Source organism: Aeromonas sanarellii (assembly GCF_000820085.1).
GTDB classification, from domain to species: Bacteria; Pseudomonadota; Gammaproteobacteria; order Enterobacterales; family Aeromonadaceae; genus Aeromonas; species Aeromonas sanarellii.
Window position 1 is genome coordinate 57672 of record NZ_CDBN01000092.1, and the last position, 55785, is coordinate 113456.

The window sequence follows — 55785 nt, forward strand, 5'->3', positions numbered from 1 at the left end:
GTGTAACGGCATCAACGGATGCGGGGCAGACCCGCATCCAACCAACGCATTTGGAGCAAAAAAACATGATAGCAATCAGAACCCTGCTGACCCTGACCCTGCTGCTGGGGGTAGCGTATCCGCTGGCCGTCACCGGGCTGGCCCAGCTTGTCTTCCCCTGGCAGGCCAACGGCAGCCAACTGACCAATGACAAGCAGCAGCTGATCGGCAGTGCCCTGCTGGCCCAGAAGTTCGAACGGGCCGACTACTTCCACTCCCGCCCCTCCGCCAGCGACTTCGCCACCCTAGGCGGAGGGGCCAGCAACCTGGGAATGAGCTCACCCCTGCGGGCCGAGTTTGCCACAGCGGCGGCAAAAGAGCAGCCGGAAGCCAGAGTCCCCGCCCTGCTGACTCGCTCCGCCTCAGGCCTGGATCCCCATCTGCCGCTGGATGCCGTGCTGTCCCAGGTGGACCGGGTCGCCAAGGAACGGGGGCTGGATCCCGCCCGGCTGACGGAACAGGTCAAGTCGGCGGCACAAGCTGGTATCCTTGGCCTGCAGGTGGTCAACATCCTCCAGTTGAACCTGCAACTCGATCATCAAAAGGGCGCCTGAGGGCGCTCCTTGCGGTGCAGTAGATCACCCCCTTTCAACGCAGCCGCAGGGCCCGCCGGGGACAAACATGAGCAATGAGGTCACGGCCGCGGTAAGGCCGACGCAACGGGAGCACGGGGATGCGTGATGAGGTGAGGGCCGACGCCTTGCTGGCCAGCCTGGAAGAGGAACACAAGGGCAAGCTGAAAGTCTTCCTCGGCGCCGCCCCCGGGGTCGGCAAGACCTACGCCATGTTGCAGGCGGTGCGGGAACAGGCCAGGGAGGGTGTCGACATCCTGATCGGCGTGGTGGAGACCCACGGCCGCCAGGAGACCCTGGCCCTGCTGGACAAACTGCCCATCCAGCCGCGCCAACTCTACTCTCACCGTCAACAGCGGCTGGAAGAGATGGACCTCGATGGCCTGCTTGAGCGCAAGCCCGCCATCGCCGTGGTGGACGAGCTGGCCCACACCAATGCCCCGGGCAGCCGCCACGAGAAGCGCTGGCAGGATGTGGAGGAATTGCTCGGCGCCGGCATCGACGTCTACACCACCCTGAACGTGCAGCACCTGGAGAGCCTCAACGATCTGGTGTGGCAGCTGACCGGGGTCAGGGTCAAGGAGACCCTGCCGGATCAGGTGCTGCTGGATGCCGACAGCATCATCCTGATCGACCTGCCCCCCAAGGAGCTGCTCGACCGCCTCAAGGAGGGCAAGGTCTATGTGCCCCACCAGGCCAAGGCCGCCCTGCAATCCTTCTTCTCCCTCAACAACCTGACCGCCTTGCGCGAGCTGGCGATGCAGACTGCCGCCAGCCATGTGGAGGGGGATCTGCAACTGCAGTGGCAGGCGGCGGGCAAGAGCACCCTGCCGCTGCGGGGCAAGCTGATGGTCTGTCTCGGCGAACAGCACGGCGCCTCCCTGGTGCGCTACGGCCACCGCTTCGCCCAGCGCCGGCAGCTACCCTGGCTGGTGGTGCACATCGACAGCAAGGGGCAACGCTCGGCCGAGGTGGAGCAGGCGCTGGCGCTGGCCTCCCAGCTCGGCGCCAGGGTGCTGACCCTCTCCAACCCGGCGGTGGCCGATGCCCTGCTGGAGACCGCCGAGCAGCAGCAGGTATCGCAGCTGCTGCTCGGTAAACCGCACAATCCCCCCTGGCGCCGCTCCCTGGTGCAGCACCTGCTGAAACAGGCCAAGGGGTTCGAGATCACGCTAGTGGATACGGAGACGCGCAAGCCCGGTAAGGGTCTGCACCCCGTCGGTCCCAAGGACATCCGCCAGAGCCTGCTGGCAGTCGCCATCATGGGTGCGACCTCGGCCGTCGTCTGGGGGCTCTCCCACTGGCTGCCACCCGCCTCCCTGCCCATGCTGTTCGTGCTGGGGGTGCTGGCCACCGCCCTCACCACCAGCCTGGTGCCCGCCATCCTGGCAGCGGTGCTCGGCTTCGTGGCCCACAACCTGTTGTTCACCCCACCCTATTTCTCACTCAGCGTGGCCAGCCAAAGCGACCTGCTCACCCTGTTCGTGCTGCTCATCGTCGGCATCGCGGCCGGCCGGCTCGCCTCACGCCAGCGCCAGCAGCTGGTGGGGCTGCGCGAGACCCAGCAGCTCGGCAACGCCCTGCTGTCGTTGAGTCAGGGGTTGGCCACCGCCAGCAACCCGGTGGAAGTGCTGCGACAGGGCACCCAGGCCATCGCCCTGGCCCTGGGCCAGCCGGTGTTTGCCCTCGACGAGGATTACCAGCACAGGGCCGGTGACGAACTGCGGGGACCCGGCCAGACCGACAAGGCGGCTATCGACTGGTGCCTGGCCCAGAAGCAGAGCGCCGGCGCCCACACCGCCACCCTCAACGCGGCCGAGGCCCAGTATCATCACCTCAGCGACGAGCTGGTGCTCGGCATCCGGCTGGCCAAACCGCTCGCCTCCTCCGCCGAGCATCAACTGCAGGCGCTGCTCACCGACATCCGTGCCGCCCTGGCCCGTATCGATCTCAACGAGCGGCTGGCGGACAGCCAGCTGCAGGCGGAGACGGATCGGATGCGTGCCGCCCTGCTCTCCTCCGTCTCCCACGATCTGAAGACGCCGCTCGCCACCATCATGGGGGCCGGCAGCACCCTGCTGGAATACGGTGACCGGATAAGTGCGGAGGATCGCAGCGAACTGCTGCACTCGGTGCAGGACGAGGCGCGCCGCCTGCACAGCTATGTGCAGAACCTGCTGGACATGACCCGCATCGGCTCGCCGGACTTCCAGCTGAAGCGGGACTGGGTCGAGCTCGCCGATCTGGTGGAGAGCGCCCGCAAGCGGCTCGACTCCTCCTGGCGCCAGCACAAGCTGCTGGTGCACTTCGATCAGCAGCTCCCCCGGCTCTATGTGCACGGCGCCCTGATCGAGCAGGTGCTGGTCAACATCCTCGACAACGCCTCCCGCTACTCACCAGCCGGCACCCCCATCGAGTTCAAGGTGATGCTGGCGGACCCCGACCTCATCATCGACATCATCGACATCGGGGTCGGCATCGCCGAGTCGGACAGGGACAAGATCTTCAACCTCTTCTACACCCAGCCGGTCGGCGACTGCGGCAGCCGCGGCACCGGGCTTGGCCTCGCCATTTCCCGCGCTATGATAGAGGCCCACGGCGGTCGCATCTGGGCATTCGCCGGGCCTAACGGCAACGGCACCTGCATGCGCATCTCCCTGCCGCTGGCCCTCAATGCGCCCGAGGTGTAGATGCACAAGCCTGGCCGGTTTCTCTCTCTTCCATCTTCACTGCCGGAGGTCGAATGGCCCATATCCTGGTCATAGATGATGAAGCGGCCATCCGCCGCTTCCTGCGCATCAGCCTGGTCGCCGAGGGGCACCAGGTGAGCGAAGCCGTGAGTGTCGGCGAGGGGCTGGCGCAGTATCGCCACCTCAATCCCGACCTGGTGATCCTGGATCTCGGCCTGCCGGACGGTGACGGTCTCCAGGTGCTGCAGGCCATTCGCGAGCACCACGCCAACCCCGTGCTGGTGCTGTCGGCGCGGGACTCCGAGCAGGAGAAGGTGCGGTTGCTGGATGCGGGAGCGAACGACTACATGAGCAAGCCGTTCGGCGTCGGCGAGATGATGGCCCGCATCCGGGTGCTGCTGCGCCAGCGTGCGGGGGCCACCAGCGGCGAGTGCCGCCACTTCCCCCAGTGCGGGCTGACCCTGGACAGCAGCAGCCACAGAGTCACGCTGCAAGGCGAAGAGGTCCCCCTCTCCCGCAAGGAGTTCGCCCTGTTGCAGGCCCTGGTGTGCCACCCCGGCAAGCTGGTGCAACAGACCCAGCTGCTCATCGACATCTGGGGGCCAAGCCACAAGGAGGACACTCACTACCTGCGCATCGTCATCGCCAGCCTGCGCAAGAAGCTGGGAGATAACCCCCAGCAACCAACGCTTATCGAGACCGAATCCGGCATCGGCTACCGCTTTATCGGCAGCTGATGTTGCAGTAAGAAGCTGGGCGGCAACATTCCCAGCAACCCACCCAGATCGAAACTGAAGCCGGTATCGGCTACCGCTTTATCGGCAGCCGATGTTTCACGTGGAACGACGCCAGCCGCAGATCAATGCCAGCAGACCGCAGCCGCCGAGCAGCAGGCCAAGATCCTGCAACAGGGCGGCGATGGCCAACCCCAGACCGAGCATCAGATAGTAGCCGAGCCCGAACAGGGCGCCGGCACTGCCCGCCACCTCCCGATAGGCCAGCAGCGCCTGGCTCAGCACATTGGGGATCGCCAGCCCGAAGGCCACCACCACCCCCATCATGGGCAACAGGAACCAGAGGCCGCCCTGACTGAGCCACACCCAGGCCCCGCAGATGAGTGCCAGGCCGCAGGCCAGCCGAACCACTGAGGCCGGCGGCCAACCAAGCCCCAGCAGCCGCTGGTTCAGGAGGCTGCCCCCCAGGGTCGCCAGAGCAAGCAGGATCCCTGTGTAACCAAACTCGCCCGCACTCAACCCCAACCCGGCAAACAGGAAGGGCGCCAGGCTGTAGTAACCGAACAGCATGGTGTTGAACAGGGCCACCAGAGCGGCGCTGCGCCACAAGCCCGGGTCACGGGCCATCCGGCATGCCAGCGGCCAGAGGGCTATCTGTTGCGTGATGGCTGGGCGGGTCTCCGGCAGTTGCCAGCAGGCCACCAACAGCAATCCGGCGGCCAACACCAGCAGGGCGCCGAACACCCCGAGATAGCCGAACCAGCTCACCAGCTGGCCGCCGCTCACCAACCCCAGCACCGGGCTCAGGGAGAGCGCTATGCCCATCACCGAGAAGACCCGCGCCAGCTCGCTGCCCCGATAGCTGTCGCGCAGCATGGTCTGGGTCACCACGGAGCCCACGGCGGCGCCGAAGGCCGCGATAATCCGGGCCAGCAGCAGAGTTTCAAATTGAGTGGCCAGCAGCGCCAGCAGGGTGCCGGTGCCATAGGTAAATAACCCCGCCAGCATGGCGGGGCGCCGCCCGATCAGATCGCACAGCCGGCCCCAGCAGACCACACCCGCCGCAAACGCCAGAAAATAGACCGACAGGGTCTGGGACGCCTGCCCCTCGCTCACCCGAAACTCAGTGGCGATATGGGTCAGCACCGGGCTGTAGATGGTCTCCACTATCTGGGGAAACATCATCAATCCGACCACCAGCCAGCGCGGTGGCAACCTGTTGTTCATGACACACCTCCTTCACAAGAGGTCGCCATTCTAGAGAGGGATAACATGTCCGATTACAATAAGGCGGACTATAAACAGCAAGAATCGGACACATGGCCTTTATTCTTCCCGATCACCCCTTTGATCCGGACCAGCACGACGGCAGCGCCATCGGTATTGCCGCCGCCCTCGGCTGGCACGACTCCGGCCGCCATCAGCACCAGCGCCACCAGCTGCTGTTCGCCCAGGCAGGCTGCATGACCATAGAGCTGGACGATCAGGTCTGCCTGCTGCCGCCGACGCGAGCGGCCTGGCTGCCAGCGGGTCTGCCCCACCGGGTGTTGATGCGCGGGGTAGTGGCCTATCGCTCCCTCTACTTCCAGCCGGAGCCCGCGTTGCCAAACGAGATGGCGGTGCTGGCGGTCAACCCGCTGCTGCGGGAGATCATCGAGCGGATGGCGCTCTGGCCCTGGGACAAGCCAGCGGCGGAGCAGCATTGCACGCTGGCGCTGTTGCAGGAGGAGTTGGCGCAAGCGCCGCGGGAATCCTGGCAGTTGCCGTTGCCGTCAGACGGGCGTCTGACCGGCTGGCTGCAGGAGATAAAGCGGTGTGACACCCTGCCCGATCGGCTCAACCGGCTGGCCGAACGGGTGGGTGCCAGTGACAAGACCATAGGTCGCATCTTCATGCGGGAGACCGGCATGAGCTACCAGGCCTGGCGCCAGCAGTGGCGGCTGTTGCGGGCCATGGAACTGCTGGCCGATGCCGAGCCCATCAGCCGGGTGGCGGCTGCCCTGGAGTTTGCCAGCGACAGCGCCTTCATCAGCTTCTTCAGGCAGCACACGGGGCAGACCCCCTTGCGCTACCTCAACTCTCGGGGTGAGTCGCATCGGCCGAGCTCGCCTCCACCACCAGGGTCTCCAGGGCCAGCGGCTTGAGGTTGTGGATGGCCTCTGCCACTACGTCATGGGATGCCTGCTGCTGCAGGGCCAGCACCTCCTGCTGCAACCCGGCGCTGTCCAGTTCGGGTCTGGGGTTCTCGGCGGCCATGGCATTCAGGCTCAGGCTGCTGGCAATCAGGGTAGCGATCAGGATCTTCATCTGGTGTGCTCCGGTGTGGTTGAGATGACCAGAGAGTTATTCCAATAGTTGTGCCAGATTTATAAAATCATGATTTTATTGATATAAATAATTTTTTGATGCCTCCACGCCTCTTCCTGGATCGAATATTGGTTATTTTAAAACCTATAAATGGTTTTTTTTACCACCTCCATAATGACAACCCTGTTCCACGTGGAACGTCCCGTTTTTTTCATCGACACCCGCTTTTGAAGTGAGCTATGGTGCTAGCTCTTCCTCTAACTGACTCTGGATTTGCCACCGAATGGAATTCTCCTTGTTCGGCGAGAAGTTCACTCGCCACGCCGGTATTACCCAACTCATGGATGACCTCAATCAGGGACTGCTGAACCCAGACGCCATCATGCTGGGAGGCGGCAACCCGGCCCCCATCCCCGCCATACTGGAACGCTTTCAGGCCGAGGCCAAGACCCTGCTCGACAACGGCGAACTGATCAAGGCCATGGCCAACTACGATGGCCCCCAGGGCAAGGACAGATTCACCAGTGCGCTGGCCGGGCTGCTCAGCAAGGAGCTGGGCTGGGCGATCTCGTCCTGCAACATCGCCCTGACCAATGGCAGCCAGAACGCCTTCTTCTATCTGTTCAACCTGCTGGCCGGTGAGTTCGCCGACGGCCGCAAGAAGAAGGTGCTGTTCCCGCTGGCCCCCGAATACATCGGCTATGCCGACTCGGCCCTCTCGGAGGATCACTTCGTCGCCTACAAGCCCACCATAGAGAAGCTGCCCGACGGCCAGTTCAAATACCACGTGGATTTCGAGAGCCTGCAGGTGGGCGACGACATCGGGGTGATCTGTGTCTCCCGGCCGACCAACCCCACCGGCAACGTGCTCACCGACGAGGAGATCGAGCACCTCGATCAGATCGCCCGTGACAAGGGGATCCCGCTTCTCATCGACAACGCCTACGGCGTCCCCTTCCCCGGCATCATCTTCAGCGAAGCCAAGCCGTTCTGGAACGCCAACACCATCCTCTGCATGAGCCTCTCCAAGCTCGGTCTGCCGGGCACCCGTTGCGGCATCGTCATCGCCGACGAGAAGATCATCCGGGCCATCACCAACCTGAGCGGCATCATCAATCTTGCGCCGGGCAGCCTGGGCCCCGCCATCACCATTCCGATGATAGAGAACGGTGACATCATCACCCTGAGCGAACAGGTGGTGAAACCCTTCTACCAGCAGAAAGCCACCTTCGCGGTCCAGTTGCTGCGCGAGGCCATTCCGGATCCGCGCTTCCACATCCACAAGCCGGAGGGTGCCCTCTTCCTCTGGCTCTGGTTCGAAGACCTGCCGATCCACAGTCAGGCGCTCTACGAGCGGTTGAAGGAGAAGAACCTGCTGATCGTGCCCGGCCACTATTTCTTCCCCGGCATCGACGACCCCGAGTGGCGCCACAGCCAGGAGTGCATCCGCCTCAACTACTCCCAGAGCGAGGAGCTGGTGCGCCGTGGCATCGCCATCCTGGCCGACGAGATCAACAGCCTCTACGCCGGCTAACCCCATGCTGCAAAAACAGAGAGGCCTGCAAATGCAGGCCTCTCTTGTTTGTCGCGATCCGGTTTGCTTAACCGGGCAGCGCCAGTTGCTCGGGTTTGCCGATGGGAATGGCGCGGGGCTTGAGCGCCTCCGGCAGCTCCCGGGCCAGCTCTATGGTCAGTAGACCGTGCTCCAGTTTAGCCCCCTGCACTTCCACGTGCTGGCTCAGCTTGAAGGCGAGCTCGAAGTCCCGCTCGGCGATCCCCTGGTGGAGGAACTGGCGCTCGCCCATGGTGGCGACCTTGCGCCCCTTCACCTTGAGGGTGCCGTTTTCGGTCTCCAACTCCAGCTCATTGCGATCGAAACCGGCCACGGCAACCGTGATGAGGTAACTGTCGTGATCGCGCTTTTCGATGTTGTACGGGGGGTAGGCCGAGGTCTTCTGATCGAACAGGCCTTCCAGCTCGCGGGCCATTCGCTCGAAGCCGACGGCGTTGGAATAGAGATGAGAAAAATCGAGGTTACGCATGATCCTATCCTTCTAACAAGCAACAGGGTTTACTCTCCACGGGCCCGTCAATCGGCACCCGGGAAACATCAACAATGCAACGAGGTCAGGCTGTCAGCCGTTGATCTCGATCTTGCGGGGCTTCATCGCCTCGGGCACTTCGCGCGCCAGATCGATGTGCAGCAGACCGTTTCTCAGGTCGGCTCCCTTCACCCGCACGTAGTCGGCGAGCTGGAAGCGGCGCTCGAAGCCGCGCTCGGCGATGCCTTGATAGAGGTAGTTGCGCTCGGTGTCGGCCTGCTTGTTGCCCTTCACCGTCAGCAGGTTCTCCTGGAAGCTCAGCTCCAGCTCTTCCTGGGTAAAGCCCGCCACCGCCATGCTGATGCGGTAGTCGCTGTCACCCAGCTGCTCGATGTTGTAGGGGGGGTAACCGGCATTGCCATTGCTGGCGGCAGATTCGATGAGATTGGCCAGACGATCGAAACCGATGGCAGAACGATAGAGCGGAGAAAAGTCGATAGAACGCATAGTATTACCCTCTTGTGAGCGATAACGGATTGTTTGCCCTCCTGATGGACGGGCGCCTGGTCGAAACCTCTGTTGAGCGTTCCGACCTTGTTATCTATATAGGGGCCAGCATTTGGCTTTCAAGGGGTAAAAACAAAAGAAATACCGGCCATCAAGAATGGCCCGATTAGATCGATAATTTGCCTGCGGGCCACTCATGATCCGTCCCTCATCCCTCCATACTGGCCGTGTCCCCAACGAGAAACCGGAGCACGCCATGAAGATTACCCAGGTTCGCAACGCCACCCTGCTCATCCACTACGCAGGAGCACGCTTCCTCATCGACCCCATGCTGGCCCCCAAGGGGAGCTACCCCGGCTTCGAAGGCATGGCCAACAGCCATCTTCGCAACCCCCTGGTAGAGCTGCCGCTGCCCATGGCAACTCTGCTGGAGGTGGATGCGGTGATTGTCACCCATGACCATCTGGATCACTGGGACGATATCGCGAAAGCGCAGATCCCCAAGCACCTTCCGCTGTTTGTGCAACATCAGAAAGATGCCGACACCATGAGGGGATGCGGCTTCGAGGATGTGCGCCTGCTGGGCGAGGTCGGCGAGTTCGTCGGCATCCGCCTGCAACAGACGGAAGGCCGACACGGCAGCGATACCATCATGGCCCTGCTGGGGGATCGCCTTGGCGAGGTCAGCGGAGTGGTCTTCTCCCACCCGGCCGAGAAGACCCTCTATCTGGCCGGCGACACCGTCTGGAATGCCCAGGTTGAACAAACGCTGCACCGGCACCAACCCGAGGTCGTCGTCCTCAACTGCGGCGATGCCCAGGTGATGGGTCTGGGCGCCATCATCATGGGCAAGGAGGATGTGGCCGCCGTCTATCAGGCCGCCCCGCAGGCCACCCTGATCGCCAGCCACATGGAGGCGGTCAATCATGCCCTGCTGTCCCGGCGGGAGCTGCGCGACTACCTGGACAGCCAGGGGATGGCAGACCGGGTACGGGTGCCCGAGGATGGCGAAACCATGATGCTCTGAGCGAGGGGCCTGGTACCACATGGCCCTTCGGCTTTCTGTTGCCGCCCCGTATGATGGGGATCCGAGTGCAAAGGAGTCTGCCACCATGCCCCGTCCTCTCATCGTCGCCGTCATCACCTTCGATCGCTTCAGCCCCTTTCACTGCTCGGTGCCCTGCCTCATCTTTGGCGACAAGATGATGCCGGGCCAGTCGTTGTTCGAGCTAAGACTCTGCGCCGGGGATGACACGCGGCAACCCGCCTCCTCCCAGGGCTTTCGCATGGAGGCCGACTATGGCCTGGAGGGTCTGCTGGAGGCGGATATCATTATCATCCCCTTCTGGCGCGATCCGGCCGAGCGCCCTGCCCAACCCCTGCTCGATGCCCTGGTTGCCGCCCGGATCAGGGGAGCCCAGATAGTGGGGCTCTGTCTCGGTACCTATGTGCTGGCCTACGCCGGCCTGCTGGACGGACGCGGTGCCGCCACCCACTGGGAGTTTGAACAGGAGTTCGTCCAGCGCTTCCCCCGGGTTCGGCTCGATACCAATGCCCTCTATGTCGACGACGACGGGCTCATCACCTCGGCAGGCACAGCCGCCAGCCTGGACTGCTGTCTCTATCTGGTTCGCAAGCATCACGGCAGCCAGATTGCCAACAAGCTGGCCAGGCGACTGGTGGTGCCTCCCCATCGGGAGGGTGGCCAGGCCCAGTTCATCGAGCAGCCGGTGCCCGCCTCCACCCGGGATGCCAGGATCAACCAGCTGTTCGATCACCTGCGCCTGCACCTGGCCGCTCCCCACACCCTGGACAGCCTGGCGGAACATTGCATGATGAGCCGACGCACCTTTAGCCGCCGCTTCCAGCTCGCCACCGGTCTCTCCCTCGGGGAGTGGCTGATGTCGGAGCGCCTGCGCCGCAGCCAGACGCTGCTGGAGTCCAGCTCCCACACCGTGGAACGCATCGCCGAACTGGTGGGGCTCGGGTCTGCCACCATCTTGCGCAAGCACTTTCGCACCCGCTTCGGGGTGTCGCCGCGGGAGTGGCGCCGCACCTTTCGTGGTGACAGAGTCTAGGTCCCTCATGTTTCACGTGGAACGCGCCCTCTCCCTTCCGCCCAAAAAACAAAAAGCCGCTCACGAGGAGCGGCTTTTGATGATTGTCGGACCGTCTGATTAGACGTCGAGGTTGGCAACCCGCAGGGCGTTGGTCTCGATGAAGTCGCGACGGGGCTCAACGGCGTCACCCATCAGGGTGGAGAAGAGCTGGTCGGCACCGACGGCGTCGTCGATGGTCACGCGCAGCATGCGACGGGCTTCCGGATCCATGGTGGTTTCCCACAGCTGCTCCGGGTTCATCTCCCCCAGCCCTTTATAGCGCTGGATGTAGATGCCACGCTTGCCTTCGCCCATCAGCCACTCGACCGCTTCAACGAAGCTGGCGACCGGCTTCACCTTCTCGCCACGCTTGATGTAACCGCCTTCCTCGATCAGGTTGGCGATCTCCTTGCCCAGGGAGACCAGCTGACGGTACTCGGAGGATTGCAGGAAGTCATAGCTGAGCGGGTATTCACGGTCGACCCCGTGCTGGCGTACCACGGCGTGGGGCACGAACAGGCTGCGCTCCTCGTCGCGGCGTACCTGCATCTGGTACTGGATACCGTGGTTGCTCTCGTTGAGCACGGCTTCCATGCTCTGGCACCAGGTCTGCAGATCGCTCTCGCTGGCCAGCAGGGTTTCGTTCAACTCAGGCTGATAGATCAGCTGGGTCAGCACGGCTTCCGGGGCGCGGCGGGACATGCGGGTGATGAGGTGAGTCACGGAGCGATGCTGGTTGACCAGACGCTCCAGCGCCTCGCCACCGATGGCCGGGGCAGACTCGTTGACGTGCAGGGTCGCACCGTCCAGCGCCATGGCGGTCTGGTACTGCAACAATGCGTCTTCGTCTTTCAGGTACTGCTCCTGTTTGCCCTTCTTCACCTTGTAGAGCGGCGGCTGGGCGATGAAGACATAGCCACGCTCGATGATTTCCGGCATCTGACGATAGAAGAAGGTCAGCAGCAGGGTACGGATGTGCGCACCATCGACGTCCGCATCCGTCATGATGATGATGTTGTGATAGCGCAGCTTGTCCGGGTTGTACTCGTCGCGACCGATGCCACAGCCCAGAGCGGTGATCAGGGTGCCCACCTCCTGGGAGGAGATCATCTTGTCGAAACGGGCCTTCTCCACGTTCAGGATTTTACCCTTGAGGGGCAGGATGGCCTGGTTCTTCCGGTTGCGACCCTGCTTGGCGGAGCCGCCAGCAGAGTCCCCTTCCACGATGTAGAGTTCGGAGAGCGCCGGGTCTTTCTCCTGACAGTCCGCCAGCTTGCCGGGCAGACCGGCGATATCCAGCGCGCCCTTGCGGCGGGTCAGTTCGCGGGCCTTGCGGGCCGCTTCACGGGCACGGGCCGCATCGATGATCTTGTTGACCACGATCTTGGCGTCGCCCGGGTTCTCCAGCAGGAAGTCTGCCAGCTTCTCACCCATCGCCTGTTCGACCGCGGTCTTCACTTCGGAAGAGACCAGCTTGTCCTTGGTCTGGGAGGAGAACTTAGGGTCAGGCACCTTGACGGAGATAACGGCAATCAGACCTTCACGGACATCGTCACCACTGGCGGCGGACTTGGCCTTCTTGCTGTAGTCCTCCTTGTCCATGTAGTTGTTCAGCGTCCGGGTCAGCGCGGTACGGAAGCCCACCAGGTGGGTGCCACCATCCCGCTGCGGAATGTTGTTGGTGAAGCAGTAGACCCCTTCCTGATAGGCGTCGTTCCACTGCATGGCGACTTCGACACCGATGCCGTCCTGCTCAGTGGTGAAGTGGAACACCTTGGGGTGGATCGGGGTCTTGTTCTGGTTCAGGTACTCGACGAAGGCCTTGATGCCCCCCTCGTAGCAGAAGTGCGCCTCGCGGCCATCACGCTCGTCCATCAGACGGATGGAGACGCCGGAGTTGAGGAAGGAGAGCTCGCGCAGACGCTTGGCCAGGATCTCGTAGTGGAACAGGGTGTCACTGAAGATGGTCGGGCTCGGCCAGAAGCGAACTTCGGTCCCGGTGCCGGTGCTGTCACCAATCTGCTTGAGGGGTGCCTGCGGCTCGCCCAGGTGATAGGTCTGCTCGTAGACATGACCGTTGCGGCGGATGGTCAGCAGCAGCTTGTCGGAAAGCGCGTTCACCACGGAAACGCCCACACCGTGCAGACCGCCGGACACCTTGTAGGAGTTGTCATCGAATTTGCCGCCGGCGTGCAGCACGGTCATGATGACTTCAGCGGCCGAACGACCCTCTTCCGGGTGGATGTCCACCGGAATGCCGCGACCGTTGTCGCGCACGGAGACGGAGCCGTCGGAATGGATCTTGACCTGGATATCGGAGCAGTAGCCAGCCAGAGCCTCGTCGATGGAGTTGTCGACGACCTCGAACACCATGTGGTGCAGGCCCGATCCATCGTCCGTATCGCCGATATACATCCCCGGGCGCTTGCGGACCGCATCCAGGCCCTTGAGCACCTTGATATTCGAGGAGTCGTAAGTATTTTCACTCATAGCTTACTCTCTGCCTTCTCTAACGTTTCGGAGATCTTGCCTTGTTCCACGTGGAACAGCTTGCAGTCACTCGCATCCATCATGTCTGCGAGCTGACCGGTATCGATGGCGGTGATGAACACCTGGGACGCGCACTGCTTCAGCCTTGCGGCCAGCAGACGACGTTTGTCGACATCCAGTTCAGAGGCAAAATCATCAATTAAAAAAATACAGCCGCGGCTGCTATGTTGATTCAAATAGAGCCCTTGGGCCAGCCGCATGGCACAGACCAGCAACTTCAGCTGACCCCTGGACAAAATATCCTGCGCGGGCACGCCGTTCGCCTTGAGCCGCACGTCCGCCTTCTGCGGACCGACCCCAGTGTACCCCAGCGAACGATCCCGTTCGAACCCCGCCTCCAGCAATGCATCGAGGGGAGTGTCTTTTTCCCAGCCTCGATAGAATCCAAGACTGATATCGAACTCCGGCAGAAAATCTGCCGTCATCTCCTTGATCAGGGGCGTAATGGCCTGACAATAACTGGCGCGAAAACCCGCCAGCTCGCCACCCAGTCGCACCAGCTCCTGATCCCAGAACGCCAGTTGACGATACTGGGTGCTCTGGCGCAGCAAGGCATTGCGCTGCTTCAACAGCCGACGCACCCGCCCCCAGAGGGAGAAGAAGGTCGGCTCCTGATGGAAAACACCCCAGTCGAGCCAGGCCCGGCGAGCCTGGGGCCCACCGGTCAGCAGGCTGAAACCATCGGGGTGGATCAACTGTACCGGCAACAGCTCCGCCAGATCGGCCAGGCGCTGGGCCTGGGCACCGGCGATCTTGAGCTGGGTTTCGCCCCCCTTGTCCTTGGCAAGCCCGATGGGCACCTGACGCCCCTCCAGCTCGCACTGGGCAAACAGGGTAAAGGCCCGCTCGCCCTGGCGGATGACCCGCCCGGTCAAATGGGTACGAAACGAGCGGCCGAGACCAAGATAATGAATGGCTTCCAGCACGCTGGTCTTGCCGCTGCCGTTGCTCCCGACCAGGATATTGAGGCCGGGAGACAGCGCGAGACTGGCGTGCTGGATGTTGCGAAAGTCGCTGAGCTGGAGTTTGACCAGGGACACGACTAGATCCGCATCGGCATCACCACGTACTGGGCATCTTGGTTCTCAAAATCCTCAATAATGGCGCTGCTGATGGAATCGCTCAGGCTGATCCGGATTTGGTCACATTTTAACGTATTCAACACGTCCAGCACATAGGAGACGTTGAAGCCGATCTCCATCTCGCCAGCGGCGTATTGTACGTCAAGCAGCTCTTCGGCTTCTTCCTGTTCCGGGTTGTTGGCGGTGATGCGCAGCAGGTTTTCCTGCAGATTGAGACGCACCCCACGGAATTTCTCGTTGGAGAGGATGGCGGCACGGGCAAAGGCCTGGCGCAGATCCTCGCGACCGGCGATCAGGGCCTTGTCGCTCCCTCTCGGGATGACGCGGCGCCAGTCCGGGAAACGGCCATCCACCAGCTTGGAGGTGAAGATAAAGCCATCCAGGGCGGCGCGCAGGTTGCTGCGGCCCACTTGAAGCCGTACCGGCTTGTCTTCCGCTTCCAGCAGGCGCACCAGCTCCAGCACCCCCTTGCGGGGCAGGATGACCTGATGATCGGGCAGCGATTCCCCCACCACCTCGCGGCGGCAGGTGGCCAGCCGGTGACCGTCCGTCGCTACGGTACGCAGGCCGTGACCTTCACTCTCGAACAGCATGCCGTTCAGGTAGTAGCGCACATCCTGGCTCGCCATGGAGAACTGGGTCGCGTCGATGAGTTTTTTCAGCTCCAGCTGGCTGATGTCGAACTCGAGCACGGATTCCCAATCCTCGATGTTCGGGTATTCGGTCGCCGGCAGGGTCGACAGGTTGAAGCGGGAGCGGCCGGAACGGATGATGAGGCGCTCTCCCTCGGTACTGAGGCGGATCTCCGCCCCTTCCGGCAGACCGCGACAGATGTCCAGCAGCTTGCGCGCCGGCACTGTGGTGCGGCCATCCTGGCTGTCGCTGTTGAGATAGACCTGTCCGATCATCTCCACCTCGAGATCGGTCCCGGTCAGCGACAGCAGGCCATTGCTGACATCGAGCAGGACGTTGCCGAGGATGGGCAGGGTCGGCCGGCCACCCAGGGCACCGGACACCAGTTGCAGGGGACGTAACAGGGCCTCACGGCTAATTTCGAGCTGCATCTGTGCTCTCCGTTGTTATTGGGAGGAAAGGGTTCGGATCAGGCTGGAACATGCAATCTGCATCTGTGCACTCCGTTCCGTTATCAGGAAGAAAGGGTACGGATCAGGTTGGAATAGTCTTCCTTGATGTCGTGACTCTCTTCCTTCAGCTGCTCGATCTTGCGGCAGGCATGAAGAACCGTGGTGTGGTCACGGCCACCAAAGGCATCCCCTATCTCAGGCAGACTGTGGTTCGTCAGCTCCTTGGCCAGCGCCATCGCCAGCTGGCGCGGGCGGGCAACGGAACGGGAGCGGCGCTTGGAGAGCAGATCCGCCAGCTTGATCTTGTAGTACTCCGCCACCGTCTTCTGGATGTTGTCGATGGTGACCAGCTTCTCCTGCAAGGCCAGCAGATCGCGCAGCGCCTCGCGCACGAAGTCGATGTTGATGGCGCGGCCGGTGAAGTTGGCGTTGGCGATCACCCGGTTGAGGGCGCCTTCCAGTTCACGGACGTTGGAGCGAAGCCGCTTGGCGATGAAGAAGGCCACTTCGTCTGGCAGGTGGATCTGGTTCTCGTCCGCCTTGCGCATCAGGATTGCAACCCGGGTCTCCAGCTCGGGCGGCTCGATCGCCACCGTCAGACCCCAGCCGAAGCGGGACTTGAGACGATCCTCCACCCCGTTGATCTCCTTCGGATAGCGATCCGAGGTCAGGATGATCTGCTGGTTGCCTTCGAGCAGGGCGTTGAAGGTGTGGAAGAACTCCTCCTGGGAGCGTTCCTTGTTCGCGAAGAACTGGATGTCATCGATGAGCAGGGCATCGACGCTACGGTAATAACGCTTGAACTCTTCAATGGCGTTATTCTGCAGCGCCTTCACCATGTCCTGCACGAACCGCTCGGAGTGCATGTAGATGACCTTGGCGTCTTTCTTGCGATCCTTGATGGCATTGCCAACGGCGTGCAGCAGGTGGGTCTTGCCCAGACCGGTGCCACCGTAGAGGAACAGCGGGTTGTAGGCGCCACCCGGATTGTCTGCTACCTGACGGGCAGCCGCACGGGCCAGCTGGTTGGACTTACCCTCGACGAAATTCTCGAAGGTGTAGTTCACGTTGGTGTTGCTCTTGTGATTCGGCTCGGGCTTGGCTTCGGCCTTGTTCTCCCAGCTCTTGGGAGAGTTATTCACAGGATCGACACCGCGTGCCGGCGCCCTGGCGACCGCGACGGGATGGGGGCGATTGCCGATGTCAAAACGCAGGGTGGGAGCATCGGCCCCACACAGCTCGTTGATGATGCCGTTGACCCGGAGCAGGTACTTGTCGCGCACCCAGTCCAGAACGAAGCGGTTCGGTGCATACAGGGTCAGAGTATTGTCACTCAACTCCGCTTGAAGCGGCCGGATCCACATGCTGAATTCTGCCGAGGGCAACTCATCTTGCAGCCGGTTAAGGCACTGCTGCCATAGCGAAGCAGTCACTCTAGACTCCCGTCAATTGATTAAGTAAAGACCGGCTATTCTACGTTTTTAGTGGCCGGATCTCCAGTTGCCGCCGCACGGATCCAGCAAATAAGATCCTTGACTTTCAAGGATCCAACGCCCCAGGATCTCATTTCATCCCCAAAGTTACCCACAGCCGCCAACCGGCGATGTGGACAGAATGGAACTCTGCGACCACAGTTATTTTATATAACCAAATATCATTTATTTTTTATATTTTATTCCAATAACATCAGCGCCGTCCCGTGATTACAACTAAAAATACAGCACTACAGAGAGAGGAATCCCCATGAAATCCACCATCAAACTGATTTCCGGCGCCGCCATTCTGCTGGCCAGCCTGTCCGGTCAAGCCATCGCCCAGGAAACCATCAAGGTCGGCATGTCCGGCAAGTATTTCCCGTTCACCTTCGTCAAGCAGGACAAGCTGCAAGGCTTCGAGGTGGACATGTGGAACCAGATCGGTGAGCGCACCGGCTACAAGGTCGAGTTCGTGACCGCCAGCTTCTCCGGCCTGTTCGGCATGCTGGAAACCGGCCGCGTCGATACCATCTCCAACCAGATCACCATCACCGACGAGCGCAAGGCCAAGTACGACTTCTCCCAGCCCTACGTCTATGACGGCGCACAGATCGTGGTGCGCAAGGGCAACAACAGCATCCAGGGTCTCAAGGATCTGGAAGGCAAGACCGTTGCGGTGAACCTGGGCTCCAACTTCGAAGAGCTGCTGCGCAAGAACGACCCGAACAAGAAGATCGACATCCGCACCTATGACTCCGCCTTCGAGCAGGACGTCGCCCTGGGTCGCATCGATGCCTTCGTAATGGACCGCGTCTCCACCGCCCAGCTGATCAAGGAATCCAAGCTGCCGCTGCAACAGGCTGGCGCACCGTTCGAAACCATCGAGAACGCCCTGCCCTTCCTGAAGACTCCGGAGAAGCAGGCACTGCTGAAGAAGGTCGACGAGGCCCTGACCGCCATGCGCAAAGACGGCTCCCTGACCAAGATCTCGGAAAAATGGTTCTCTGCGGACATCACCAGCAAATAAATGATGGAATTTGATCTCGAGTACACACTAGGGCTGTTCCCCATCCTGCTCAAATACCTGGGCACCACGATGGAAATGGCCCTGTGGGGATTCGTATTGGCACTCGTACTGTCGCTGATCCTGGCGATAGTACGGGTCTTTCGCGTTCCCGCAATTCACTGGCTGGCGATGCTGTATATCTCGTTCTTCCGGGGTACCCCGCTGCTCGTCCAGCTGTTCCTGCTCTACTACGGGCTGCCGCAGCTCTTCCCCATCTTCGTGGGGATGGATGCCTTCACCGCCGCCATCATAGGCCTGACCCTGCACTTTGCCGCCTACATGGCCGAGTCGATCCGGGCCGCCATCCTCGGCATCCACAAGAGCCAGATGGAGGCCGCCCTCAGCATCGGCATGAGCCGGCTGCAGGCGATGCAGCGGATCATCCTGCCCCAGGCCGCCCGCATCGCGACGCCGTCCCTGATGAACTACTTCATCGACATGATCAAGAGCACTTCGCTGGCGTTTACCCTGGGGGTGGCCGAGATCATGGGCAAGGCGCAGATGGAGGCCTCCTCCTCCTTCAAGTTCTTCGAGAGCTTCATGGCGGTAGCCCTGGTCTACTGGGTCGTCGTCATCTTCTTCACCCGCTTGCAGCACCTGCTGGAAGTGCGCCTGAACCGCGCCTATTAAAGGAGACCTGTCATGATCAAGCTAACGGGTCTTTCCAAGGCCTATGACGGAAATCAGGTGCTCAACGGCATCGATCTTGAGGTGAAAAAGGGGGAAATCGTCGTCATCATCGGTCCCTCGGGCACCGGCAAGTCGACCCTGCTGCGCTGCCTGAACCTGCTGGAGACCCCGGACGCCGGCCGGCTCGCCATCGATGATCTGCAGCTGGACCTGGCCAGGGCCAGCGACCAGCAGGCCATCGAGCTGCGCAAGCGCGCCTCCTTCGTGTTCCAGAACTATGCCCTGTTCGCCAACAAGACGGCGCTGGACAACATCGCCGAGGGGCTCATCACCGTCTGGAAACAGCCGAAGGCGGAGGCCCGCGCCACCGCCCTCGGCATCCTCAAGGACATAGGCCTCGCCGAGAAGCAGGATGCCTACCCGGCCTCCCTCTCCGGCGGCCAGCAGCAGCGGGTCGGCATCGGCCGTGCCATGGCGGCCCACTCCAAGGTGATCCTGTTCGACGAGCCCACCTCGGCCCTGGATCCCGAATGGGTCGACGAGGTGCTGGGCCTGATGAAGCAGCTCGCCCGCCAGCACCAGACTATGGTGGTGGTGACCCACGAGATCGAGTTCGCCCGTGATGTCGCCGATCGGGTGATCTTCATGGAGGGAGGCCGGATCGTGGAGCAGGGCCCGCCGAGCCAGATATTGGTCGATCCGCAGGATCCCCGTACCCGGGAATTCCTGCGCAAAGTGCTGAAATAGCTCTCTCTTTGGCGGCTCTGCCGCCTTTTTTCTTGGCGGATCCTTGTTTAACCCAGGGTTGCCAGTATAATTCGGGGCCCTTGATCCTCCGGATCCTGCCAGCTTCTCCTGCTCTTGTTTGACGAGCAGGGCGAGACGGGAGGGAACGGCGGATTGACGAGAAGCCGAACTCTGTTTAGAATTCGGCCTCTTTTGCTAGTCGTCACACGCTATAGCTGGCGCGTCGGCTAAGTGTGACAATCAAAACTGTACAGAAATACGGAATCGAATCATGAAACGTACTTTTCAACCGTCCAACCTGAAGCGCAAGCGCTCTCACGGTTTCCGCGCCCGCATGGCTACCGCCAACGGTCGCAAAGTTCTGGCCGCTCGTCGTGCCAAGGGTCGTGCCCGCCTGGTAGTCTAATGCCTACCCAGCACACCTTCTCTCGGGAGTTACGTCTGTTAACTCCCGAACACTTCAAACGCGTTTTCGCCGAGCCTGTCCGGGCCGCTTCTCCGCAAATTACGCTTCTTGCTTGCCCCAATTCCCTCGAACACCCCCGTCTTGGTCTCGCCGTGCCCAAAAAGGCGCTCAAGCGTGCCGTCTGGCGCAACCGTGTCAAACGAGTGGTTCGGGAAAGTTTTCGCCTCAATCAAGCCAATCTGCCCGCTATCGACATCGTCGTGATCGCCAAGGGTGGCGTGAAGGAGATGGACAACGAAGCGCTGTTCAAGTTACTGGAAAAGCTATGGCGCACTCTGTCACGCCGTTGCAATGGGTAGCCATCAAACTGATACGCCTGTATCAGCTAATCCTTAGTCCCCTGCTCGGGCCGCGCTGCCGTTTCACCCCGACTTGTTCCCAATTTGCAATAGAAGCAATCCGACTTCACGGTTTCATAAAAGGCGTTTGGTTAGCCAGCAAACGTCTATTAAAATGCCATCCCTTATCCGAGGGTGGTTATGACCCGGTTCCGCAACCAAAGCGAAGAAACTGAAGACTATGGAATCACAACGCAATTTACTCCTGATCGGTTTGCTGTTCGTGAGCTTCTTGCTCTGGCAACAGTGGGAGTCCGACAAGGCTCCGAAGCCGGCCCCGACGACCGTGGCCCAAACCGAACATTTCGTACCTGAAGCCGGTCAGACCGGTGATATTCCCCAGGTTTCCGAGCAAGCAAATGGTAACGCCGCGCGCAAGCTGATCACCGTCTCCTCCGACGTGCTCAAGTTGACCCTGGATACCCAGGGCGGTGACATCGTCTCTGCCGAACTGCTGGCCCACAAGCTGGAAGAAGGCAAGGAACAGCCGTTTACCCTGCTGACCAGCCAGCCGGCGCACCTCTATGTCGCCCAGAGCGGCCTGGTCGGTCGCAACGGCCCGGACAGTCAGGCCGAGGGCCGTCCCACCTATGATGTGGCCCAGACCAGCTATCAGCTGGCCGACGGTCAGGATCAGGTCGTGGTCCCCATGACCTGGACCGACAGCAAGGGCGTGGTCTTCACCAAGGAGTTCGTCCTCAAGCGCGGCGATTACGCCGTGGGTGTCGACTACAAGATCGACAACAAGTCTGCCGAGCCGGTCCAGGTGCAGTTCTACGGTCAGCTGAAGCAGACCATGACCACGCCGAAGGATCAGGAAGGCCATGCCATGGTGGCCAGCGCCTACCGTGGTGGTGCCTTCTCCAGCGACGACAACCGCTACAAGAAGTACACCTTCGACGAGATGAAGGATGCCGACCTGAACAAGACCACCAAGGGTGGCTGGGTCGCCATGCTGCAACACTACTTCGTCTCCGCCTGGGCGCCGAATGCCGAGGACACCAACAGCTTCTACAGCCGCGTGATCCCGGGCAAGGACCAGGCCATCATCGGCTACAAGGCGCCCCTGGTTGACGTCGCCGCCGGCCAGCAGGCCGAGGTGAGCGGCAAGCTGTGGATCGGTCCCAAGCTGCAGGATCAGATGGCCAAGGTGGCCAACCACCTCGACCTGACCGTCGACTACGGCTGGCTCTGGTTCATCGCCCAGCCGCTGCACTGGCTGCTGACCGTGTTCCACGGCTTCGTCCAGAACTGGGGTCTGGCCATCATCATGCTGACCCTGCTGGTGCGCGGCATCATGTTCCCGCTGACCAAGGCCCAGTACACATCCATGGCCAAGATGCGCATGCTCCAGCCCAAGCTGGCGGCGCTCAAGGAACGCTTCGGCGACGATCGCCAGAAGATGTCCCAGGGCATGATGGAGCTGTACAAGAAGGAGAAGGTCAACCCGCTGGGCGGCTGTCTGCCCATCCTGGTGCAGATGCCCATCTTCATCGCCCTGTACTGGGCTCTGATGGAATCCGTCGAACTGCGCCACGCGCCGTTCGCCCTGTGGATCACCGACCTGTCGGTGAAGGACCCCTTCTTCGTGCTGCCGATCCTCATGGGTGCCTCCATGTGGTACCTGCAGAAGATGAGCCCGACCACCATCACGGACCCGATGCAGCAGAAGGTGATGCAGTTCATGCCGATCATCTTCACCTTCATGTTCCTCTGGTTCCCGGCAGGTCTGACCCTGTACTGGCTGGTGAGCAACGTCATCTCCATCATCCAGCAGACCATCATCTATCGTCAGCTGGAGAAGAAAGGCCTGCATTCCCGCAGCTAATCTTCCCTGATGACAAAAGAGGCGGCCCTGGGGCCGCCTTTTTTATTACAATGTCCGCAATCACCGAACCGATGAGCCAAGCAAGATGACAACAGATACTATCGTGGCCCAGGCCACCGCCCCCGGTCGGGGTGGCGTCGGCATAGTCCGGGTCTCGGGCCCCGCCGCCGAGCGGGTCGCCGAAACCGTGCTCGGCAGGCTGCCCAGGGTGCGCTATGCCGAATATCTGCCGTTCAGGGACGAGCAGAGCCAGCCGCTGGATCAGGGCATAGCCCTGCTGTTCAAGGCCCCCAACAGCTTCACCGGCGAAGACGTGCTGGAGCTGCAGGGTCACGGCGGCCCCGTCATCCTGGACATGCTGGTGCGCCGCATCCTGCAGATCGAGGGCATCCGCCCCGCCCGCCCCGGCGAGTTCAGCGAGCGCGCCTTCCTCAATGACAAGCTGGATCTGGCCCAGGCCGAGGCCATCGCCGATCTGATCGAGGCCTCCAGCGAGCAGGCGGCCCGCAGTGCCATGCACTCCCTGCAGGGCCAGTTCTCCGGCAAGGTGCAGCAGCTGGTGGAGAGCCTCACCCGGTTGCGCATCTACGTGGAGGCCGCCATCGACTTCCCGGACGAGGAGATCGATTTTCTCTCCGACGGCAAGGTGGCTGGCGATCTCTACGCCATCATGGACGAACTGGATGCCGTGCGCGGCGAGGCCAAGCAGGGCGCCCTGCTGCGGGAAGGGATGAAGGTGGTGATCGCCGGTCGCCCCAACGCCGGCAAATCGAGCCTGCTCAACGCCCTGGCCGGCCGCGAGTCCGCCATCGTCACCGAGATCGCCGGCACTACCCGCGACGTGCTGCGCGAGCACATCCATTTGGATGGCATGCCGCTGCACATCATAGACACCGCCGGCCTGCGCGATACCCAGGACAAGGTGGAGCAAATCGGCATCGAGCGTGCCTGGGCCGAAATAGAACAGGCCGATCGGGTGCTGTTCATGGTGGATGGCACCACCACGGATGCGGTCGACCCGCGGGAGATCTGGCCGGAATTTGTTGATCGGTTGCCAAAAAAGATCGGCCTCACCGTGGTGCGCAACAAAGCCGACCTGACCGGCGAAGATCTGGCTCCGAGTCAGGAGCAGGGCCACGCCGTCTACCGCATCTCCGCCAAGACCGAGCTGGGGCTGCCCGCCCTGCGCGAGCACCTGAAAGCCTGCATGGGCTTCCAGGGCAACACCGAGGGGGGCTTCATGGCCCGCCGCCGCCATCTGGATGCGCTGGAACGCGCCGCCGAGCGGCTGCTGGTGGCCAAGGAGCAGCTGGAAGTGTTCGTGGCCGGCGAGCTGGTGGCCGAAGAGCTGCGCCTGGCGCAGGAGTCCCTCTCCGAGATCACCGGCGAGTTCAGCTCCGACGATCTGCTGGGCCGCATCTTCTCCAGCTTCTGCATCGGCAAGTAAGCCTGCACGGCAGGCAATGAAAAGCCCGGGATGATCCCGGGCTTTTTTTGTGCGCTTTTTATGCTAAACCCTACAGCCGGCGCAGGCACCACATGAAGTAAGCGCCCCCTAACAGGGTGGAGACCAGGCCGACCGGCACCTCCTGCGGGAACAGCACTTGCTGGCCTACCCAGTCCGCCAGCACCATCAGCAGGGCGCCACAACCGGCCGCGCCGAGCAGGTGCCAGCGCGCCCGCACCAACCCCATCAGCCTGGCCATGTGGGGCGCCAGCAGGCCGGCGAAGGAGAGCGGCCCTATGACCATAGTGGCACTGGCGGTGAGCACGGCCACCAGCAGCAAGATGACGAGCTGGGCGCGGCTGAGTCGAACCCCCAGCGCCGTCGCCACCGCCGGTCCCATGGGCATCAGATCCAGCCAGCGGCTCACCAGCAGACAGGCCGCCAGCATCAGCAGCGCCAGCACAGCCAGCGCCATGGCCACCGGCTGGGTAACGTGATAGGTGGAGCCGGACATCCAGGAGAGCAGTTGCTGCACCCGCAGATCGCCGTTGGCCAGCGCTATGGCCTGCAGCGGCTCGAACAGTGCCGTGATGGCGATGCCGGAGAGCAGGATCCGCTCCGGCTGAAAACTGTTCTTGCGGTTGATCAGCACCAAGAGCAGCAGGCAGCCAAAGGCCCCCAGCACGCCTCCCAGCAGCATCATGGGCAGCGGCAGCGCAGGCAGCAATAATGCGGCAGCAATGACCCCCATAAAGGTGCCACCGCTTACCCCCAGCAGCTCCGGGCTCGCCATGGGGTTGTTGCTGACCCGCTGCAGCAGGGTGCCCGCCAGCGCCAGCAGCACGCCGGCCGCCCCTGCCGCCAGGGTGCGCGGCAATCGCCACTCCAGCTGGGCTTCCCACCTGAGCCAGCTCGGCCAGCGCCACCCATCCATCCCCTGCCCGAACAGCAGGGACGCAACCACAGCCAATACCAGCCCCGTCAACATCAGGCCGACAAGGCGTGCAGGCGCAGGGTGACGTGCCACCACCAGCCCGGCGGACGCCCTGGGAGTGGACTTGAGGGTGAGGCGCGGGATCAACCAGAGCAGCAGCGGCGCCCCCAGCAGCGCCGTCATGGCGCCAGTCGGGATCAGCACGGGCCAGAAGCGGATCAGGGATTGCAGCAGCAGATCGGTGGCCGCCAGCAACAAGGCCCCCAGCACGGGCGCCCACAGCAGGCGCAGGCCGAGCCGCCTCACCCCCAGCATGCGTACCATGACGGGAGCCGCCAGCCCGATAAAGCCGATCAGCCCCACCACGCTCACCACGCAGGCGGTGATGAAGACCGCAAGACCGAGGCCGGCGAATCTCAGGTGCTTGAGGGAGACTCCCAGGCTGCGGGCGCTGGCATCGTCCAGCTCCAGCACAGCCAGGGGACGGGCCAGCAGCGCCGCCAGCACAGCCGCCGCCAGCAGCCGCGGCAGCAGGTAGAGGGTGCCGCTCCAGCTGGTCTGGGCCAATGAGCCGCTTCCCCACACCAACAGGCCCTTGAGCTCCTCCTGGAAGAACAGCAGCAGCCCCAGGCTGATGGCGGCGAGATAGAGGTTGATCACCAGGCCCGCGAAGACGATGACCACGGGGTTGAGCTGGCGACGCCAAGCCAGGGCGAACACCAGCCCCATGGCCAGGCTCCCCCCCGCCATGGCGATCCACTCCCGCCCGATCAGCAGCCAGGCGGGAGCAAACAGGGTCACCACCATCAGCGCCAGCTGGGCGCCGGAGGCCACCCCCAGGGTGGTCGGCGAGGCGAGCGGGTTGCGCAGCACCTGCTGCATCAGGGTGCCAGCCAGGCCAAGAGCGGCGCCGGCCAGCAGGCAGATAGCGAGGCGCGGCAGCCAGCTGAAGTGGATCACCGCCTGACGAGCGTCGTCCAGCTGGGGCGAGAACAGGGCCTGCCACCAGAGTGCCTGCGGCAGCTGGCGCGCCAGCTCACCACAGGCCAGCATCAGGGTCAGCGCCAGCAGGCAGAGCCCGGGCCGCAGCAGGGAAGAGGGAAGAAACTGGTTCATTGGATGGCTCCCTTGGCGGTCACCTGGGTTGCCACATCGGAAGACGAATCCTCTTGCAAGGCGCCACTCAACAGATCGGCGAAGCGGCGGGCGGCGAGCAGGCCACCGAAGCTCCAGACGGCGGGCAGGTGCAATACCTTGCCCTGTTTCACCAGGGGCAGATGTTGCCACAACCCCGGCTCCTGCAGCCGCTCGCTCACTCCCACCGGGATGGGGTCGACCACCACCAGCCGGGCCTGTGGCAAGGCCAGGAACTGTTCCAGACTGACCACGGCGAAGCCCCAGGCGTTGGTCTCCCCCTGCCAGGCGTTGCGCAGCCCCAGCCGCTCCATCACCGCCTCGAACAGACTGTGGCGGCCAAATACCCGCACATGGCGCTCGTCGATAAATTGCACCAGCAACAAGGGGGGAAGATCGGCGGGCAGTTGCCCCTTCATCCGTGCCAGATCCCGCCCCAGGGCGGCGAGTTGACGCTCGGCCTCGGCGGTCTTGCCCACCAGAGCGGCTATGGTCAGGGTCGCCTCGTGCAGTCGCTGCCACAGATCCGCATCGGGTTCATAGAGTGCGATGGATTGCACCGGGGCGATGCGGGACAAGGTGGGCTCCAGCGACGCCATCAGCGGCGAGATGAGGATGAGGTCGGGCTTGAGCTCCGCCAGCAGCTCGCGGTTGGGTTGCATCCTCAGGCCGATATCCACCACCTCCGCCGGCAGCGTCGGCTCCCCCACCCAGGCGCGATAGGACTCCACATCCCCCATGGCCAGCGGCGCCACGCCCAGGGCCAGCAGGGTCTCCGCCACCGTCCAGTCGATGGTCGCGATGCGGGGGATGGATTGGGCGTATTGTTCGGTCGCCACAGGCTGTGACTCGGCCAGTACCGCAAACGGCAACAACAGGCTGACAAGGCAGGGAGCCATCTTCAATAAACGGTTCAAGAGATCCCCCGGTCAGACGATGGCGATGGCGTGATCATGGGCCGGGTGGCGAATGACCTCCATCGGGATGCCGTAGATGGCGTGCAGGGTTTCGCCGGTCATGATGTCGTCTGGCACGCCATGGGTCAGCAAGCGGCCGCTGTGCAGCGCCACCAGCCTGTCGCAGAAGCGGGAGGCCATGTTGATGTCGTGGATGACGATGATGACCCCCAGGTTGAGCTGGCGACTCAACTGCTTGACGAGGGTGAGCACCTCCACCTGATGGGCCACGTCCAGGGCGGCCAGGGGCTCGTCCAGCAGGATGAAGCGACTCCCCTGGGCCAGCAGCATGGCGAGCCAGACCCTCCCCCGCTCGCCGCCGGAGAGGGTATCCACCAGCCGATCGGCGAAGGGCTCGGTGTGGGTCAGGGCGATGGCCTTCTCCACCTGGCTGTGATCGGCCTCCTGCATGCGGCCCAGCAGGCCGCGCCAGGGGTAGCGCCCCATCTCCACCAGCTCGCGGCCGAGCAGGTTCTCGGCGCTCGGCAGGTGCTGGGGCAGATAGGCCACCTGGCGGGCGAAGTCCCGGTTTCCCCAGTCGGACAGAGGCTTGTCGTCGAACAGTATCTCGCCGCCGCTCAGGGGCTGCTGGCGGGCCAGCAGCTTGAGCAGGGTAGACTTGCCCGAGCCGTTGTGGCCGATGAGGCCATGGACCTGGCCCTGTTCGAAGCGCAGATCCGTGGGGTGCAGCAACTGGCGGTCGTTGACCACGAAGCTGGCGGCTTTCATCTCAAACATAAGGTGTTCCTGTTGGCCGGATTCAGACCGGCACCTCTGCATTCAAATCTGTATCCAGATGGGCGACCGCGTCCCGGCTCACCTGCTCGCGACGCTCGCCGAGCAGCTCGGTGAGCCGGCCCTGGCGCATCTCCAGCAGGCGATCGGCCTGGGAGAAGTAGAGATCGTCGTGGCTGATGGCGATCACCGTCTTGCCCATCTCCTTGAGACGCGGCAGCAGCACCTGATAGAAGATGCGGCGGAACTGGGGATCCTGATCCGCCGCCCACTCGTCGAACAGCATGATCTCGCGCTGCTCCGCCAGCGCCAGCAGCAGGGCGACCCGCTTGCGCTGGCCCTGGGAGAGATCGATGTCGGCGATGAAGTCATCCTTGATGTGCAACTTGCTGCCCATCTGCAGCCGCTCCAGCCACTCGGCGATCAGCGCCTGCTTCGGCTCCGGGCCCAGCAGGTGCTGGAACAGGTGGTAATCGGTGAAGATGGCGGAGAAGAGCGCCAGATAGGCGTTGCGATCCGCGATGAGCTCCCCATCCAGCAGGATCCGGCCAGAGACCGGCTGGTAGAGCCCGGTCAGCAACATGGCCAGGGTCGACTTGCCGGAGCCGTTGCCCCCGATGATGAAGATCTGCTCCCCCTTCTCGATGGTGAGGTTGATCGGCCCCACGGCGAAGCCGCCCTCCCCCGGATAGTGGAAACTCACCTGCTCCAGCTGGATGCGCCGCCAGGGGCGAGGCGCAGGCGGCAGCGGGAAGTCGGGTTCCGGCTCGGCCAGATTCAGGGTCGCTATCTTGTCGAACGCCACCTGGGCGGCGATCAGGGTCGGCAGGGCGCCGATGCCCTGCAGCAAGGGGGTGCGCAGGAACAGCAGGGTCAGGGCGAAGGTGGCGGCCACATTGGTGTTGGCCCAGCCCAGGCCGTTGGCCAGGAAGAACACCAGGCCGATGGCCCCCAGCATCATGATGTTCGACCAGTTCACCGCGCTCAGGTGATAGGTATCGGCACGAATGATGTGCTGGCGATAGTCCTGAGCGTTCTGCTCATAGAGCCTGTGGTAGACGAAATGGGCCCGCTCGCGGTTGAGGGCCAGCTCCTTGCTGCCGGCGATGATGGACTGATAGTTCTGGTAGAGCCTGTCCTCGGCCTGACGCATGCGCGACAGGTGGCGATAGACTCGGTTCACCAGCAGCCAGCCCACCACCATGGTCACCGTGACCCAGAGCGCGGTGACACAGAGCAGGGCGGGAGAGAGCATGCCGAGGTAGATGATGGAGCCCAGAGTCAGCACCAGCCCCTGCACCAGCTCCGGCAGGCGCACGAAGGCGATGGTGATCTGGCCGATGTCGCTGGAGAGGGAGGCCAGCAGCGGCCCCTGCCCTATCTGGCGAATGCGGGCGACGTCGGTATCCAGCAGCTGCTTGAGCAGGCGACCGCGCAGGTGATAGACGAAGTGGTGACCGAGGGTGGTCAAGGCCAGCTGGGAGCCCAGGGTAATGACCAGCAGCAGCAGGATAAGGCCGATCAGCTGGCCAAGCACCGGCAACGGCTCTCCAACTGATTCTATAAGCGATTGATTGATAAAGGCGATAACACCGATCCCACTCACCGCACTGAGCAGACTGAGCAGGGTAATGGCGATGAAGGGCCAACGGTATTGGCGGTAAACCAGTGACAAGAGTTCCATGGCAGGCCTGTATACAAAAAGAAGGAGGGCGGGAGCTTGAGGCACCCGCCCGGCCTGGATCTTACCAGCGGTAGTTGACGGAGCCGACTATGCTGCGCGGCTCACCGTAGTAGCAGTAGTAGTCACAGCTCGCCACATAGGTGTCGTTCAGCAGGTTGTTGACGTTGACCTGGGCACGCCAGTTCTTGGCGAAGTCATACCCGATCATCGCATCCCACACCGTCTGGGCCGGCACCTGGGCCGAACCATAGATGGGGGTGTAGTCCGCATTCACGGCACCTATGCCGACACTGGATCCGATGTAACGCACCCCGGAACCCACTTCCAGTCCGGAGACCGGACCCTGTTGCACCTTGTAATTGCCCCAGAAGGAGGCCTGGTGACGCGGGATCAGGCTGGCGCGACGATCACCGTTGCCGGTGTCGTTGGTCTTGGCATCGGTGTAGGTATAAGCAGCGGTCAGGCGCAGCGCCTCGGTGGCCTGTACGCTCCCTTCCAGCTCGACGCCCTGGGAGGTCACTTCGCCGGCCTGGGTCTGCTGGCCGGATCCTGTAGAGACGAGCGAGTTGGTCTGCTCCAGATTGAACAGCGCCAGGTTGATGTAACCGTCGAGGAAGCTGGGGGCGTACTTGATGCCGGTCTCATACAGCTTGCCTTCCAGCGGCTTGTAGGAGTTCTTGGTGTTCGGATCTATGCCCGGCAACACTTCGAACGACTCCGCATAGGCAAAGTAGGGGGAGAGGCCGTTGTCGGCCAGATACATCAGGCTGCCGGAGAGCGAGAGGTTGTCGTCATACTGCTTCTCGTTCTTGCTGGTGGCTTCGCTGATGTTGTGGGTCTCCACATAGTCGAAGCGACCACCTGCGGTCAGCAACCAGCGATCGTCCCAGCGGATCTGATGCTGGGCGTAGAGACCGCTCTGGCCCTTGGTGTTCTTCTGATAGGTGGCGGTGGACTCATCGAAGCCGGGGAAGCCGCTGTAATCCGGGTTCATGGTGTCGATGGACCCCATACCGTAGTTGTCGGCCTCGACCCCTTCGTTCACGTGGCGCTGCAGATCGATCCCCATCAACAGGGTCTGCTCGGTGCGATCCGTGTTCCAGTAGCCCACCAGCTGGTTGTCCATGGTGGCACTCTTGGTGTCGCCGTCACGGTAGACCAGGCCGCGGTAGGCGGTGGTGCCTTCGTACGTCGGGAAGATATAGGTCTGACGCAGCAGCAGATCGTTGTAGTTGAAGCGGACGTTCTGCTTGAACTCCCAGGTCTGGTTGAACTGGTGGGCCAGCTCGTAGCCGGTGGAGATCTGGGTGTTGCGGTTGCGATCGTAATCCGGCTGACTCAGGTTGGTGCTGGGATCGATCTGGCCGCCCGAGGTGTTCAGGGTGCCATAGACGGGGAAGAAGCCGTTGGTGGGCACCCCTTCATCGTGCAGGAAGCTGGCCAGCAGGGTGAGGCTGGTGCGATCCGAGATATCCAGGGTCACGCTCGGCGCCAGGTAGGCGCGCTCGTTGTAGGTGCCATCCAGCACGCCGTCGCGCTCTTTATAGAGTGCAACCATGCGATAGCGGCTGTCGTCGGTCAGATCGTCGGAGAAGTCGACCCCGACCTGGCGCAGATCCCGGTTGCCCAGTTGCAGATTGACCAGGCCTTGCGGGGTCGCGGTGGGGCGCTTGCTGATGGAGTTGATCACGCCGCCGGGAGGCGCCTCGCCGTAGAGGATGGAGGCCGGGCCCTTGAGCAGTTCCACGCTTTCCAGACCGAAGGGTTCCGGCGTCCACACATAGTAGCCGGTGCCGAACAGGCGGTTGCCATCGAGGTATTGGGCGGCATCGAAGCCACGGACCTTGAACCAGTCGGTGTTGTTGTCGGAGCCGTAGAGACCGGTGAGCACGCCGGAGCGGTAGCGCACGGACTCGTCGAGCTGCAGCACGGCGTGCTGATCCAGCTCCTCGCGGTTGACCACGGAGACGGCGCGAGGGGTCTCGGCCATGGGCACTTCGACCTTCATGGCGGTGCCGGTGACCACCATGGTTTCAGCCGCCTTGGGCAGCTCTTTGTCCGCCGGTTCGGCAGCCAGCACCGGCAGGCTCGCCAGCAGGCAGGAGAGCGGCAACAGTTGGGCCCCCTTCTTTCGCATCACTGCATTCTGGGTATTTCTTTGCGCAATCATATAAGTGTCTCAAATATCAATGAGTTATATTTTGGTTTCTTATTATGGGTGCCCAATGCGGCCGGTCTGCCCGACTCCTTAGGCGAATAAAGCGGCACAATGCTACTACAGGAGCCATGATCGAATCGATTCAATAATTGCTAATCATTTGCATCTCTATTGTTACCTGCTGTATCAACGGACGACTTTTCCGGCAGAAAGACTCATTCAGGAGGGTGGTCAAAAGAAGGGAACACAGGGGAAGATAAAAAAGATGGTGAGGGCGGCCTCTGCCATAAAAATAGTGAAGGATCCTTATCCCCAAGCTTTATCCATATTTATCCACATGCTTTGGCGGTAAGATCCCTGCTCTTCACTCTTTCGATGACATCAGGATCATTCCATGGCCAAACTCAACCTCGTCGTCGGCTCCATGCTGGGGGCCTCCGAATATGTCGCAGATCATGTGGCCAGCCTGCTGGAACAGGCGGGCCACCAAGCCGAGATCCACAACCCGGCCAGCCTGGCCGAGATCCTGGCCGAGCCCAAGGCCATACTGCTGGTGATCACCTCCACCCACGGTGCCGGCGACGTGCCCGACAATCTGCAACCCTTCGCCAAGGATCTTGTGGACCAGCGCCCGGATCTCAGCGCCTTGAAATATGGGGTGATCGCCCTGGGGGATCGCAGCTATGACACCTTCTGCCAGGGCGGCAAGACGCTGGATCGGCTGCTGGCCGAGTGCGGAGCAAGCCGGATCGGGGATCGTCTGGAGATAGACGTGACCCAGCACGAGATCCCGGAAGACGCCGCCGAAGCCTGGATCCACGACTGGATGGCCTCGATCGCCTGATCAGGGGGCGGGAGATCCGGTCTCACTCCCCCGATCTCCCCCTTTATCCCCAGATCCCTATCCACCAGGTTATTAACAGGGGGATCCGGAGAAGTTGTTCCGGCTCGTCACCCATAGCACTCCGGATAAATGTGCATAACTACGGTGCAAAGCTCTGCAAAACCTATAGTTATTCATGTATTAGATCCCATGTGACGTGCTCCTGTGTATAAAAACCAGGGTTATCCCCCCGTTCGCCCCTCCAGGATCCAAGCTTTTCCACAAGCAGCGATCGGCTTTAAGCGAATGATCTTTATGATCAAAAATGGCTTATCAACAGAAGTGTCGGATCCTAATAAGAGATCCAATAAAAGATCGATCTAAAGATCCTTAAGATCTATTTAGTGGATCCCTGATCCATACTGATCCTGAAGTAGACGTTCCCCTCCGGATGCTAAACAGATAGAATGATCCGCCCTTCAGACCAGGCAAACAACGATCTTCAGGCGTGCAGATCAAGGTGATCCCCAATGCAATACCATGAACAATTTGATGTGATCGTCGTCGGTGGCGGTCACGCAGGCACAGAAGCAGCGACAGCAGCTGCCCGTATGGGCCTCAACACCCTGTTGCTGACCCACAACATAGACACGCTGGGGCATATGTCCTGCAATCCGGCGATCGGCGGGATCGGCAAGGGTCACCTGGTCAAGGAAGTGGATGCCCTCGGCGGAGTCATGGCCCAGGCCATCGATCTCGGCGGGATCCAGTTCCGCACGCTCAACTCTTCCAAGGGGCCTGCCGTACGGGCTACCCGTGCCCAGGCGGATCGCCTGCTCTACAAGGCGGTGGTGCGCCAGACTCTGGAGAACTACCCGAACCTGAAGATCTTCCAGCAGGCCTGCGACGATCTCATCATGGACGGGGATCGGGTGGCCGGTGTCGTTACCCAGAGCGGGATCCGCATCGGTGGCAAGACGGTCGTACTGACCGTCGGCACCTTCCTGAACGGCCTGATCCACATCGGGATGGAAAACTACAAGGGCGGTCGCGCCGGGGATCCTCCCTCGATCGCCCTGGCCCAGCGCCTGCGTGAAATGCCGCTGCGCATCGATCGTCTCAAGACAGGCACACCACCACGCATCGATGCCCGCACCGTCGATCTCTCCGTGATGCAGGAGCAGCATGGCGACGATCCTCGCCCTGTTTTCTCCTTCATCGGCAACGCCAGCCAGCATCCGCGCCAGGTGCCCTGCTACGTGACCCATACCAACGAGCAGACCCACGAGGTGATCCGCAACAACCTGGATCGCAGCCCCATGTACGCCGGGGTAATCGAAGGTATTGGTCCGCGCTACTGCCCGTCGATCGAGGACAAGATCACCCGCTTTGCCGACAAGACGGCGCACCAGATCTTCGTCGAGCCAGAAGGCCTCACCACCCACGAGCTCTACCCGAACGGGATCTCCACCAGCCTGCCGTTCGACGTGCAGGTGCAGATCGTCCGCTCGATCCGCGGCTTCGAGAACGCCCACATCACCCGCCCGGGCTACGCGATCGAATACGACTTCTTCGATCCGCGGGATCTCAAGGCCAACATGGAGAGCAAGTGCATCGAGAATCTGTTCTTCGCCGGCCAGATCAACGGCACCACCGGCTATGAAGAGGCCGCCGCCCAGGGGCTGATGGCCGGTCTGAACGCCGGTCTGCGCGCCCAGGGCAAGGATGCCTGGCACCCACGCCGGGATCAGGCCTACATGGGCGTGATGATGGACGACCTCTCCACCCTGGGGACCCGCGAACCCTATCGCATGTTCACCAGCCGTGCCGAATATCGCCTGCTGCTGCGGGAAGATAACGCCGATCTGCGCCTGACTGCCATCGGTCGCGAGCTGGGTCTGGTGGACGATCATCGCTGGAGCCTGTTCAACGCCAAGGTGGAACAGGTGGAGCAGGAGCGCCAGCGCATGCGCTCGACCTGGATCCACCCGCAACATCCATCTCTGGAGGCCGTCAATGCCTTGGTCAACACCCCGCTGACCCGGGAGCAGAGCCTGGAAGAGCTGCTGCGTCGCCCCGAAGTGACCTACGATGCCTTGATGGCCATCGAGGGTGTGGGCCCTGCCCTGGCAGACGCCGCCGCCGCCGACCAGGTGGAGATCCAGATCAAGTATGCCGGTTACATCGAGCGTCAGCACGACGAGGTGGAGAAGCAGCTGCGCAACGAGAACACCCTGCTGCCGCTGGACATGAACTACCGCGACGTGAACGGTCTCTCCAACGAGGTGATCGCCAAGCTGAACGATGCCAAGCCAGAAACCATAGGCCAGGCTTCCCGCATCTCCGGCATCACCCCGGCCGCCATCTCCATCCTGCTGGTGCACCTGAAGAAACACGGCCTGCTGCGTAAAACCGCCTGAGGAATTCCCCGTTGGAAAACAAGCTGGAAAGATTGAACGGCCTGCTCATGCAGGCCGGCATTGTTATCACCGATACCCAGAAGACCCAGTTGGTGCAGTTGGTCGAGTTGCTGCACAAGTGGAACAAGGCTTACAATCTCACCTCGGTGCGAGATCCGGACGCCATGCTGGTCAAGCATATCCTCGACAGCCTGGTGGTGAGCCCTCACCTGCAGGGTGAGCGTTTCATCGATGTGGGGACCGGCCCGGGTCTGCCCGGCCTGCCGCTGGCCATCATCAATCCGGACAAAGAGTTTGTTCTGCTCGACAGCCTGGGCAAGCGGATCAACTTCATCCGCCAAGTGATCCTGGAGCTGGGGTTGACCAATGTGACACCCGTCAAATCCCGAGTGGAGGAGTATCAACCCGAGACGGGATTTGATGGTGTACTGAGCCGGGCCTTCGCCTCCCTGGAGGACATGCTGAGCTGGTGCCATCATCTGCCGTCACCCGAGGGCAGCTTCCTGGCGCTCAAGGGACAGTACCCCGAGCAGGAACTGGCACAGTTGCCTGCCAGCATTCGTCTGGTCGCCACCCACAAGCTGGTGGTGCCGGAACTGGAAGGCGAGCGCCATCTGCTGGAGTTTAAAGCCATCCAGCCCGAATAGGGCCGCCGCATTCATTTAGGGGACAGTGTGGGAAAAGTCATTGCCATAGCCAACCAGAAGGGTGGAGTGGGTAAAACCACCACCTGTGTGAATCTGGCCGCCTCCATGGCCGCCACCCGGCGCAAGGTGCTGGTGATCGATCTGGATCCGCAGGGCAATGCCACCATGGGCAGCGGTGTCGACAAGTACGATGTCGAACGCACCGCCTATGAACTGCTGATCGAAGATGCCCCCATCGGCGAGGTGATCATCCCCGAGACCTCGGGAGGCTATCACCTGATCGCCGCCAACGCCGATGTGACCGCGGCAGAAATCCGCCTGATGGAGTTCTTTGCCCGCGAGATCCGCCTGCGCAACGCCCTGGCCTCGGTCCGGGACAAGTACGACTACGTCTTCATCGACTGTCCGCCCTCTCTCAACATGCTGACCGTCAACGCCATGGCCGCCGCCGACTCCGTGCTGGTACCCATGCAGTGCGAATACTATGCGCTGGAAGGGCTCACCGCCCTGGTGGACACCATCAGCAAGCTGGCAGCCGTGGTCAATTCGGAGCTGAAGATCGAGGGGGTGCTGCGCACCATGTTCGATCACCGCAACCGGCTGGCCAATGATGTGTCCGATCAGCTGAAACAGCATTTCGGGGACAAGGTCTACCGCACCATCATCCCCCGCAACGTAAGACTGGCGGAGGCGCCGAGCTTTGGCGCTCCGGCCATGCACTATGACAAATCATCGGTGGGAGCCAAGGCCTATCTGGCCCTGGCTGGCGAGATCCTGCGTCGCCAGGAGCAGGAATTCCAGCCGATCACCGCAGATCGAGAGAGCCTATGACGCCGAAGAAACGTGGGTTGGGCAAGGGGCTGGACGCCCTGCTCAGCACCAGCACGGCCGCCCGCCAGAAACAGGTGATGAGCGACCAGCGTACCGAACAAGCCATGGCCCCCGCCAATCAGGGCGAGCTGCGCAAGCTGCCGGTGGAGTGGCTGCAGTCCGGCAAGTACCAGCCCCGCAAGGACATGTCACAGGATGCGCTGGAGGATCTGGCCAACTCCATCCGTGCGCAAGGTGTGATTCAGCCCATAGTGGTACGCTCCATCGGCGAGAACCGATTCGAGATCATCGCCGGTGAACGGCGCTGGCGTGCCTCCCAGCTGGCCCGGCTCGAGGTGGTACCCTGCCTGGTCAAGGAGGTGCCTGACGAGGCGGCTGTCGCCATCGCGCTGATCGAGAACATCCAGCGCGAGGATCTCAACGCCATCGAGGAGGCGGTCGCCCTGCAGCGCCTGCTGACAGAGTTCGAACTGACCCATCAGCAGGTGGCCGATGCGGTGGGCAAGTCCCGCACCACGGTGACCAACCTGCTGCGCCTCAACCAGCTCAACGAGGACGTGAAGCGCTTCGTGGAACATGGCGATCTCGACATGGGCCATGCCCGTGCCCTGCTGGCCCTGAGCGGCCCGGCCCAGTCCGAGCTGGCCAAACTGGTGTCCCAGAAGGGGCTGACAGTGCGAGATACCGAGAAGCTGGTGCAAAAAGCGCTGGAACCGGCAAAAACCAGGGTCGAGCCCGTCCGCGATCCCCAGTTTGGTTATCTCGAGCGCCAGATTTCAGAAAAAATTGGCAATCAGGTGCAACTTCAGCCGGGCAAAAAAGATAGCGGCAAGTTAGTAATTAGTTACGATAACTTGGCGGATTTGGACCGGGTATTGGGCTATTTTGGCCTGTCAGAATCGTGATTTTTACGCTTTTTGTAGTAATAAAACATCCATTCCTTTCGTTATGAACATAACCTTAATTTCGCGCGGAAAGCCTCAAAAATTAAGGATTTTTGCCATGTTGCAATAGCCGTCTCCACGGGTATAATTTGACCGGCTTTTCGAGCTGTGAACCTGGGGTCTTCGAATCCCGATTTTTTACAGTTCTGTAATGTTCAGGGGTAGGTTGGTGAAGCAGAAAATAGCCTTGGAAGGTTTGACGCTGGCCTTGGCTATGCTCGTTTGTCAGCTCATCCTGATCCTGGCAATCGGCTCCGTCTGGTTTTATCAGAAGGGGGTCTTTGCCGGACAATCCTCTCTCTACGGAGGGGGGATGTACTGGGTTCCTCAGGCCCTGTTCACGCTCTGGGTTCTGCGCCGCAAGGTGACGAAAGAGAGCGTGGGCCTGGTCTTGCGGGACTTTTATGGTGGGGCAGGGATTAAGCTCATTACTACAACAGGACTTTTCGCCCTGATGTTTGGCGCCGGGATCGAGGTCGACACCGTCTCGTTCTTCGCCACTTATATCCTCGCCCTCGTTGTACAGTGGATAGTTTCATTCACGCTTAACAACCACTATTAGGAAAACTCATGTCTGCAACCGGAGAAGTCCTGACTCCTCAGGGATATATCTCCCACCACCTGACCCATCTGCAAGTAGGGTCCGGGTTCTGGACGGTGAATATCGATTCCATGATATTTTCCGTCGTGCTAGGCGCCCTGTTTATCTGGTTGTTCCGCAAGGTTGCCGTCAAGGCCACCAGCGGTGTGCCCGGTAAGCTTCAGTGCTTTGTGGAGATGCTGGTCGAGTTTGTGAATGGTAACGTCAAAGACATCTTTCATGGTCGCAACAAGGTCATCGCGCCTTTGGCTCTGACGGTGTTCGTGTGGATCTTCCTGATGAACTTCATGGACCTGATCCCCGTTGACTTTATCCCTCACGCTGCACAGTTGATGGGTGTTCCCTATCTGCGTGTGGTTCCCTCTGCTGACGTTAACATCACCATGTCCATGGCTTTGGGCGTGTTCTTCTTGATCCTGTACTACAGCATCAAGGTCAAGGGTATCAGCGGGTTCGTGAAGGAGCTGACGCTTCAGCCTTTCAACCACCCTGCTGCCATCCCGGTTAACTTCATCCTTGAAACCGTCACGTTGATTTCCAAGCCTGTTTCATTGGGTCTGCGACTGTTCGGCAACATGTATGCTGGCGAACTGATCTTCATCCTGATTGCGGGTTTGTTACCCTGGTGGTCACAGTGGATCCTGTCCGTGCCTTGGGCAATCTTCCACATCCTGATCATCACTTTGCAGGCGTTTATCTTCATGGTTCTGACCATCGTCTATCTGTCGATGGCGCAGGAAGACCATGGTTGATGCAACTCAAATAATCCTTTTTATACAATCAATTACATCTAAATAAATGGAGATCCTCATGGAAAACTTGAACATGGACCTGCTGTACATCGCTGCTGCAATGATGATGGGTCTGGCGGCTATCGGCGCCTCCATCGGTATCGGTATCCTGGGTGGCAAGTTCCTGGAAGGTGCGGCTCGCCAACCTGACCTGATCCCTGTTCTGCGTACCCAGTTCTTCATCGTGATGGGTCTGGTGGATGCGATCCCGATGATCGCCGTTGGTCTGGGTCTGTACGTGATGTTTGCGGTTGCCTAAGTCGTCTCGACTCACGCAGAACCCATTAACTAACTAAAGAGGACATCGGCTGTGAATATCAACGCCACCCTCCTCGGCCAAGCAGTTGCTTTTTTCATCTTCGTAGTGTTTTGCATGAAGTACGTATGGCCGCCGCTGATGGCTGCCATCGAAGCCCGTCAGAAAGAAATCGCTGACGGCCTCTCTTCTGCAGAGCGTGCCAAGAAAGATCTGGAGCTGGCCAAGGCCAACGCCACCGATCAGCTGAAAGAAGCCAAGCTTCAGGCTGCTGAAATCATCGATCAGGCCAACAAACGCAAAGCCCAGATCATTGACGAGGCCGCTGTCGGAGCTCAAGCAGAGCGGGAAAAAATCCTGGCTCAGGGCCGTGCAGAGATCGAAGCTGAACGTCATCGTGCCAAAGAAGAACTGCGCAAGCAGGTTGCTGCTCTTGCCATCGCGGGTGCAGAGAAGATCCTGGCACGCCAAATCGACCAGGCTGCCAACAGCGACATCGTCGACAAACTGGTAGCAGAACTGTAACGGGAACGGGGCTATGTCTGAACTGACTACAATCGCTCGCCCCTACGCCAAGGCTGCTTTCGAGTTTGCCGTTGAGCACAAGGCGGTTGACCAATGGCTGGAGATGCTCGATTTCGCCGCTCAGGTGGCAGAGAACGAGACCATCCACAACCTGGTAAACGGCTCCGTGGCTGCCGAAGAACTGGCAAACCTGTTTGTCGGTGTCTGCGGTGAGCAGCTCAACGAGCACGGTCAGAACCTGATCCGGGTGATGGCCGAGAATGGTCGCTTGGGTGTGCTGCCGGCGGTCGTTGCCGAATTCGTCGCGCTCAAGGCTGAACTGGACAAAGAAGTTCAGGCTGACGTGATTTCGGCGATCGAACTGACCGACCAGCAGAAAGCCAATATTCAGGCTTCTCTGGAACAACGTCTCGCGCGCAAAGTGAAGCTGAATTGCAGCACAGATGCGTCCTTGATGGCCGGGGTGCTCATCAAGGCCGGTGATCTCGTTATCGACGGCACGGTCCGCGGTAAGCTGGATCGCATGGCCGATGCGCTGCAATCTTGATTGGGGTATTAGAGCATGCAACTGAATTCCACTGAAATCGCCGAGCTGATCAAGCAGCGCATTGCGCAGTTTGATGTCAAAAGCGAAGCGCGTAACGAGGGTACCATCGTCTCTGTGAGCGACGGTATCATTCGTATCCACGGTCTGGCCGATGCCATGCAGGGTGAGATGATCGAGCTGCCGGGCAACCGCTTCGCTCTGGCATTGAACCTGGAGCGTGACTCCGTTGGTGCCGTTGTCATGGGTCCCTATGCCAACCTGGCGGAAGGGATGAAGGTAAAGGGGACCGGCCGTATTCTGGAAGTGCCGGTCGGTCGTGGTCTGTTGGGCCGGGTGGTCAACACCCTGGGTCAGCCGATCGACGGTAAGGGTCCGGTAGAACACGACGGCTACTCGCCGATCGAAGTGATCGCCCCGGGCGTTATCGAGCGTAAGTCTGTTGACCAGCCAGTCCAGACCGGTCTGAAAGCCATCGATGCCATGATCCCCATCGGTCGTGGCCAGCGTGAGCTGATCATCGGTGACCGTCAGGTAGGTAAGACCGCCATCGCCATCGACACCATCATCAACCAGAAAGACTCCGGCATTAAGTGCGTCTACGTTGCGATCGGCCAGAAGGCCTCCACCATCGCCAACGTGGTGCGCAAGCTGGAAGAGCACGGTGCCCTGGCCAACACCATTGTCGTCGTCGCCTCTGCCTCCGAAGCCGCCGCCCTGCAGTACCTGGCTCCCTATGCCGGTTGCTCCATGGGTGAGTACTTCCGTGACCGCGGTGAAGACGCGCTGATCATCTATGATGACCTGTCCAAGCAGGCCGTTGCCTATCGCCAGATCTCCCTGCTGCTGCGCCGTCCGCCTGGACGCGAAGCCTACCCGGGCGACGTCTTCTATCTGCACTCCCGTCTGCTCGAGCGTGCCGCTCGCGTGAACGCCGAGTACGTCGAGAAGTTCACCAAGGGTGCCGTGAAAGGCCAGACCGGTTCTCTGACCGCCCTGCCGATCATCGAAACCCAGGCCGGCGACGTCTCCGCGTTCGTTCCGACCAACGTGATCTCCATCACCGACGGCCAGATCTTCCTGACCTCCCAGCTGTTCAACTCCGGCATCCGTCCGGCGGTTGACCCGGGTATCTCCGTATCCCGTGTGGGTGGTGCGGCTCAGACCAAGATCGTCAAGAAGCTGTCCGGTGGTATCCGTACCGCGCTGGCCCAGTACCGCGAGCTGGCGGCCTTCGCCCAGTTCTCCTCCGATCTGGACGATGCGACCCGCAAGCAGCTGGATCACGGTCAGAAAGTGACCGAGCTGATGAAGCAGAAGCAGTACTCTCCGATGAGCGTGGCCCAGCAATCCCTGGTGCTGTTCGCCGCCGAGAAGGGTTATCTCGCCGATGTCGAACTGAGCAAGATCGTCGACTTCGAAGCCGCTCTGCTCTCTTACGCCAATACCCAGCATGGTGAGCTGATGGCTGAAATCAATGCCAAGGCTGACTACAACGATGCGATCGTTGGCAAGCTGACTGCGTTGCTGGATGACTTCAAGGCAACCCAGACCTGGTAAGCGTGTGTGGCAGCGCAAGCTGCCACCTGATGGAGAGAAGAGATGGCCGGCGCAAAAGAGATACGTAACAAGATCGGGAGTGTGAAGAACACTCAGAAGATCACCAGCGCTATGGAAATGGTGGCAGCGAGCAAGATGCGCCGTGCGCAGGAACGCATGTCTGCCAGCCGTCCGTACGCTGAAACCATGCGCAAGGTGATCGGCCATATCGCCCAGGGGAACTTGGAATACAAGCACCCCTACCTCATGGAACGTGAGGTGAAGCGAGTGGGTTACATCGTCGTCTCCACCGACCGTGGCCTGTGTGGTGGTTTGAACATCAACCTGTTCAAGGCTGCCCTCAACGATATGAAGCAATGGAGCGCGAACGGTGCCAAGGTTGACCTGGCACTGATCGGTAACAAGGCCTCCAACTTCTTTGAACGGCACGGCGCCAAGGTGAAAGCCCATGTCTCCGGACTGGGTGACAACCCGAGCGTCAATGACCTGATTGGTTCAGTCAAGGTCATGCTGAAGGCTTACGACAACGGTGAGATTGACAGGCTGTATCTGGTGTACAACAAGTTCGTCAACACCATGGTTCAGCAACCAAAAGTCGATCAACTGCTGCCTTTGCCCGTAACTGAAGACAGCAAGCTCGCCAAGAAACACCACTGGGATTACCTCTATGAGCCGGATCCCAAGCAACTGCTGGATACCCTGCTGATTCGCTACGTCGAATCCCAGGTCTACCAGGGGGTGGTTGAAAACTTGGCAAGTGAACAGGCAGCCCGAATGGTTGCCATGCAAGCCGCGACTGACAACGCCGGCAACCTGATTAACGATCTGCAACTGGTATACAACAAGGCCCGTCAGGCCAGTATTACCCAGGAGCTCACTGAGATCGTTTCCGGTGCTGCCGCGGTGTAAGGCAAGGGTTATCAAAGGTTTAGAGGATTTGACATGAGTAACGGTTTCATCGTCCAAATCATCGGCGCTGTGGTGGACATCGAGTTCCCGCAGAATGCCGTGCCCCAGGTGTACGATGCACTGAAGGTTGTCAGCGAAGGCCAAGGCCAGGGTCTGGTACTGGAAGTTCAGCAACAGATCGGCGGCGGCGTCGTGCGTTGCATCACCATGGGTTCCTCCGACGGTCTGCGTCGTGGGTTGGAAGTAGTTAACAGCGGCAAGGCCATCCAGGTACCGGTCGGTACCTCGACCCTGGGCCGTATCATGAACGTACTGGGCGATCCCATCGACGAGAAGGGCCCGATCGGCGAAGAAGAGCGTTGGTCCATCCACCGTGAAGCCCCCAGCTACGAAGATCAGTCCAACAGCACCGAGCTGCTGGAGACCGGCATCAAGGTTATCGACCTGGTATGTCCGTTCGCCAAGGGTGGTAAGGTTGGTCTGTTCGGCGGCGCCGGTGTAGGCAAGACCGTCAACATGATGGAGCTGATCCGTAACATCGCGATCGAGCACAGCGGTTACTCCGTGTTCGCCGGTGTAGGTGAGCGTACCCGTGAGGGTAACGACTTCTACCACGAGATGATGGAGTCCAACGTACTGGACAAGGTATCTCTGGTTTACGGTCAGATGAACGAGCCGCCCGGAAACCGTCTGCGCGTGGCGCTGACCGGCCTGACCATGGCCGAGAAGTTCCGTGACGAAGGTCGTGACGTGCTGTTCTTCGTGGACAACATCTACCGTTACACGCTCGCGGGCACTGAGGTATCCGCACTGCTGGGCCGTATGCCCTCCGCAGTAGGTTACCAGCCGACCCTGGCCGAGGAGATGGGTGTTCTGCAAGAGCGCATCACCTCCACCAAGACCGGTTCCATCACCTCCGTACAGGCCGTTTACGTCCCTGCGGATGACTTGACCGACCCGTCTCCGGCGACCACCTTCGCCCACCTGGATGCGACCGTCGTACTGTCCCGTCAGATCGCGGCACTGGGTATCTACCCGGCCGTTGACCCGCTGGACTCCACCTCCCGTCAGCTGGATCCGCTGGTGGTAGGCAAGGAGCACTACGAGACCGCTCGTGGTGTCCAGACCGTGCTGCAGCGCTACAAGGAGCTGAAGGACATCATCGCCATCCTGGGTATGGATGAACTGTCAGAAGAAGACAAACTGACCGTAGCCCGTGCCCGTAAGATCGAGCGTTTCCTGTCCCAGCCGTTCTTCGTGGCCGAAGTATTTACCGGTTCTCCGGGCAAGTACGTGCCGCTGAAGGAAACCATCCGTGGCTTCCAGGGCATCCTGAAGGGCGAGTACGACGATCTGCCCGAGCAGGCGTTCTACATGGTTGGCGGCATCGACGAAGTCGTCGAGAAGTCCAAGAAACTGTAAGCCTCGATAGGAGGGCCCATGGCTGAGATGATCTCCTTTCACCTGGATGTGGTGAGCGCCGAAGGAAAACTGTTTTCCGGTCGGGTGCAATCTGCCCAGGTATCAGGCTCCGAAGGTGAGCTGGGTCTCCGCCACGGTCATGCTCCGTTGCTGACTGCCATCAAGCCGGGCCTGGTCCGCTTGATCAAGCAAAATGGTAGCGAAGAGGTGCTGTACATCTCCGGCGGCATGCTGGAAGTACAACCCGAAGCCGTGACCGTGCTGGCCGATACCGCCATTCGTGCCGACGACCTGGATGAGGCGAAAGCCCAGGAAGCCAAGCGTCGCGCCGAAGAGCGGATCAACAGCTCCCATGGTGATATCGACTACGCTCAGGCATCTGCCGAGCTGGCCAAAGCGATGGCCCAGCTGCGGGTTATCGATATCGTCAAAAAGAATTACCGCTAATCACGGTGATGCAAAAAGCGACCTTCGGGTCGCTTTTTTTTTGCCCGTTGGATAGACTCCGCCCAGCATTTCCACCTGTTTCAAAGGCTAGCTATGTCTCTCAATGTCGTGATCCTGGCTGCGGGTAAAGGTACTCGTATGCGTTCTGTTCTCCCCAAGGTGCTGCACCCCGTGGCCAACAAGCCCATGGTCTCCCATGTGATCGAGACCGCCCGCCAGATCGGTGCCGAGCAGCTGCACCTGGTCTATGGCCACGGTGCCGAGCTGCTGAAGGAGCGGATCGTCGCGGAAGATGTGAACTGGGTACTGCAGGCCCAGCAGCTGGGAACCGGCCACGCGGTGGCCCAGGCCATCCCCTTCTGGAACGACGAAGACGACGTGCTGGTGCTCTACGGCGATACCCCGCTGATCCAGCCCGAGACCCTGCAACGGCTGCTGGCCGCCAAGGCCGACGACGGCATGGCGCTGCTGACCGTGGTGCTGGACAACCCGACCGGCTATGGCCGCATCGTGCGGGAACATGGCCAGGTGGTTGGCATTGTCGAGCAGAAGGATGCCAACGCCGAGCAGCTCGCCATCCGCGAGGTGAACACCGGCGTGCTGGTGGCGAACGGCGGCCAGCTGCGCAGCTGGCTGTCGCGTCTGGACAACAAGAATGCCCAGGGCGAATTCTATCTGACTGACGTGATTGCCATGGCCCATGCCGACAACTGCCCCATCGCCGCGGTCCACCCGGACAGCGCCATGGAAGTGGAAGGGGCCAACAACCGGGTGCAGCTGGCGGCGCTTGAGCGCAGCTACCAGCAGATGCAGGCCGAGAAGCTGATGATCGCCGGCGCCACCCTGATCGATCCGGCCCGTTTCGATCTGCGGGGCACCCTGGAGATCGGGGAAGAGGTGGTGATCGACGTCAACGTCATCATCGAAGGCAAGGTGGTGCTCGGCAACCATGTGCGCATCGGGGCCGGCAGCGTGCTGAAGGATTGCGTGATCGGCGATCACTCCGAGGTGAAACCCTACTCCGTCATCGAAGGGGCACAGATCGCCGATCAGTGCTCGGTCGGTCCCTTTACCCGGCTGCGCCCGGGCGCCGTGCTGGAGCAGGATGCCCACGTCGGCAACTTCGTCGAGATGAAGAAGGCGCGCCTCGGGGTGGGCTCCAAGTGCGGTCACCTCACCTATCTGGGGGATGCGGAGATCGGTGCCAAGGTGAATATCGGTGCCGGCACCATCACCTGCAACTACGACGGGGTGAACAAGTTCCAGACCATCATCGAGGACGACGTCTTTGTCGGCTCCGATACCCAGCTGGTGGCACCGGTGCGCATCGGCAAGGGGGCGACCCTGGGGGCGGGTTCGACCATCACCAAGGACGTGGCGGAGAACGAGCTGGTGATCACCCGGGTGCCCCAGCGTCACATCCAGAACTGGGCTCGCCCGGTCAAGAAGAAGTGATGCCCGATCAATGAAATGCAAACCGGCGCCTGATGGCGCCGGTTTTGTTTTCAGTCTGCCTGTTCAGCTGCGGGGATTTGGTCGTCCGGGCGGCTCATCACCCGGTACCAGTCCAGCTTGCGGGTCAGCACCATGACCAGCGTCAGTATGGCGAACAGCAGCAGGGCGCCGAGCAGCAGGGCTGTCTCCTCGGCCTGCAGCAAGCCGAACAGGATGGCGTTGACCAGCCCGAGCAGGGCGGCGAATCCCATGCCCTGTTTCGGGCCGCCCAGCACATGACTCAGGTAGAAGCCGTTGAGGGCCACGCTGGCCAGGGCGGCAATCAGATAGGCCCAGGCAAAGCCGAGATGTTCGGTCAGGGCCAGCAGCACCAGATAGAAGATGGCCAGCCCCATACCCACCAGCGCGTACTGGATCGGGTGCACCCGCAGCCCCTTGAGCAGCTCGAACATGAAGAAGCTGAGGAAGGTGAGGCCGATGAACAGCAGGGCATACTTGGCGGCCCGCTCGTTCAGCTGATAGTGATCCACCGGTTGCACCAGGCTGACGCTGAAACTAGGCAGCTTTTCTGAGGGCCCGAAGATTGAGTCGTGGAACTGATTTTCCATATCAGTGGCAAACCAGCTGGTCTGCCAGTGAGCGTTGAATCCTTTCTCTTGTACCTTGCGGCTGGTCGGCAGGAAGTCACCGAGAAAATTGGGATGAGGCCAGTTACCAGAGAGGGTCAGCTTGCTGTCACGGCCTATCGGGATCAGGGAGAATTTCTCCATGCCCTGCAGGGAAAACCTTACCTCGAAACGCCCTCCTTGCTGTTGTTTGGTCGTCAGCGGGACATGCACGCCGGACAAGGTGCCAAGGCGGGCTCCTGGGATGACGGCCAGTGGTTCGTTGGCGAGGGTGATGGCCGGGATCTGGGTGATGCCGCGGGCATCGGAGACGACCAGGCTGAGATAGGGCTGGCCGGGTATGCTGTTGCGCGGAGGCTGCCAATCAGGGAGCGAAGGTAATTGACCGGTCAGAGTGACGTTGGCCTGATATGGCTGGGCTTGGTAAATCCCCAGTTTGCGCGGAGTAACTTCCATGTCGACAGTAGCATCCAGCTGTTCCGGTAGGAGGTAGCGATAGAGGGTTTCCACTTCTCGCCGGGATTCCTTACCATCGTTCAGGATGTGCTCGCTTGTGTACGGCTGTACTACGATGGGACCTATCAGGCGCTGGGGCCCGCTGGTGCTGGCCATTATTTGCTGGATGGCTTCTGAGCGATAAGCCTGGCGCTCCCGGTTCAGCTCCATGATGGATTGCACCGGCACCATCAGCAGCAGGCTGAGCAACAGCAGCAGAAAGATCTTGTGGTTGAAAATCTGTTTGACCATGACGCATCTCCTTGTAGTTGAAAGGGAGTGTGCCGGGGTCGGGTGAAGGGAAGGTGGGGCTGTGTGAAGGGGCGGTGAAGGGGGATAAAAAACCGGCGCTAGGCGCCGGTTCTTGTTGGCATTACAACTTCTTCAGCTCGACCGGCAGGGCGGCAAATACCTCGTCCCTGGCCTTCAGGGAGGCAAACTGTTTACCCGGCTTCTGGATGACGGTGTGGACGAAGATGAGCTTCTTGTCCTGCTTGCTGGCCCAGCCGACGAACCAGCCGATCTGCTGCTCCCTGTCCAGACTGCCATCCAGCAGCTTGGGGTAACCCATGCCGGTCTTGCCGTGGATCTGCCAACCGTCGATGCCGGGTTGACGCATCAGGTTGGCGGTATGGCGCAGGGTCTGGGCGGAGACCGGCAGCTTGCCGCTCACCATCTTGCCGAGGAAGCGGGCCTGCTCCTGGGGGCTGATGGCGAGGCTGGAGCTGAGCCAGGCCTGGGTCAGACCGTCGTGCTTGCCCGGGTTGCCCGAGAGATCCCGGTTGCCGTAGTCGAAGCGGTCGACATAGTGCTGGAAGCGCACCTCCCCCAGCCACTCGGTGAGGCGCTGTGAGTACCAGATGACCGAGAATTGCATCCAGCTGCTTGGGGTGGTGGTCTGCTTCCACTCCGGCAGGAAGTCAGGGTCACCGGGTTTGAATAGCAGGGCCGGCAGTTGCTCATCCACCAGGAAGCCGCTGTCATAGCCCATCAGGGCTAGCGGGATCTTGAAGGTGGAGGCCGGGGTCAACTGGGTGGCACACTCCCCCTGGGTGCTGAGGGGTTTGCCGGTGGCATCGGCAAACAGCATGCAACCAGAGGCGGCGCTGGCGGGCAGGGCACAGAAGAGGCCGGCGGCAAGCAGGCCGGACAACAGCATACGGGGCATCACTCTCTCCTTGATTCATGGGAATGCGCATCGACGGGGAAGGTCGTCATCGAGGAGGCGCAGCTTAGCCAGGCTCTGTGTGCTCAGTGTGAAGAGCCCTCAGTTGCCGGGCAGCCAGAGCTCTGCCAGCACGCCGCCGTCCGGCTGGTTGGCAAGGGTCAGCCGGCCGCCGTGCTGGCGCGCCACCTCAGTGGCGAAGCTGAGCCCGAGGCCGCTGCTCTTGCCCTTGTCGGGTCTGGGCAGCGAATAGAAGCGCTCGAAAATCCTGGGCAGCGCAAAGTCGGGAATGCCTGGTCCCTGATCCCGCACCCGGAAGCAGTAGCCCCCCTGCTCCATGGCGCCGCTCAGCCGGATCTGACCCCCGGCGGGTGAGAAGTCGAGGGCGTTGTCCAGCAGGTTGCCGAGGGCCTGCTCCACCAGCAGGGGATCCCACTTCTGCCTGGGGGCGTCGGCTAGCTCTGCCGTCAGGGCCACATGGCGACGGGCTGCGACTATCTGGCGGGCGTCGAGCACCCGTCTGCCCAGCTTGGCCGGCTCGATGGCCTGCCTGTCCAGCCCCTGCCCAGATTCCAGTCTGGCCAGTTGCAGCATCCGCTCGATCAGCTGCTGCATGCGGGCCGTCTCCAGATTGATGTTGCCGATAAAGCGCTTTGCGACGTCTAGCGGCGGGGCCTCAGTCAGTATTTCCCCTGCCCCGCGAATGGCGGCCAGCGGGCTCTTGAGTTCGTGGGTCAGGCTGTGGACATAGGCTTCGATGTAGGCCTTGCCGTCCAACTGGCGACGCATGGTTTCCAGGGAGCGGCCGAGTCGATCCAGCTCCGGACTGTAGAGGCGCGGCAGGCTGGCGGGCTGACCCTGGCTGACCGCATCGGCGTAGTGCACCAGCTTGCCGATGGCGCGGTTGAGCCACCACACCAGCAGGGCGCCGATGAGCAGCGAGATGAACAGCAGCAGGGCCGCCCCCTGCAGCAGCTGGTGTTCGCTGCGCTCTATCATGGGCAGCAGGGTGCGGTTGGGTTTGGCGACGGTGAGGGAGCCGAGGATCACCTCCCCTTCCCGCAGCGGTGCGGCCACGTGCATCACCGAGCTTGCGGGGTCGTCGGGATCGCTGCGGGTGCTGCGGGCGCCATATTCGCCGCGCAGGGTGCGGTAGACATCGTTCCAGCGTGAATAGTCCTTGCCGAGATCCACCCCGTCCGAGTCGTAGACCACCTTGCCCCAGCGGTCGACCACATAGATGCGGTACTCCGCCTGCTGCTTGAGGTGACCGTCGATCAGGGCGTTGATGGGGCTCTGGTTGAGGCGGGCGAAGGCGCTGGCCAGCCTGCCATCCGCCATCTTTCCTTCCTGCATGTCGTCCAGTGCCAGCGGCGCCAGCATCTGGGCCATGTCGACCAGGGTATCTTCGGTGGCGCTGCGCACCCCTGGTTTGATCTCCTCGACGAAGATCTCCAGCACGAACCAGGCGGCCAGGGCGAAGATCAGCACCAGGCCGCACAGCAGTTGCAATCCGATTCTCATCTCATCCCCCTGCCGGTGCCCGGCCACCCTGAGTTCATGCCAGCTCCAGGCTGTAGCCCAGCCCGCGGTGGGTCAGGATCAGGTTGGCGTCAGGGTCCCGCTCCCGCAGCTTGGCGCGAATGGTCTTGATATGGGTGTCCACGGTGCGATCCAGGCTCTCCTCCGCCCCGCTCCACACCAGCTCCATCAGCTGCTGGCGAGAATAGACCCGGCCCGGCGCCAGCATCAGGGTCTTGAGCAGCAGGTATTCGTAGCGAGTGAGCGCCAGCGGCTGGCCATGGAAGCAGATGCGGGCCCGCTCCTCATCCAGCACCAGCAGCTGGCTCGGTTGGGGAGCGCTGGGCTGGCTGCGGCGCAGTATCACCCGCACCCTGGCGCACACCTCGCGGGGCGAGAAGGGCTTGGCCACATAGTCGTCTGCCCCTATTTCCAGCCCGATCAGCCTGTCTATCTCCTCGCTGCGGGCGGTGAGAAACATCAGGGGCGTGTCGGTCAGGGTCCGCACCTGCTTGCACAGCTCGAAACCGCTGATGTCCGGCAGTCCCACATCCAGAATGAGGAAGTCGGGTTGCGTCTGTTCCAGTCGCGCCAGCAACGGCTGTCCGAGGGGGAACCACTCCACCTCGAAACCGTCGGTCTGCAGGGCGTAGATCAGGGTGTCGGCAATGCTGGTCTCGTCTTCCACCAGCCAGATGAGTCGTTTTTGCATGGCGTCCTCGTCGCAAATCGGCTTGCCCATTCTGGCATCGAAGCAAATCGGATCCTATTTGCCGTTTGATTTTTCCCGAAAAGGCATTAATATTTCGCCATTCTTTCGAATCGAAACTTAACAATGACCAAACGCAACACTCAACAGCGTCGCCACACCATAGTGAGCCTGGTACAGGAACAGGGTGAAGTCAGTGTCGACGCCCTGGCCAAACACTTCTCCACCTCGGAAGTGACCATCCGCAAGGATCTGGCGGTGCTGGAGACCGGTGGCCTGTTGCTGCGTCGCTACGGCGGTGCCGTTCCCCTGCCCAGCGAGATGGTGGTGGACAGCAACCCGGATCAGGTTTCGAAACGAAAGCTGGCCATTGCCCGCGCCGCCGCCGAGCGGATCCGCGATCACAATCGCATCATCATCGACAGCGGCAGCACCACCAGCGCCATGATCCCCATGCTGGGCAGCAAGCGCGGCCTTATCGTCATGACCAACTCCCTCAACGTGGCTGGCGCCCTGCGGGAGCTGGAGAACGAACCCACCCTGCTGATGACCGGCGGCACCTGGGATCCCCACTCCGAATCCTTCCAGGGCCAGGTGGCGGAGCAGGTGCTGCGCTCCTATGACTTCGACCAGCTGTTCATCGGCGCCGACGGCATAGACCCTGAGCGAGGCACCACCACCTTCAACGAGCTGGTGGGTCTCTCCCGGGTCATGGCCGAGGTGTCGCGGGAGGTCATCGTCATGGTGGAGTCGGAGAAGATCGGCCGCAAGATCCCGAACCTCGAACTGCCCTGGTCCGGTATCCATACCCTGGTGACCGACGAGGGGCTGGCCAGTGCGGCCAGAGAACAGATCCGGGCCAGGGGGATCCAGCTGATTTGCGCCCCCGTGGCCCTGTGAACAGAACCGTCCATTATTCAATCGAATTAACGTCTTACGTCTCAAGGAGAAGTCTATGTGTGGCATCGTCGGGGCCGTCGCCCAACGTGATGTGGCTGAAATCCTGGTAGAGGGCCTGCGCCGTCTGGAATACCGCGGTTATGACTCCGCCGGGGTGGCCGTGTTCAGCGCCGATAGACCGCTGCAGCGGGTTCGCCGTCTGGGCAAGGTGGCCGAGCTGGCCAAGGCGCTCGAAGAGCAGTCCGTGCACGGCGGCACCGGCATCGCCCACACCCGCTGGGCGACCCACGGCGAGCCGTCCGAGCGCAACGCCCACCCCCACGTCTCCGAGCATATCGTGGTGGTACACAACGGCATCATCGAGAACCACGAAGAGCTGCGGGAAGAGTTGAAGGCGCTGGGCTATGTGTTCAGCTCCGACACCGACACCGAGGTGATCGCCCATCTGGTGCATCACGAGCTGAAGAGCGCCCCTAGCCTGCTGGCCGCCATGCAGATTGCGGTGAAGCAGCTGCGCGGCGCCTACGGCACCGTCGTGATGGACAGCCGCGACGACAGCCGCCTGGTGGTGGCCCGATCCGGCTCCCCCCTGGTGATCGGCCGCGGCATCGGCGAGAACTTCATCGCCTCCGACCAGATGGCGTTGCTGCCGGTGACCCGTCGCTTCATCTTCCTGGAAGAGGGGGACGTGGCCGAGGTGACCCGTCGCGACGTGCATGTCTTCGATACCCAGGGCGAGGCCGTGGTACGTGAGGAGCTGGAGTCCGAGCTCTCCCACGATGCCGGTGACAAGGGCGAATACCGCCACTACATGCTGAAAGAGATCTACGAGCAGCCCAAGGCCATCACCAATACCCTGGAAGGTCGTCTGGGTTCGGATCACGTGGTGGTCGAGTCCTTCGGCAACGGCGCCCGCGCCATCTTCGACAAGGTCGAGCACGTGCAGATCGTCGCCTGCGGCACCTCCTACAACTCCGGCATGGTGGCCCGCTACTGGTTCGAGGAGATCGCCGGTGTCTCCTGCGACGTGGAGATCGCCTCCGAGTTCCGCTATCGCAAGTCCGTGGTGCGCCCCAACAGCCTGCTGGTGACCCTGTCCCAGAGCGGCGAGACTGCCGACACCCTGGCGGCTCTGCGCCTAGCCAAGGAGTCCGGCTACATGAGCTCCCTGGCCATCTGCAACGTGCCGGGTTCCTCCCTGGTGCGCGAATCCGACCTGGCCTTCATGACCCGGGCCGGTGCCGAGATAGGCGTCGCCTCCACCAAGGCGTTCACCACCCAACTGGCCGGTCTGCTGATGCTGGTGGCCTCGGTCGGTCACTGCCGTGGCAACCTGAGTGCCGCCGCCGAGGCCGAGCTGGTCAAGGCGTTGCAGGCCCTGCCGCTGCGCATCAAGGAAGGCCTGGCGCTGGCCAAGCAGATCGAGACCCTGGCCGAAGAGTTTGCCGACAAGCACCACAGCCTGTTCCTCGGTCGCGGCAGCCAGTACCCCATCGCCATGGAGGGGGCGCTCAAGCTCAAAGAGATCTCCTATATCCACGCCGAGGCCTATGCCGCCGGTGAGCTCAAGCACGGCCCGCTGGCGCTGATCGATGCCGAGATGCCCATCATCGTCGTGGCGCCGAACAACGACCTGCTGGAGAAGCTCAAGTCCAACGTGGAAGAGGTGCGCGCCCGTGGCGGTATCCTCTACGTCTTCGCCGATGCGGATGCCGGCTTCAAGAGCGACGAGACCATGCGGGTGATGAGCCTTAACCACGTGGAAGAGGTGATCGCGCCCATCGTCTACACCGTGCCGTTGCAACTGCTTTCCTACCATGTCGCCCTCATCAAGGGCACCGACGTGGATCAGCCGCGCAACCTGGCAAAATCCGTGACCGTGGAATAAGCCGTCGCCGGAAATGAAGAAGAGCCGCATTGCGGCTCTTTTTGTTTGTCTGATCGAGTGGCCGTTATGACAGCCGCAGGTTGGTGATGGTCACGTCGTCCAGGGAGGGCACTATGATGCCGCTGGAGATGCTCTTGGCGATCGCCTGGTTGCGGTTCTTGGAGTCAGTCTTGTTGGTGACCTGATTGAGGTGGAAGTTCACGGTACGCTCGCTGATGCCGAGGATGGTGGCGATCTCCCAGGAGGTCTTGCCCTCGCTGGCCCAGAACAGGCACTCCTTCTCCCGGTCCGACAGCTCGGTAAGGTGCTTCATCAGCTCGGGTCTGCGCTTTATCAACTGCAGCGCCGCACCGAAGATATAACTGGCGCAAAACGACAGTGTGGGAGCGTTTTCAAACATCAGTTCAGAATTGGACTTCTCCTTGCTGATGAAAGAGAGGATGCCGTGCTCCCCCTGCGGGGTGTGGAGCGGGAAGGAGACGCCGTTTCTCACCCCGAAGTCGGCGGCCAGATTCATCACCTCCCGGCTGGCACTGGGCAACCAGGGGGAATCGCAATCGAGCTTATTCCAGAAGATGGGCTGGGTCTGCTTCAGCCCCAGGAAGACGACCGGATCCTGGGTCAGGTAGTGGCGCTCCGAATAGGCGTCAAACCAGCTGGTGGGACAGTTGTTGAACAAGGCCACATGGGACTTTTGCATGCTGATGGGAAAAATGATCAGCAGCCGGAAGTAATCAAAGCCCATCTGATGGCTGAAGCGCTCCAGTTGCTGCTGGATATCGCTCGTTTTCTTGGCCTTGGTGAACCGATCTATGTGTTCCCAGATCGCATCGTTAAACATGTAACTCTCCTTTTTCGACCACTCATCATCCTGATCGAAAAGACATTTTTTAGTTATTTAGAATGGTGTTGTGACTAACAACGCCAGTAATTCCCGTGCTTGTCTAAAAAGTATCCTGTTTTTTCGGCCACAGGCCAAGAAAATCATCTGATTGCCACTGGCCCGACTCTTTGAGACAATGAGAATAGTTATCATTGTTAAGATTTATATCATGAATAAGTTTTGGGGTTTGGCCTTGTTGCCACTGTCAGTCCACTTCGCTGCTGGCGCCGACGAGTTGGTCGCACCGGCACTGAAAAACAGCATCGCCGCCGGGAAAGCCTCCCAGCAGCGCGTGGAAAAAGCCGCCGATGCAGCCGTTGCCGCCCGGCTGGAGCTGCAAAATGCCCAGCTGCAACTGCGCGATCTGGAAGCCTACAACCGCTACATGCAGTCTCTGGTGGCCGATCAGCAGAATGAGCTTGGCAAGCTGAGCCAGCAGCTGGAGGCGGTACAGGAGACGCGGCAGGGCCTGATCCCGCTGATGCTGCAGATGCAGGCCGATCTGGAGCAGCTGGTACAAAATGACATGCCGCTGCGCAAGGAAGATCGCCTGGCGCGGGTTGAACAGTTGAAAGCGACCCTGGCCCGAGCCGACGTGAGCGAGGCGGAGAAGTTCCGCCAGCTGCTGCAGGCCTACCAAATCGAAGCCGAATACGGCAGCCGGTTGGATAGCTACTCTGCCGAGCTGGCGCTGGATGGCGCACCGCGCCGGGTCGATGTGCTGGCGGTGGGCCGGGTCTCCCTGCTGGCGATGACCGCCGACCGCTCCCTGGCCTGGCGCTGGTCTGCGCAGAGCAAGCAGTGGCAGCCCCTCGACAGCCAGTGGCTCTCTCCCATTGCCGAGGCGCTGGAGATGGCTGCCGACAAGAAGGTTCCCCAGTTGTTGAATGTCCCCCTTTCCGTCAGCCGTGGTCAGGAGGCCCAGTCATGAGCGTCACCATGAAGTGGTTCCCCCTCGCCATTGCCCTCTCCCTAGGCATCACCACTGCCGTTGCCGATGAAGCCTGGCGGCAGCAGGAGCAGGCTCGTGAGCAGCAGGCCCAGCAGGATCTGGCGTCTGTCTCCAAGGAGCTGAACAGTGCCCGTGCCAAACTGGCTGCGGCCCAGCGCCTGAGCAAGCAGCTGGCGGCCGAGTTTGCCGGCAACGAGAAGCAGCTGGTGGAGCTCAATGCTCAGTGGGAGCAGGCCTCCGGCGACATGAACGAGATCTTCGCGGTGACCCGTCAGGGGGCCAGCGATGCGGTCAAGCTGCTGAGCGAATCCGCCGTCGAGGGCCAGTACCCCGAGCGCCTCGCCCCGCTCAAGGCCATGGCGCAGGAGAAGCAGGTGCCGGATCGCGCCGCCCTCGCCCTGCTGCCCGCCACCCTGCTGCAGGAGATCCTTGAATCGGGCCGGGTTGCCCAGTTCGACGGCAAGGTGCTGGATGCCCAGGGGGCTGCCAGCGAGCAGACGTTGACCCGGATCGGCAGCTTCGTGCTGTTTGGCGAGCAGGCGTTCCTGCAGCCAACCGCCGAAGGCCTGAGCCCGGTGCTGGGCCTGCCCGGCAGCGTGCTCTCCGCCGCGGACGCCTATCAGGGTCAGGAGGGGGAAGCGCTGCCGCTGGATCCCTCCCACGGCACCCTGCTGGATATGCTGGCACAAGCCCCCACCTTCTGGCAGCAAGTCCAGCAGGGCGGCCAGGTCGGCGCCATCATAGTGCTGCTGGCCGCCATCGGCCTGGGGATCGCCGGAGTACGGCTGTGGAGCCTCTCCCGTGAACTGGGCCGGGTTCGTCGCCAGCTCAAGAGCGGTGAATATCATGCCGACAACGCCCTCGGTCGGGTGCTGACGGTGGCTGACAAGCATCCCGAGCTGAGTATGGAGACCCTCGAGCTGCGTCTCGACGAGGCGATCCTGCAGGAGACCCCTCGCATGGAGCGCGGTATCGGTATGGTCAAGGTGATCGCGGCCATTGCCCCCATGCTGGGCCTGCTCGGTACCGTGACCGGGATGATCGGCACCTTCCAGGCCATCACCCAGTTCGGCACCGGCGATCCCAAGATCATGGCGGGCGGCATCTCCATGGCGCTGGTCACCACGGTACAGGGTCTGGTGGCGGCCATTCCGCTTATCCTGGCC

The 55785-nt window shown here is 61.5% G+C and carries 53 protein-coding genes (2 of these 53 running past the window's edge); 35 read left to right on the forward strand and 18 right to left on the reverse strand.

Translation table 11 applies throughout. The features are described 5' to 3' along the window. From kdpB to BN1132_RS17295, 4 genes are all read left to right on the forward strand, one after another. Positions 1 to 6, forward strand: partial view of a potassium-transporting ATPase subunit KdpB gene (gene kdpB / locus BN1132_RS17280; RefSeq protein WP_042079054.1) — the 3' portion only. Its footprint begins 2052 nt before the window's first position; the window shows 6 of its 2058 coding nt (coding positions 2053-2058); its start codon lies beyond the left edge, outside the window; the stop codon is at positions 4 to 6. Positions 7 to 65: 59 nt separating this feature from the next. Next, a complete protein-coding gene (locus tag BN1132_RS17285) occupies positions 66 to 593 on the forward strand; it encodes a potassium-transporting ATPase subunit C (protein WP_042079055.1) in 528 nt (175 codons plus the stop codon). A 119-nt stretch (positions 594 to 712) separates the two neighbouring features. Continuing rightward, positions 713 to 3301 (forward strand): sensor histidine kinase, encoded by a 2589-nt coding sequence (locus BN1132_RS17290; RefSeq protein WP_042079056.1) that lies wholly within the window; start codon positions 713 to 715, stop codon positions 3299 to 3301. 53 nt (positions 3302 to 3354) lie between these two features. Next, positions 3355 to 4038 (forward strand): response regulator, encoded by a 684-nt coding sequence (locus BN1132_RS17295; protein WP_042079058.1) that lies wholly within the window; start codon positions 3355 to 3357, stop codon positions 4036 to 4038. A gap of 96 nt (positions 4039 to 4134) precedes the next feature. On the opposite strand, the gene BN1132_RS17300 is transcribed toward BN1132_RS17295, so the two are convergent. After that, a complete protein-coding gene (locus tag BN1132_RS17300) occupies positions 4135 to 5262 on the reverse strand; it encodes a multidrug effflux MFS transporter (protein ID WP_042079059.1) in 1128 nt (375 codons plus the stop codon). A gap of 92 nt (positions 5263 to 5354) precedes the next feature. Here BN1132_RS17300 and BN1132_RS17305 point away from each other — a divergent pair, with 92 nt between their 5' ends. Continuing rightward, the gene (locus tag BN1132_RS17305) at positions 5355 to 6179 is read left to right on the forward strand and encodes an AraC family transcriptional regulator (RefSeq protein WP_042079060.1); all 825 of its coding nucleotides are present in this window, start codon (positions 5355 to 5357) and stop codon (positions 6177 to 6179) included. Here the strand turns inward: BN1132_RS17305 and BN1132_RS17310 are convergent. Beyond that, a complete protein-coding gene (locus BN1132_RS17310; protein WP_042079061.1) occupies positions 6109 to 6342 on the reverse strand; it encodes a hypothetical protein in 234 nt (77 codons plus the stop codon). The two genes, BN1132_RS17305 and BN1132_RS17310, sit on opposite strands and share 71 nt — an antisense overlap. 283 nt (positions 6343 to 6625) lie before the next feature. On the opposite strand from BN1132_RS17310, the gene BN1132_RS17315 reads away from it, so the two are divergent. Continuing rightward, positions 6626 to 7876, forward strand: a complete 1251-nt coding sequence (locus tag BN1132_RS17315; protein WP_042079062.1) for a valine--pyruvate transaminase — start codon at positions 6626 to 6628, stop codon at positions 7874 to 7876. A gap of 67 nt (positions 7877 to 7943) precedes the next feature. On the opposite strand, the gene BN1132_RS17320 is transcribed toward BN1132_RS17315, so the two are convergent. Together BN1132_RS17320 and BN1132_RS17325 are read right to left on the reverse strand one after the other, a co-directional pair. Next, a complete protein-coding gene (locus tag BN1132_RS17320; protein ID WP_010635613.1) occupies positions 7944 to 8384 on the reverse strand; it encodes an Hsp20 family protein in 441 nt (146 codons plus the stop codon). Positions 8385 to 8477: 93 nt separating this feature from the next. Further along, the gene (locus tag BN1132_RS17325) at positions 8478 to 8891 is read right to left on the reverse strand and encodes an Hsp20 family protein (RefSeq protein ID WP_042079063.1); all 414 of its coding nucleotides are present in this window, start codon (positions 8889 to 8891) and stop codon (positions 8478 to 8480) included. A gap of 256 nt (positions 8892 to 9147) precedes the next feature. Between BN1132_RS17325 and BN1132_RS17330 the strand changes: the two genes are divergently transcribed. After that, positions 9148 to 9918 (forward strand): MBL fold metallo-hydrolase, encoded by a 771-nt coding sequence (locus tag BN1132_RS17330; protein ID WP_042079064.1) that lies wholly within the window; start codon positions 9148 to 9150, stop codon positions 9916 to 9918. An 85-nt stretch (positions 9919 to 10003) separates the two neighbouring features. Further along, the gene (locus tag BN1132_RS17335; protein WP_042079065.1) at positions 10004 to 10969 is read left to right on the forward strand and encodes a GlxA family transcriptional regulator; all 966 of its coding nucleotides are present in this window, start codon (positions 10004 to 10006) and stop codon (positions 10967 to 10969) included. 99 nt (positions 10970 to 11068) lie between these two features. Here the strand turns inward: BN1132_RS17335 and gyrB are convergent, their stop codons facing one another. The 4 genes from gyrB to dnaA all read right to left on the reverse strand — a co-directional run bounded on the left by gyrB (position 11069) and on the right by dnaA (position 17140). Continuing rightward, positions 11069 to 13480 (reverse strand): DNA topoisomerase (ATP-hydrolyzing) subunit B, encoded by a 2412-nt coding sequence (gyrB, locus tag BN1132_RS17340; protein WP_010672288.1) that lies wholly within the window; start codon positions 13478 to 13480, stop codon positions 11069 to 11071. Continuing rightward, on the reverse strand, positions 13477 to 14580 hold the full coding sequence (gene recF / locus BN1132_RS17345; protein ID WP_010672287.1) for a DNA replication/repair protein RecF: 1104 nt from the start codon (positions 14578 to 14580) through the stop codon (positions 13477 to 13479). The genes gyrB and recF overlap by 4 nt, the downstream gene beginning before the upstream one ends. A gap of 2 nt (positions 14581 to 14582) precedes the next feature. Beyond that, complete coding sequence (gene dnaN, locus BN1132_RS17350) at positions 14583 to 15686, reverse strand: DNA polymerase III subunit beta (RefSeq protein WP_039040646.1); 1104 nt, start codon at positions 15684 to 15686, stop codon at positions 14583 to 14585. An 83-nt stretch (positions 15687 to 15769) separates the two neighbouring features. Continuing rightward, on the reverse strand, positions 15770 to 17140 hold the full coding sequence (gene dnaA / locus BN1132_RS17355) for a chromosomal replication initiator protein DnaA (protein WP_042079066.1): 1371 nt from the start codon (positions 17138 to 17140) through the stop codon (positions 15770 to 15772). A gap of 310 nt (positions 17141 to 17450) precedes the next feature. On the opposite strand from dnaA, the gene BN1132_RS17360 reads away from it, so the two are divergent. The 8 genes from BN1132_RS17360 to mnmE all read left to right on the forward strand — a co-directional run bounded on the left by BN1132_RS17360 (position 17451) and on the right by mnmE (position 23704). Beyond that, a complete protein-coding gene (locus tag BN1132_RS17360; protein ID WP_042079067.1) occupies positions 17451 to 18209 on the forward strand; it encodes an amino acid ABC transporter substrate-binding protein in 759 nt (252 codons plus the stop codon). Next, on the forward strand, positions 18210 to 18878 hold the full coding sequence (locus BN1132_RS17365; RefSeq protein ID WP_081843891.1) for an amino acid ABC transporter permease: 669 nt from the start codon (positions 18210 to 18212) through the stop codon (positions 18876 to 18878). It abuts the gene before it with no gap. Between the two features lie 12 nt (positions 18879 to 18890). Beyond that, the gene (locus tag BN1132_RS17370; protein ID WP_042079068.1) at positions 18891 to 19625 is read left to right on the forward strand and encodes an amino acid ABC transporter ATP-binding protein; all 735 of its coding nucleotides are present in this window, start codon (positions 18891 to 18893) and stop codon (positions 19623 to 19625) included. A gap of 271 nt (positions 19626 to 19896) precedes the next feature. Next, a complete protein-coding gene (rpmH, locus tag BN1132_RS19790; RefSeq protein ID WP_005307156.1) occupies positions 19897 to 20031 on the forward strand; it encodes a 50S ribosomal protein L34 in 135 nt (44 codons plus the stop codon). Further along, the gene (gene rnpA, locus BN1132_RS17375; protein WP_010672281.1) at positions 20031 to 20390 is read left to right on the forward strand and encodes a ribonuclease P protein component; all 360 of its coding nucleotides are present in this window, start codon (positions 20031 to 20033) and stop codon (positions 20388 to 20390) included. Before rpmH ends, rnpA begins: the two co-directional genes overlap by 1 nt. Further along, a complete protein-coding gene (gene yidD / locus BN1132_RS19795) occupies positions 20357 to 20605 on the forward strand; it encodes a membrane protein insertion efficiency factor YidD (protein ID WP_084203073.1) in 249 nt (82 codons plus the stop codon). The genes rnpA and yidD overlap by 34 nt, the downstream gene beginning before the upstream one ends. A 5-nt stretch (positions 20606 to 20610) precedes the next feature. Further along, on the forward strand, positions 20611 to 22257 hold the full coding sequence (gene yidC, locus BN1132_RS17380) for a membrane protein insertase YidC (protein WP_042079069.1): 1647 nt from the start codon (positions 20611 to 20613) through the stop codon (positions 22255 to 22257). Positions 22258 to 22342: 85 nt separating this feature from the next. Continuing rightward, on the forward strand, positions 22343 to 23704 hold the full coding sequence (gene mnmE / locus BN1132_RS17385) for a tRNA uridine-5-carboxymethylaminomethyl(34) synthesis GTPase MnmE (RefSeq protein ID WP_042079070.1): 1362 nt from the start codon (positions 22343 to 22345) through the stop codon (positions 23702 to 23704). 70 nt (positions 23705 to 23774) lie between these two features. Here mnmE and fhuB read toward each other — a convergent pair whose 3' ends face one another. From fhuB to BN1132_RS17410, 5 genes are all read right to left on the reverse strand, one after another. Beyond that, complete coding sequence (fhuB, locus tag BN1132_RS17390) at positions 23775 to 25754, reverse strand: Fe(3+)-hydroxamate ABC transporter permease FhuB (protein WP_042079071.1); 1980 nt, start codon at positions 25752 to 25754, stop codon at positions 23775 to 23777. Continuing rightward, positions 25751 to 26671: an ABC transporter substrate-binding protein gene (locus BN1132_RS17395; protein WP_084203078.1), complete on the reverse strand. Its 921-nt coding sequence runs from the start codon at positions 26669 to 26671 to the stop codon at positions 25751 to 25753. The genes fhuB and BN1132_RS17395 overlap by 4 nt, the downstream gene beginning before the upstream one ends. Before the next feature lie 30 nt (positions 26672 to 26701). After that, positions 26702 to 27466 carry an ATP-binding cassette domain-containing protein gene (locus BN1132_RS17400; protein WP_042079073.1) on the reverse strand — a complete coding sequence of 255 codons (765 nt, stop codon included), beginning with the start codon at positions 27464 to 27466 and terminating at the stop codon, positions 26702 to 26704. A 22-nt stretch (positions 27467 to 27488) separates the two neighbouring features. Beyond that, positions 27489 to 29147, reverse strand: coding sequence for a multidrug ABC transporter permease/ATP-binding protein (locus BN1132_RS17405; RefSeq protein ID WP_042079074.1), 1659 nt, complete (start codon positions 29145 to 29147; stop codon positions 27489 to 27491). 61 nt (positions 29148 to 29208) lie between these two features. After that, complete coding sequence (locus BN1132_RS17410) at positions 29209 to 31317, reverse strand: TonB-dependent siderophore receptor (RefSeq protein WP_042079075.1); 2109 nt, start codon at positions 31315 to 31317, stop codon at positions 29209 to 29211. A 382-nt stretch (positions 31318 to 31699) separates the two neighbouring features. Between BN1132_RS17410 and mioC the strand changes: the two genes are divergently transcribed. The 15 genes from mioC to glmU all read left to right on the forward strand — a co-directional run bounded on the left by mioC (position 31700) and on the right by glmU (position 45480). Next, a complete protein-coding gene (gene mioC / locus BN1132_RS17415) occupies positions 31700 to 32149 on the forward strand; it encodes an FMN-binding protein MioC (protein ID WP_042079076.1) in 450 nt (149 codons plus the stop codon). A 509-nt stretch (positions 32150 to 32658) separates the two neighbouring features. Continuing rightward, positions 32659 to 34548: a tRNA uridine-5-carboxymethylaminomethyl(34) synthesis enzyme MnmG gene (mnmG, locus tag BN1132_RS17420; RefSeq protein ID WP_042079077.1), complete on the forward strand. Its 1890-nt coding sequence runs from the start codon at positions 32659 to 32661 to the stop codon at positions 34546 to 34548. 47 nt (positions 34549 to 34595) lie between these two features. Beyond that, positions 34596 to 35195: a 16S rRNA (guanine(527)-N(7))-methyltransferase RsmG gene (rsmG, locus tag BN1132_RS17425; RefSeq protein ID WP_042079103.1), complete on the forward strand. Its 600-nt coding sequence runs from the start codon at positions 34596 to 34598 to the stop codon at positions 35193 to 35195. A 27-nt stretch (positions 35196 to 35222) separates the two neighbouring features. Next, entirely contained in the window at positions 35223 to 36026 is an 804-nt protein-coding gene (locus BN1132_RS17430; RefSeq protein ID WP_042079078.1) for a ParA family protein, read from the forward strand. Then, positions 36023 to 36931, forward strand: a complete 909-nt coding sequence (locus BN1132_RS17435; protein WP_042079079.1) for a ParB/RepB/Spo0J family partition protein — start codon at positions 36023 to 36025, stop codon at positions 36929 to 36931. Before BN1132_RS17430 ends, BN1132_RS17435 begins: the two co-directional genes overlap by 4 nt. 190 nt (positions 36932 to 37121) lie before the next feature. Next, on the forward strand, positions 37122 to 37532 hold the full coding sequence (locus tag BN1132_RS17440) for an ATP synthase subunit I (protein WP_042079080.1): 411 nt from the start codon (positions 37122 to 37124) through the stop codon (positions 37530 to 37532). Positions 37533 to 37540: 8 nt separating this feature from the next. After that, positions 37541 to 38323: a F0F1 ATP synthase subunit A gene (gene atpB, locus BN1132_RS17445; RefSeq protein WP_010672266.1), complete on the forward strand. Its 783-nt coding sequence runs from the start codon at positions 37541 to 37543 to the stop codon at positions 38321 to 38323. 58 nt (positions 38324 to 38381) lie between these two features. Beyond that, positions 38382 to 38621 carry a F0F1 ATP synthase subunit C gene (gene atpE / locus BN1132_RS17450; protein ID WP_010672265.1) on the forward strand — a complete coding sequence of 80 codons (240 nt, stop codon included), beginning with the start codon at positions 38382 to 38384 and terminating at the stop codon, positions 38619 to 38621. Positions 38622 to 38672: 51 nt separating this feature from the next. Then, entirely contained in the window at positions 38673 to 39143 is a 471-nt protein-coding gene (gene atpF / locus BN1132_RS17455) for a F0F1 ATP synthase subunit B (RefSeq protein WP_010672264.1), read from the forward strand. Between the two features lie 13 nt (positions 39144 to 39156). Beyond that, positions 39157 to 39690 (forward strand): F0F1 ATP synthase subunit delta, encoded by a 534-nt coding sequence (gene atpH / locus BN1132_RS17460; protein ID WP_042079082.1) that lies wholly within the window; start codon positions 39157 to 39159, stop codon positions 39688 to 39690. Positions 39691 to 39705: 15 nt separating this feature from the next. Further along, entirely contained in the window at positions 39706 to 41247 is a 1542-nt protein-coding gene (gene atpA / locus BN1132_RS17465; protein ID WP_042079083.1) for a F0F1 ATP synthase subunit alpha, read from the forward strand. Between the two features lie 42 nt (positions 41248 to 41289). Further along, a complete protein-coding gene (gene atpG, locus BN1132_RS17470) occupies positions 41290 to 42156 on the forward strand; it encodes a F0F1 ATP synthase subunit gamma (protein ID WP_042079084.1) in 867 nt (288 codons plus the stop codon). A 33-nt stretch (positions 42157 to 42189) separates the two neighbouring features. After that, positions 42190 to 43578 (forward strand): F0F1 ATP synthase subunit beta, encoded by a 1389-nt coding sequence (gene atpD, locus BN1132_RS17475; RefSeq protein ID WP_010672260.1) that lies wholly within the window; start codon positions 42190 to 42192, stop codon positions 43576 to 43578. An 18-nt stretch (positions 43579 to 43596) separates the two neighbouring features. Continuing rightward, complete coding sequence (locus BN1132_RS17480; RefSeq protein WP_010672259.1) at positions 43597 to 44025, forward strand: F0F1 ATP synthase subunit epsilon; 429 nt, start codon at positions 43597 to 43599, stop codon at positions 44023 to 44025. 93 nt (positions 44026 to 44118) lie between these two features. Next, positions 44119 to 45480: a bifunctional UDP-N-acetylglucosamine diphosphorylase/glucosamine-1-phosphate N-acetyltransferase GlmU gene (glmU, locus tag BN1132_RS17485; protein WP_042079086.1), complete on the forward strand. Its 1362-nt coding sequence runs from the start codon at positions 44119 to 44121 to the stop codon at positions 45478 to 45480. Positions 45481 to 45530: 50 nt separating this feature from the next. Here glmU and creD read toward each other — a convergent pair whose 3' ends face one another. From creD to blrA, 4 genes are all read right to left on the reverse strand, one after another. Beyond that, the gene (creD, locus tag BN1132_RS17490; protein WP_042079087.1) at positions 45531 to 46853 is read right to left on the reverse strand and encodes a cell envelope integrity protein CreD; all 1323 of its coding nucleotides are present in this window, start codon (positions 46851 to 46853) and stop codon (positions 45531 to 45533) included. A gap of 121 nt (positions 46854 to 46974) precedes the next feature. Beyond that, a complete protein-coding gene (gene blaOXA, locus BN1132_RS17495) occupies positions 46975 to 47769 on the reverse strand; it encodes a class D beta-lactamase (protein ID WP_042079088.1) in 795 nt (264 codons plus the stop codon). 99 nt (positions 47770 to 47868) lie between these two features. After that, positions 47869 to 49290, reverse strand: coding sequence for a beta-lactam sensor histidine kinase BlrB (blrB, locus tag BN1132_RS17500; protein ID WP_042079104.1), 1422 nt, complete (start codon positions 49288 to 49290; stop codon positions 47869 to 47871). Positions 49291 to 49324: 34 nt separating this feature from the next. Then, the gene (gene blrA / locus BN1132_RS17505) at positions 49325 to 49999 is read right to left on the reverse strand and encodes a beta-lactam response regulator transcription factor BlrA (RefSeq protein WP_042079106.1); all 675 of its coding nucleotides are present in this window, start codon (positions 49997 to 49999) and stop codon (positions 49325 to 49327) included. A gap of 123 nt (positions 50000 to 50122) precedes the next feature. On the opposite strand from blrA, the gene BN1132_RS17510 reads away from it, so the two are divergent. Both BN1132_RS17510 and glmS read left to right on the forward strand, forming a co-directional pair. Next, entirely contained in the window at positions 50123 to 50896 is a 774-nt protein-coding gene (locus tag BN1132_RS17510; RefSeq protein WP_042079089.1) for a DeoR/GlpR family DNA-binding transcription regulator, read from the forward strand. 55 nt (positions 50897 to 50951) lie between these two features. Continuing rightward, the gene (gene glmS / locus BN1132_RS17515) at positions 50952 to 52784 is read left to right on the forward strand and encodes a glutamine--fructose-6-phosphate transaminase (isomerizing) (protein WP_042079090.1); all 1833 of its coding nucleotides are present in this window, start codon (positions 50952 to 50954) and stop codon (positions 52782 to 52784) included. Positions 52785 to 52848: 64 nt separating this feature from the next. Here glmS and BN1132_RS17520 read toward each other — a convergent pair whose 3' ends face one another. Beyond that, the gene (locus BN1132_RS17520; RefSeq protein ID WP_042079092.1) at positions 52849 to 53625 is read right to left on the reverse strand and encodes a helix-turn-helix transcriptional regulator; all 777 of its coding nucleotides are present in this window, start codon (positions 53623 to 53625) and stop codon (positions 52849 to 52851) included. 211 nt (positions 53626 to 53836) lie between these two features. Here BN1132_RS17520 and BN1132_RS17525 point away from each other — a divergent pair, with 211 nt between their 5' ends. Both BN1132_RS17525 and BN1132_RS17530 read left to right on the forward strand, forming a co-directional pair. Further along, positions 53837 to 54598, forward strand: coding sequence for a DUF3450 domain-containing protein (locus tag BN1132_RS17525; protein ID WP_042079093.1), 762 nt, complete (start codon positions 53837 to 53839; stop codon positions 54596 to 54598). Beyond that, positions 54595 to 55785, forward strand: the 5' portion of a protein-coding gene (locus BN1132_RS17530) for a MotA/TolQ/ExbB proton channel family protein (protein WP_042079094.1). 117 nt of this gene lie beyond the right edge of the window; 1191 of the gene's 1308 nt are visible here — the first part of the coding sequence; it begins with the start codon at positions 54595 to 54597; its stop codon lies off the right edge, out of view. Before BN1132_RS17525 ends, BN1132_RS17530 begins: the two co-directional genes overlap by 4 nt.

Bases quoted from the DNA above. Each gene is read 5' to 3' on its own strand.
- BN1132_RS17480 (WP_010672259.1), top strand. From the start codon at position 43,597: ATGGCTGAGATGATCTCCTTTCACCTGGATGTGGTGAGCGCCGAAGGA.
- atpH (WP_042079082.1), top strand. From the start codon at position 39,157: ATGTCTGAACTGACTACAATCGCTCGCCCCTACGCCAAGGCTGCTTTC.
- atpG (WP_042079084.1), top strand. From the start codon at position 41,290: ATGGCCGGCGCAAAAGAGATACGTAACAAGATCGGGAGTGTGAAGAAC.
- rnpA (WP_010672281.1), top strand. From the start codon at position 20,031: ATGCCTACCCAGCACACCTTCTCTCGGGAGTTACGTCTGTTAACTCCC.
- BN1132_RS17300 (WP_042079059.1), bottom strand. From the start codon at position 5,262: ATGAACAACAGGTTGCCACCGCGCTGGCTGGTGGTCGGATTGATGATG.
- BN1132_RS17395 (WP_084203078.1), bottom strand. From the start codon at position 26,671: ATGGCTCCCTGCCTTGTCAGCCTGTTGTTGCCGTTTGCGGTACTGGCC.
- rpmH (WP_005307156.1), top strand. From the start codon at position 19,897: ATGAAACGTACTTTTCAACCGTCCAACCTGAAGCGCAAGCGCTCTCAC.
- mioC (WP_042079076.1), top strand. From the start codon at position 31,700: ATGGCCAAACTCAACCTCGTCGTCGGCTCCATGCTGGGGGCCTCCGAA.
- atpA (WP_042079083.1), top strand. From the start codon at position 39,706: ATGCAACTGAATTCCACTGAAATCGCCGAGCTGATCAAGCAGCGCATT.
- dnaN (WP_039040646.1), bottom strand. From the start codon at position 15,686: ATGCAGCTCGAAATTAGCCGTGAGGCCCTGTTACGTCCCCTGCAACTG.
- glmU (WP_042079086.1), top strand. From the start codon at position 44,119: ATGTCTCTCAATGTCGTGATCCTGGCTGCGGGTAAAGGTACTCGTATG.
- BN1132_RS17315 (WP_042079062.1), top strand. From the start codon at position 6,626: ATGGAATTCTCCTTGTTCGGCGAGAAGTTCACTCGCCACGCCGGTATT.
- BN1132_RS17310 (WP_042079061.1), bottom strand. From the start codon at position 6,342: ATGAAGATCCTGATCGCTACCCTGATTGCCAGCAGCCTGAGCCTGAAT.
- mnmG (WP_042079077.1), top strand. From the start codon at position 32,659: ATGCAATACCATGAACAATTTGATGTGATCGTCGTCGGTGGCGGTCAC.
- BN1132_RS17435 (WP_042079079.1), top strand. From the start codon at position 36,023: ATGACGCCGAAGAAACGTGGGTTGGGCAAGGGGCTGGACGCCCTGCTC.
- BN1132_RS17325 (WP_042079063.1), bottom strand. From the start codon at position 8,891: ATGCGTTCTATCGACTTTTCTCCGCTCTATCGTTCTGCCATCGGTTTC.
- BN1132_RS17330 (WP_042079064.1), top strand. From the start codon at position 9,148: ATGAAGATTACCCAGGTTCGCAACGCCACCCTGCTCATCCACTACGCA.
- gyrB (WP_010672288.1), bottom strand. From the start codon at position 13,480: ATGAGTGAAAATACTTACGACTCCTCGAATATCAAGGTGCTCAAGGGC.
- creD (WP_042079087.1), bottom strand. From the start codon at position 46,853: ATGGTCAAACAGATTTTCAACCACAAGATCTTTCTGCTGCTGTTGCTC.
- blrA (WP_042079106.1), bottom strand. From the start codon at position 49,999: ATGCAAAAACGACTCATCTGGCTGGTGGAAGACGAGACCAGCATTGCC.
- fhuB (WP_042079071.1), bottom strand. From the start codon at position 25,754: ATGAACCAGTTTCTTCCCTCTTCCCTGCTGCGGCCCGGGCTCTGCCTG.
- atpE (WP_010672265.1), top strand. From the start codon at position 38,382: ATGGAAAACTTGAACATGGACCTGCTGTACATCGCTGCTGCAATGATG.
- BN1132_RS17290 (WP_042079056.1), top strand. From the start codon at position 713: ATGCGTGATGAGGTGAGGGCCGACGCCTTGCTGGCCAGCCTGGAAGAG.
- BN1132_RS17410 (WP_042079075.1), bottom strand. From the start codon at position 31,317: ATGATTGCGCAAAGAAATACCCAGAATGCAGTGATGCGAAAGAAGGGG.
- blaOXA (WP_042079088.1), bottom strand. From the start codon at position 47,769: ATGCCCCGTATGCTGTTGTCCGGCCTGCTTGCCGCCGGCCTCTTCTGT.
- BN1132_RS17320 (WP_010635613.1), bottom strand. From the start codon at position 8,384: ATGCGTAACCTCGATTTTTCTCATCTCTATTCCAACGCCGTCGGCTTC.
- BN1132_RS17335 (WP_042079065.1), top strand. From the start codon at position 10,004: ATGCCCCGTCCTCTCATCGTCGCCGTCATCACCTTCGATCGCTTCAGC.
- BN1132_RS17440 (WP_042079080.1), top strand. From the start codon at position 37,122: ATGTTCAGGGGTAGGTTGGTGAAGCAGAAAATAGCCTTGGAAGGTTTG.
- BN1132_RS17360 (WP_042079067.1), top strand. From the start codon at position 17,451: ATGAAATCCACCATCAAACTGATTTCCGGCGCCGCCATTCTGCTGGCC.
- BN1132_RS17370 (WP_042079068.1), top strand. From the start codon at position 18,891: ATGATCAAGCTAACGGGTCTTTCCAAGGCCTATGACGGAAATCAGGTG.
- BN1132_RS17405 (WP_042079074.1), bottom strand. From the start codon at position 29,147: ATGGAACTCTTGTCACTGGTTTACCGCCAATACCGTTGGCCCTTCATC.
- BN1132_RS17365 (WP_081843891.1), top strand. From the start codon at position 18,210: ATGATGGAATTTGATCTCGAGTACACACTAGGGCTGTTCCCCATCCTG.
- yidD (WP_084203073.1), top strand. From the start codon at position 20,357: ATGGCGCACTCTGTCACGCCGTTGCAATGGGTAGCCATCAAACTGATA.
- glmS (WP_042079090.1), top strand. From the start codon at position 50,952: ATGTGTGGCATCGTCGGGGCCGTCGCCCAACGTGATGTGGCTGAAATC.
- yidC (WP_042079069.1), top strand. From the start codon at position 20,611: ATGGAATCACAACGCAATTTACTCCTGATCGGTTTGCTGTTCGTGAGC.
- BN1132_RS17295 (WP_042079058.1), top strand. From the start codon at position 3,355: ATGGCCCATATCCTGGTCATAGATGATGAAGCGGCCATCCGCCGCTTC.
- rsmG (WP_042079103.1), top strand. From the start codon at position 34,596: ATGCAGGCCGGCATTGTTATCACCGATACCCAGAAGACCCAGTTGGTG.
- BN1132_RS17400 (WP_042079073.1), bottom strand. From the start codon at position 27,466: ATGTTTGAGATGAAAGCCGCCAGCTTCGTGGTCAACGACCGCCAGTTG.
- blrB (WP_042079104.1), bottom strand. From the start codon at position 49,290: ATGAGAATCGGATTGCAACTGCTGTGCGGCCTGGTGCTGATCTTCGCC.
- atpB (WP_010672266.1), top strand. From the start codon at position 37,541: ATGTCTGCAACCGGAGAAGTCCTGACTCCTCAGGGATATATCTCCCAC.
- BN1132_RS17525 (WP_042079093.1), top strand. From the start codon at position 53,837: ATGAATAAGTTTTGGGGTTTGGCCTTGTTGCCACTGTCAGTCCACTTC.
- mnmE (WP_042079070.1), top strand. From the start codon at position 22,343: ATGACAACAGATACTATCGTGGCCCAGGCCACCGCCCCCGGTCGGGGT.
- BN1132_RS17520 (WP_042079092.1), bottom strand. From the start codon at position 53,625: ATGTTTAACGATGCGATCTGGGAACACATAGATCGGTTCACCAAGGCC.
- atpD (WP_010672260.1), top strand. From the start codon at position 42,190: ATGAGTAACGGTTTCATCGTCCAAATCATCGGCGCTGTGGTGGACATC.
- BN1132_RS17510 (WP_042079089.1), top strand. From the start codon at position 50,123: ATGACCAAACGCAACACTCAACAGCGTCGCCACACCATAGTGAGCCTG.
- BN1132_RS17305 (WP_042079060.1), top strand. From the start codon at position 5,355: ATGGCCTTTATTCTTCCCGATCACCCCTTTGATCCGGACCAGCACGAC.
- BN1132_RS17285 (WP_042079055.1), top strand. From the start codon at position 66: ATGATAGCAATCAGAACCCTGCTGACCCTGACCCTGCTGCTGGGGGTA.